We start from the raw sequence: 54,997 nt of genomic DNA, 5'->3' as shown, positions 1-54,997 counted from the left end.
GCAACTCTTCGCCCTGTTCCGCCGACAACTACGGCGAAGTCGTGATCCACGACCTCACCGTCACCCACACCTAGGCCAGGACGTCCGTCGCGATCAGGCGCAGGCCTCGGACGAGGTCGGCGCCCGACGGTGCGCGGTCCGGGTCGATCAGCCACTGGAGCATCGCGCCCGACAGCAGGGCCTGGTGCACCGTGCCGACGGCGCGGGCCTCGGCGCTGCTGTCGTCGAGGCCCTGGAAGAGGTTCGCCAGCCCGAATCGGGCCAGCTCCAGGGCGTTCGCCAGCTGCGCGCGCACTTCCGGGTCCAGATCCGGCTGCGAGTAGGCCTCGATGCTCACCGCCCACATCCGGCGGTGCTCGCCGAACGACTCGATGACCCGGCGCCAGATCAGCTCGAACCGCTCGGCCGGCGACGCGCTCGCCGGCGTCTCGACCTGCAGCACCTCGGCCAGCGTCTCGCCCCACTCCTCGTTCGCCTCGATCAGCGCCGTGTTGAGCAGCGCTTCCCGCGAGCCGAAGTGGTAGCCGATGGCGGCCATGCTCACGTTTGCCGCCGAGGCCAGGTCTCGCACGGTCGTGCGGGCGTAGCCCTTCTCGTTCAGACAGCGCTTCGCGCCGGCCAGCAGTGCGTCCTTGTTGCCCATGTCCGGAGCCTAGCACGAACGTCTTAGGCGAAAGCCTTGCGCGATCGCCCAAATCGCGGTTATGGTTCTCGGCATGACGAACCGACGAGTCCTCATCTCCGGCGCCAGCGTCGCCGGCCCCGCCCTCGCCTTCTGGCTCCACCGCCACGGCTTCACGCCGACCGTCGTCGAACGCGCCCCCGAACCGCGCGACGGCGGCTACGCGGTCGACTTCCGCGGCGCGTCGCTGCGGGTCCTCGACCGGATGGGCCTGCTGGAGCAGGTCGAAGCGGCCGCGACCCGGATGGGTGAAGTGACCTATGTGGACGGTGCGGACCGGCCGCTGGTCGTCACGCCCCCGACGTTCCAGAGCGGTGAGCTGGAGATCCTGCGCGGCGACCTGGCGGGGATCCTCCACGAAGCCACGAAGGACAACGTCGAGTACGTCTTCGGCGACTCGATCACCGGTGTCCTCGAGCGTGGCGACGGCGTCACGGTCACCTTCGAACACGGCGAGCCGCGCGAGTTCGACCTGGTCATCGGGGCCGACGGGCTGCACTCGAACGTGCGCTCGCTGGTCTTCGGCGACGAGTCCCGGTACCGCCGCGACCTCGGCTACTACGTCTCGATCTTCACCGTGCCCAACCACCTCGGCCTCGACCACGCCGGCCGGTTCTACAACGAGCCGAACCGCACCATCGGCGTCTACAGCGCGCGGGACAACACGGAGGCGAAGGCGCTGTTCTGGTTCGGCTCTCCGCCGCTGGACTACGACCACCGCGACGTCGAGCAGCAGCGGCGGATCGTCGAGGAGACGTTCGGCGGCGCCGGCTGGGAGACGTCGAAGCTGCTCGAGGCGATGCGCGAAGCGCCGGACTTCTACTTCGACTCGGCCAGCCAGATCGTGCTCGACAGCTACTCACGCGGCCGCGTCGCGCTGGTCGGCGACGCCGCGTACTGCGCCGCGCCGCTCTCGGGCATGGGGACGAGCCTCGCGATCGTCGGCGCCTACGTGCTGGCGGGCGAGCTCGCGGCCGCGGCCGGCGACCACACCACGGCGTTCGCGGCCTACGAAACCGAGATGCGCGGCTTCGTCGACGTCTGCCAGAAGCTGGCCCAGGGCAACGGGAAGTGGTTCGTGCCGCCGACCCGGGGCTGGATCCGGCTGCGCAACCTCAACTACAAGCTGCTGCCCTACCTGCCGTGGCGCAAGGTGATCGAGGAGATGCCGCTCAAGGCGGGCAACGCGATCACGCTCAAGGAGTATGCGGCGGTGCGGGTGTGACGCCGCGGCGCTTCGCGATGCCGGTCATGTTCTCCTCGCCCCAGTCGCCCAGCGGCAGCAACGCGGTGTTCAGCCGCTGACCCAGGTCGGTCAGCGAGTACTCGACCTTCGGCGGGATCTCGTGGAACACCTCGCGGTGCACGACCTCGTCGGCCTCCAGCTCCCGCAGCGCCTGGATCAGCATCTTCTCGCTGATCCCGTGCATCTTCCGCTTCAGCTCGCCGAACCGCAGCGGCCCGGCGTGCAGCGCCCACAGGATCAGCGCCTTCCAGCGGCCGCCGACCACGTCGATCGCCGCGTCCAGCCCGCAGCGGTAGGTTCTCGCCAGCATGCAGGATCCTTACCTTTTGGTGGGTACCTGACTTATTAGTCGGTACTTGTCCATAGTAAAGCGCGCCCGCAGCATGATCCGTATGGGAGAAAGCAAGAAACAGGTGGGCGTGCTCGGCCTCGGGCGGATGGGTGCCGCCCTCGCCGGCGCAGTGCTGGGGGCGGGCCACGACGTCGTGGTGTGGAACCGGTCGCCGCTCAAGGCAGGTCCGCTGCTCGACCGGGGCGCGCGGCTCGCGGCCACTCCGGCGGAGGTGGCTTCGGCGGACGTCGTCCTCAGTTGTCTGTCCACATATGACAGTCAACGGGCGGTGCTGGAAGCCGCGTTGCCCAAGGTGCTGGTGAACCTCACTTCGGGGACGCCCGCGCAGGCTCGTGAGGCGGCCTCGTGGGCTTCGGCGGCGGGCATCGACTACGTGGACGGCGTGATCATGGCGGTGCCGCAGGGCATCGGGACCGCGCAGTCGCGGATCCTCTACGGCGGTTCGTCTTCGGTGTTCGAGGCGCAGCGCGACGTGCTGTCGGTGCTGGGGGAGCCGGTGTTCCTCGGCGAAGACGCCGGTCTGGCGGCGCTGTACGACCTGGCGCTGCTGGGCATCATGTGGTCGACGATGGCCGGGTACCTGCACGCGCTGGCGCTGGTCGGCACCGAGGGGGTCGAGCCTTCGACGTTCACGCCGATGGCGTTGCCGTGGCTTTCGGCGGTCGGCGGGTTCCTGCCGGGGATCGGTGCGCAGGTCGCGAGCGGGGATTACGAGACGGATGTGTCCGCTTTGGACATCAACGCGGCCGGGCTGGGACTGCTGGTGGAGACGAGCCGCACGCAGGGGATCGGGTCTTCGGTCCCGGCGGCGGTCCGGGAGCTGTTCGACCGCGCGGTGGCGGCGGGCCACGGTGCGCACGCGATCGCGAGCGTCATCGAGGAGATCCGGTGAAGTATTCGGGGAAGAAGGCGGTCGTCACGGGCGGCACGCACGGAATGGGGCTGGCGGTGGTGCGGGCGCTGCTGGACGGCGGCGCGGAGGTGCTGGCGACCGGCCGCGACGTGTCGGGGCTGGACCTGCCGGCGCACCTGCTGTCGTCCGACGCTTCGTCGCTGGCCGACATCGACGCTCTGGGGGCTTTCGCTGCCGAGACCCTCGGTGAGCTGGACCTGGTGTTCATCAACGTCGGTTTCGCGACTTTGACGCCGTACGCGGAGGCAACCCCGGAGATCTACGACCGGACGTTCGACGTCAACGCGAAGGGCGCGTACTTCACGGCCCAGCGGCTGGCGGGGCTGGTGCGGCCGGGAGGATCGTTCGTGTTCACGACCTCGGTGGCGGCCGGGGCGGGGATCGCCGGGATGGGGCCGTATTCGGCGGCGAAGGCGGCGGTCCGGTCGTTCGCGCTGACGTACGCGGCCGAGCTGGCGCCGCGCGGGATCCGGGTGAACGTGGTCAGTCCGGGCTACACGGACACCCCGACGATGGGGGTGACGGGGGTGCCCGCGTCGGCGATGGCGGCCTTCAAAGCAACGGGCGACGAGGTGACGCCGCTGAAGAGGCACGCAACGGTTGAAGAGGTCGCGGCGGCGGTGCTGTTCCTGGCGTTCGACGCGACGTTCACGACCGGAGCGGACCTCCCGGTGGACGGCGGCTTGGGCCAGCGGCTCACCCTCCCCGCGTAAAGCCGTGAATGGCACATTGAGGGACTTGAAGTCTCTCGATGTGCCATTCACGGCCTTCAGTCGACGTGGACGCCCAGGCCCGTCGCGCCGGGTGCGTGGTCCGGGCGCAGGACCAGGTCTTCGTCGTAGTCACCGCCGTTTTGGGTGCGGAACGGGATCGGGCTCGCCGTCTCCAGCGTGCGCAGGCGTTCGCGTAGCTGTTCCCGGGCCTCGGCGAACTGCTCGGCCGGTAGCCGGTCGGCGCCGTAGACCGGGAACGGCCGCAGGACCGACATTCCCGCGTAGAACAGCGTGCCGTGGTGCAGCGGGAACAGGACCTCGGCCAGTGCGCCGTTCACTCCGCGCGGGCCCATGGCCGGTTCGCGGGCGCCCGCGGTGAGCACCACCATCGCGCGCTTGCCCGCCAGGCGGCCTTCGCCGTAGCGCAGGGTGCGGCCGTCCTCGGCTCGGACGCCGTAGCCGAAGCCCTTCACGAACACGCGGTCGAACCAGCCCTTGAGGATCGCCGGCAGGCCGTACCACCACAACGGGAACTGCACGACGACCGCGTCCGCCCAGTCGAGCTTCTCCTGCTCGGCCACGATGTCCGGGCTCAGCTCGCCCCGCGCGTGCGCACGGGCCGACGTCGCCCCGACCACCAGCCGCTCGTCGCCCGCTTCGCCGCCGAAGTCGGCGGCGTCGACCACCGGGTTCCACTTCATCGCGTACAGGTCCGACTCCCGGACGGCGTGACCGAGCTCGCGCAGCGTCCGGAGCCCGTCGTCACGGAGGGCCCCGTTCAGCGAGCGCGGCTCGGGATGCGCGAAAACCCACAAAACGTTCATGACCTCGATGGTCACGCGGGCGGCCGGTTCGATCGAGTGGCCTGATAGCCAACATGTGCAAGAATCGAGCCATGGCCGAATTCGTGCACCCGGACCGTCACCATGTCGCCGTGCTGGTCAGGCACGGCATGCTCGTGATGGAGCTGGGCATCGTCCACCGGCTCTTCGGGCAGGCGCGCTCGGCGTCGGGCGAGCCGTTGTACGAGGTCGTCACGTGCACCCTGGAGCCCGGCCCGGTCCGCACCGACTCCGACTTCACCATCCCGATCGAGCGCGGTCCCGAAGTCCTGGCCGAGGCCGACACGGTGATCGTCCCGGCGTCGCTGGCCGAGTACGAGCCGATGGCCCGCGTACTGACCCCGCCGCTGGCGGCGGCGCTGGACCGGATCCCGGGGGACGCGCGGATCGCGTCGATCTGCACGGGCGCGTTCGTGCTCGCCGCGGCCGGCCTCCTCGACGGCCGCCGCGCGACGACCCACTGGCGCTCCGCCGACGACCTCCGGAACCGGTTCCCGGAGGTCGAAGTCGACCCGTGCGTGCTCTACACCGACGACGGCAACGTCCTGACGTCCGCGGGCGTCGCGTCGGGGATCGACCTGGTGCTGCACATGATCCGCCGCGACCACGGCGCGGCGGTCGCCAACGAAGTCGCCCGCGGCACGGTGGTCTCCCCGCACCGCGAAGGCGGCCAGGCCCAGTTCGTCCGGCGGCCGGTGCCCGAGCCCCGCACGTCCTCGACGAAGGCGGCGCGGGCGTGGGCGCTGGAGAACCTGCACCGCCCGCTGACGCTGCGCGAGCTCGCCGCCCGCGAGGCGATGAGCACCCGGACGTTCACCCGCCGCTTCCGCGACGAGGTCGGCGTCTCGGCCCTGCAATGGCTGACGCAGCAACGGATCGAGCGCGCCCGCCAGCTGCTGGAGGAGTCGGACCTGCCGGTCGACCGCGTCGCCACCGAGGCCGGCTTCGGCACGGCGGCCTCGCTGCGCCAGCACTTCCAGGCCGCACTCGGGGTGTCACCGAGCGCGTACCGCATGACGTTCCGCGGCGAACTCGCGACGCAGGCGAGCTGAATCTTCGTAGTCTGTGGCCATGAACTGGTACGCCGGCCAGAGCCGCTTCACCGACCCGGGCGCGCAGTCGTCGTGGCTCGACGGAGTTCCGCGCGACCTCGCGGCGTTGCGCCGGGCGGCGTCCGAGCTGGTGTTCCACTACTGGGCCCAGGGCGACATCACCCAGCACGGCTTCCCGGCTTCGCGCGGCGAGGAGATCAACCTGCGGTACGCGTCGGACATGTTCGTGCGCCTGCGCGAGCTCGACCCGGCACCGCCCGGCGCGCCGCGTTCACCGGTGCACCGGATCGTCGGCTGCTGCCGCGACTTCACGCTGTTGTTCGTCTCGATGGCACGCCACCACGGCATCCCGGCGCGCGTCCGGGTCGGCTTCGCGAACTACCTCGTACCGGGCTGGTACCTCGACCACGTCGTCGCGGAGGTGTGGACCCCCGACGGCCCGCGCCTGGTCGAACCCCAGCTGCCGGACGACTTCGGTGACTTCGACCTCCTCGACGTACCTCGCGACCGGTTCCTGGTCGGCGCGGACGCCTGGACCGCGGCCCGCTCGGGCGACCTCGACCCGGGCCGGCTCGTGGTCTCGCCGGACCTGGACGTGCCTTTCCTGCGCGGCCTCCCGTACGCGCGGCACAACCTCGTGCTCGACCTCGCCGCGCTGAACAAGCACGAAATGATCCAGTGGGACCTCTGGGGCGACCTCGACGACACCGCCGTCCTCGCCCCGGACGCCATCGCCCGCGCGGACGAGCTGGCCAAAGCGATGGCCGACGCCGACCTCGAGCAGCTGCGCGTGCTGTTCGAGGCCGAGGACGTGCAGGTGCCGCCGGTGATCCGCTCGGTCACCCCGCCGGGACGCCTCCCGGTCGAGGTAGTGCTTCGCTGACGTCGACGGCGGTCCGCACGAACCGCAGGTCCCGCGCGGGAGAAGGACGGACGCCGATCAAAACGCTAGGGCGCGACGCCGTGGAGCGCCGCCCGGATCACCGAGTCCACCGTCGGCGGGTCGAGGGGGCCCGTGTGCGGGAAGACCGCCGCCATCACCGAGGCGTGGCAGTAGCCGACCAGCATGGCCGCTGTCGCGTCCACTTCGGACTCCGGGCGCAGCCTGCCGAGGGCTCGCTCCTCCTTCAGGTAGGCCAGCAGACGGTCGCGCCAGTAGCCGGATCGCTCGCTGATCTCCGCGAACCGCTCCAGCACCCTCGGCTGCCCGAGCAGGCCGCTGAACGCCGGCACGATCACCTTGTGCAGGGCGAGCCCGAACTCCAGATGGCGGCGGAGGTTCCCCTCCAGGGTGCCTTCGCCGGCCACCGGCAGGTCGCCCAGCTCCGCTTCCGTCGTGCGCACGTGCTCCAGGAGAGCCCTGGCCACCAACTCCTCCTTGTCGGAGAAGTGGTTGTAGAGCACGCCGTCGGCGACGCCCGCCATGCGCGCGATCTCGCGCACGGTCATCCCGGTCGTGCCGTGCGTGGCGATCATCTTCTGGGCGGTTTCGACCAGCAGGTCGTGCAGGGACTGGCCGTCCCGCTGAGCCGCGGCTTTCCTCGGTGACATCACCGCCATCGTAGAGCCGTCGCCTACGACCTCCTTCCCGTGACCAGCCACGCCGCGCCGCGCAGGCGAACCGCGTCCGGACCCGCGAACGGCTCGAGCGCCGCCGCGAGGGCTCCCTTCGCCTGGGTGGCGGTCGCGTCGTCGACCAGGCCCAGGTGGTGGCGCACCGGGCCCCAGTCACTGATGAACCTCGCCGCGTCCGGGACGTCGCGGCCCCAGACCTGGTCGGCCTCGACGTGGGTGCACACCACGTCCTCGAAGCCGGCTTCGGTCAGCACCGCCTTCGTCCGGTCCGGGTTCGCGAACGACGTCGGGCCGCTGCCGTCCGGACCTGTCGGCTGGGGCAGGTACTCGGCCAGCGCGCCGAACACCCGGCCGAGGTCGGTGCCGGAGAGCGCCGTCATGCACAGGAACGCGAGCCGGCCGCCGGGACTCAGGGCCCGCCGGACGTTGGCGAACGCCGCCACCGGGTCGGCGAAGAACATCACCCCGAACCGGCTGACCGCCAGGTCGAACCCGCCTTCGGCGAACGGGTGCACCTGGACGTCGCCCTGCTCGAAGGTCACGTTCGGCACGCCCGCCGCCCCCGCCCGCGCGGTCGCGAGCATCGGCCCGGACAGGTCGACCCCGGTCGCGGACGCGGCCCGCGCCGCCGCGAGCCGCGTCATCCTGCCGTTGCCGCAGCCGATGTCGAGCACCCGGTCGCCGGCGCCGACTCGGTCCAGCACGTAACCGTTGAACCCGTTGTTCACGGCGTCGTAGCGCTCGGCGTGCGAAGCCCAGTGCTCTCCTTCGTAGCCGTTCCACGCCTCCGCCTGCGCGGTGTTGACGATCCCCGTCATCCCCATCTCCTTCGTTGTGAACACGTGTTCATGAACACCTGTTCATAGTCGCGGAGACCGAGGTCGCTGTCAAGGCATCGGCCACCCCGCCGCCGGATGTCGGCCAGGTGGCAGATCTTCCGGCCGGGCGATCGCGGAAGACTTCTCATCAGCGAGGCAAACCGCCTCCGACCAGCACAAAGGAGCTAGAAATGGCCGACGTCATCGCCAACATGTCCATGTCCCTCGACGGCTTCGTCGCGGACCCGGAGGACCGCATCGATCACCTGTTCGGGTGGTTCGGCAGCGGCGACGTCGAGGTGCGCACCGCGGTCGAGTGGGCGACCTTCAAGACCTCCGAGGCCAGCGCGAAGATGCTGCGCGACGCCCTCGACAACGTCGGCGCGCTGATCACGGGCCGCCACCTGTTCGACATCACCCAGGGCTGGGGCGGTGCGCACCCGATGGGCGCGCCGGTCTTCATCGTCACCCACGAGGCGCCGGCGGACTGGCCGCACCCGGACGCGCCGTTCACCTTCGTCACCGACGGGATCGAAAGCGCCGTCGAGCAGGCCAAGAAGGTCGCCGGCGACAAGAACGTCGCCATCGCCAGCACCAAGATCGCGCAGCAGTGCCTCAACCTCGGCCTGCTCGACGGCATCCAGGTCGACCTCGTCCCGGTGCTGCTCGGCTCGGGCGTCCGGTTCTTCGAGGGCCTCGACGCCACCACGGAGCTGACCGGCCCCGAGGTCGTCGAAGGGACCGGCGTCACGCACCTCTCGTACCGGATCAAGCGCGGAGGAGCGTGACGTGCAGCGCGGCGAGACGGGCGGGGTCGGCGATCACCTCATACGCCGCCACCCGCTCGCCCTCGACCGTCACCGCGAGGGCGAGCAGCAGCCGGCCGCGCGGGGCCACGACGACGCCGACCGCGCCGTCGACCAGGGCCGTTTCGGCGAAGTGAGCCCGTTTCCCGAACACCTGCGTCTCCTCGGCCACGGCACGGGCCCCGCGTGTCTCGAGGGCCGCGCCCACCGGCAGCGCGGCCGCGTCGGCGCGGCGGACGACGTCGGGGGCCAGCACGTCCAGCAGCTCTTCGAGGTCGCCACCGCGGGCCGCGGCCAGGAACGCGTCGACGACCCGGCGGTGCCGCGTCAGGTCGGCCGGGGGCAGCGGAGACGTGCCGCGGACCCGCTGCCGCGCGCGGCTCGCGAGCTTCTTCGCCGCCACCGGGGTGCGGTCGAGCACCGGGGCGATCCGGTCGAACGGCACCGCGAACAGGTCGTGCAGCACGAACGCGATCCGTTCGGCCGGGCCGAGCGCGTCCAGCACCACGAGCAGCGCGCGGCCCACCGAGTCGGCCAGCTCCACCTCGCCGGCCGGATCGGCGTCGGCCGCGAGGTCCGGCACGACGTCGAACGGGTCCTCGCGATGAGCTTTCCGCGAGCGCAGGACGTCGAGGCAGACGCGGGAGACGACTGTCGTCAGCCAGGCCGCGAGGTTGTCGATGGAGTCCACGCGGTTCAGCCGCAGCCAGGCCTCCTGGACGGCGTCGTCCGCCTCGGCCTCCGAGCCGAGCATCCGGAACGCCAGCCCGCGCAGCCTGGCGCGTTCGGCCTCGAACTCCCCGGCCAGCTCGTCCATCGGTCACCTTTCGCCCGCACCCACCGTCGCACTCTCGACGAACCGCTGCGACCAGAGGTGACCGATGAGCTTGCTGACCCCTGCCGACCTGGGCGGATGGCGCCTTACGGCGAGGAGCACGTCGCCGGGTGGCGGCCGGTCACGGACGTGGTGCACGCGCTCGGTGGGCGGATCGTGATGCACCGACGCGGTGTCGCACCCGGACTTCCTGGGGTCGCGGCCAGCCGGGCCGTCGGCGGTCAACCCCGGAGAGTCCGTGCACACCGCCTCAGGGCGGCGTCCGACGGTGACCCCGCGCGAGCTGAGCGACGGCGTCGAGGTGGCTGCCAATGGCGTGTACCTGCTCGCGCAGTTCCTGCATCCGCGCATGAACCGCCGCACCGACGCGTATGGGCGTTGCTGGCGCAAGCTGCTGCTGGAGGTTGTCGATGCCGTGTGTGCCTCCGGGATCGCTGTCGGGGTAAGGCTTTCGCCGTGGTGGACCGGCGGGCTGTTCACTGTGGACGAAGCGCTGCGCGCCGAGTACGACGAGCTGGTCGCCGGGCTCGACGTGTCCTACCTGCACCTCCGCGGGCCTGACGCCGGACCGGACTTCGCCGGCTTCGCGCGGTATCGACGGTTGTTCGGCGGCTCCCTCATCGTGAACAACGGCTTCGACCGGGCCTCCGGGGACGCGGTCATCGAGGCCGGGATCGCCGACGCCGTGTCGTACTCCCGGCACTTCGTCGCCAACCCGGACCTCGTGACGCGGTTCGCGCTCGGCTGGCCGCTGGAACCCGCCGATCCCGCGACGTACTACGGCGGTGGGGCCGCCGGTTACGTCGAGCAGGCGGCCGCGATCGCCGCGGTGTCCCAGTAGAACGGGCGGACTTCGGTGATGCGGCCCTCCGCCACGACGACGTCCGGGGCGAAGAACGGCGCCAGGGGCGCGAAGTCGCCCGTGGTCAGGTATTCGGTTTCCGCGGCGTACATGCCTTCGAGGACGGTGACGGCGTCGGTGCTCATGACGGCCACCGTGGCGGACTTCCGGGCGGGCCACCGGCGGGAACCGGACGCCGCGCTACTCCGGGCTCCACACCGCCAGCTCGCTGCCGCCGGGTTCGCGGAAGTGGAAGCGCCGCCCGCCGGGGAAGGCGAATGGTTCCTTGGTCACCTCCCCGCCGGCCGCAACGACTGCGGTGCGGGCCGCCGTCAGGTCGTCCGTGCGGATCGTGACCAGGGGTGCGCGGGTTTGCTGGGCCGTGTCGGCCTGGAAGCCGAAGGTGAGGCCGGGCGCGCGGACGTCCGCATACGTCGGCCCGTACGGCGTCACCTCCCAGCCGAAGGCGCGCGCGAAGAACTCGCCGGACGCGGTGGCCGACGTGGACGGGAACTCGGCGAAGTCGACTTCGTACATGTCCGGAGAAGCTAGCGGTGACCACCGACAAAAACGCTAGCCTGGGCGCCATGGATCTCGACGACGTGGTCGTGCGCCTGTGCGCGGAGGGCATGCAAGCCGAATCGGCGGGCCGGAACGAGGACGCGCACGCGCTGTTCCGGCAGGCGTGGGACGCCGCGACCGACGACTACGGCGCCTGCGTCGCGGCGCACTACCTCGCCCGGCACCAGACGACCCCCGAGGACGTCCTGCGCTGGAACCAGGAGTGCCTCGAACGGGCCGACCGCGTGGGCGACGAGCGGGTCCGCGGGTTCTACCCGTCGCTGCACCTGAACCTGGCCCGCGCGCACGAGGAGCTCGGGGACGGCGACCGCGCACAGGCGCACTACCGGCAGGCGGCTGGGCGCCTCCAGGACGTTCCGGCCGGGCCCTACCGCGACGGCATGCGGTTCACGGTCGCAGCCGCGTTGCGGACGCACGACGGCGGGAGCGCTGCGCTGACCGAGCTGCTCGGCAAGTTGTGCGAGCGCAAGGACTTCCGGGCGCTCGGGGTTCTACTGCCGCCGTATCTCGGTGACCTCGGCACGTCGGACGACCGGACGGCGTTGCTGACCGCGGTGCAGATGGTGCGGCTGGGCCAGTCGCTGCCGGAGGAGGAAGCCGCGCTGCTGAGCCGCGCGATGGGGGAGCTGACGGGCGCCTGACCGGTCAGCCGGGGAAGTACGAGCTGACCGAGCTGGGCCGGACGCTGGTGCCGCTGGTGCCGGCCCTCGCCGAGTGGGCGATGGCCGACCACGAGCGGATCAACGCCCACCGGCAGCCGGCTCAGGCCGGGCGGCCCGCGCCCGCGTAGTCGTCGCCCTTCGAGTGGTACGTGTGGATCTGGATGGCCTGGCCCTCGGTCGGTGCGTTGATCATCAGGCCGTTGCCCAGGTACAGCCCCACGTGGTGGATGCGCGTCGCCGGGCTGCCGTAGAACACCAGGTCGCCCAGGCGGGGCTCCTGCGCGGCCGGCACCGGCGGGAGCGCGCGGAACTGGCTGTCCGCCGTCCGCGGCAGGGACACGCCCGCGCTGTCGTACGACGCCTTCGTCAGGCCTGAACAGTCGAAGCCCGCCGCGCCCGCGTCGGGGCCGTTGCCGCCCCAGACGTACGGGAGGCCGAGCTGGCCCAGGGCGAACCGGGTCGCGCGGACGGACGGCGACGAGGCCGACGCCGGGTCGAGGGAGAGCGTCGCGTACAGCTGGGCCATGCCGAGGACGCGCTGGCGGAACAGCTCCGTGTCGCTGCCCGGGTGGTACGCCGCGATCGCCTTCCACCAGCCCGCGCCGGCGCCGAGGTCCGTGCCGCCCGCGCACAGTGCCCGCCCGGCCGCGGCCGATGCGTCGGCGCCGTACTTCTTGGCCTGCGCCGCCGTCAGCCCCAGGAGGTTCTCGCCGCCGCGGCCGTGGTTCGACGCCGCCGCGCCGACGCCCGCCAGCGTGACCCACGAGAGGTGGCACGACGGGTCTTCGCTCCGCAGCGTCAGCTCGCCGTCGGCGTAGCCGATCAGCGCGGCCGCCGGGATGTCGAGGGGCCCGGCCAGCTGGTCGGCCCACTGCTGGAGCGGGCTCTTGCCGCCCTGGCCGGACGCGCCCTGGCCCGGCTCCTGCGCCTTCACGGGTGCGCTGACCTCGAGGACCGACGGGCCCGACGCCGCGTCGCGCGCCACCGGGAGCGGGGCCGGCGCGGGCTCGGGCGACCGGTCGGCCAGCAGCCAGCCCGCGGCGACCAGACCCGCGACGAGCGGCAGCGCGACGAGGCCGCGCAGGGCCGCACCACGGGCCCAGGAGGTCGGCTTGGTCGTCACGGGGTCCAACTTAGAAGAGCGCACCTCTGTGTGAACGAGCGAACGCCTTGCACGTTAGGGGGACTCCCATATGGTGGACACATGGCAGAGATCGACGCCGCCCGGCTGACCGCGGCGCTCAAGGACCGGTACGCGAAGATCGACGTCGTCGAGCGCACCGGCTCCACCAACGCTGACCTGCGAAAAGCCGTCGACGACGGCGCCGCGGACCGGACCGTTCTGCTGGCCGAGGAGCAGACCGCGGGGGTCGGCCGCCGCGCGCGTCAGTGGAGCTCGCCGAAGGGCGCCGGGCTGTACCTCAGCGTGGCGCTGCGGCCGGGTGTCCCGTTCACGGCGCTGGGCTCACTCTCCGTCGTCGCCGGGCTCGCCGTGCGGGCGGCCGCGGCCGGTGTCGGGGTCGACGCCGTGCTGAAGTGGCCCAACGACGTCCTCTCCGGCGGCGCCAAGTGTGCCGGGATCCTCGCCGAGGCCGTCGCCGGGGACCCGCCGTCGATCGTGCTCGGTATCGGTCTCAACGTCCTGCCCCTCGGCGACGTCCAGCCGGGCCCGGGCGGCCTGCCCGCGACGTCGCTCGCCGAGCTGGGTGCCACCAGCACCGACCGCACCGATGTCGCGATCGCGCTGCTCACCGAGTTCGACGACCTGGAAAAGCGCTGGCGCCTCGCCGGCGGCGACCTCACCGAGGCCGGCCTGCTGGGCGACTACCGCGCCCACTGCGCGACCCTCGGCCAGGACGTCGAAGTGCAGCTCCCGGACGGTACGTCGCTCACCGGCCGCGCGGCCGACATCGACGCCGCCGGGCAGCTCCAGGTCGACATGACGGGCGGCCAGCGGCACACCGTCTTCGCGGGTGACGTGGTCCACGTCCGCCCGGCCTGATTCTTCGGGGCGTTGCACTCACCGGCCGGGCGTCTCGCCGGTACGGTGAAGCGACATCGCCGCACCGACCTTGGGAGCGTCCGCCGTGGCTTATCCGGACGATTTGCTCAGCGAGCAAGAGCACGTCGTGGTGCACAGTCACCCCCACTTCAAGATGCTGATCTTCCCGACGCTCGCGTTCCTGGTCACCCTGGGCGCCGGGATCTGGCTGGCGATCCTCGCGAAGGACGCCGGCTCGCCGTGGAACACGGTCGGGCTGATCGCCATCGGGGTCGTCGGCCTCGTGCTGATCGTGTGGCTGTTCCTGGCGCCGCTCGTGCGCTGGCGCACCACCCACTTCATCGTGACCACCGACCGCCTCATCGCCCGCGAAGGCGTCCTGAAGCGCACCGGCATCGACATCCCGATGGGCCGGATCAACAGCGTCCAGTTCGAGCACGACCTGCTGGACCGGGTGTTCGGCTGCGGCACCCTGATCATCGAGTCGGCGTCGGCCGAGCCGCTGCGGTTCGAGGACATCCCGCACGTCGAAAAGGTGCACACGGTGATCTACCGCGAGGTCAACGACAACCCGTACGACGACTACCGCACGGGCGGCCCGCAGCAGCAGCCGCAGCAGACCGAGCCGCTGCCGCCCCAGGGCGGGCACCCGCCCCGCGGCGGCGACCGGCGCCGCTGATGGGCACGCGCGAACTGGGTCTGCCGGAGCGCGTCCCCTCGGCGGGTGAGCTGCCGGAGCGGGTCACGATCTGGGAGGTCGGCCCGCGGGACGGCCTGCAGAACGAGAAGACGATCGTCCCGGTCGAGGTCAAGCTGGAGTTCCTCGACCGGCTCGCGGGCGCCGGCCTGACGACGCTGGAGGCGACGAGCTTCGTGCACCCCAAGTGGGTGCCGCAGCTGGCCGACGCCGAGCAGCTGCTGGCCGGGCTCGAGCGCCGCGAAGGCGTCCGCTACCCGGTGCTGGTGCCGAACGAGAAGGGCCTGAACCGGGCCCTCGACGCGGGCGTCGAGCACATCGCGATCTTCGCCAGCGCGACGGAGACGTTCGCGCAGAAGAACCTCAACTCGTCGCTGGACGAGCAGTTCGCGATGTTCGAGCCGGTCGTGACGCGGGCCCGGGAAGCCGGCCTGGACGTGCGTGGCTACCTTTCGATGTGCTTCGGCGACCCGTGGGAGGGCGCCGTGCCGGCCAAGCAGGTCGCCGACGCCGGGCGCCGCCTGCTGGACATGGGGTGCTCGCAGCTGTCGCTGGGCGACACCATCGGCGTCGCGACCGCGGGCCAGGTCGAGAACCTGGTCGGGCTGTTCGGCGATGTCGGTACTTTGGCCGTGCACTTCCACGACACCTACGGTCAGGCTCTGGCCAACACCCTGGCGGCGCTCCGATGTGGAGTGTCGACAGTGGACTCTTCGGCGGGCGGGCTGGGTGGCTGCCCGTACGCCGAGTCGGCCACGGGGAACCTGGCCACCGAGGACCTGGTGTGGATGCTGGACGGCCTCGGGGTGGCCACCGGCGTCGACTTGGACGTGCTGGTGGCGGCCAGCGCCTGGATGGCGGGACAGCTCGGCCGCCCGAGCCCGTCCCGCGTGGTCGCCGCGTTGAGCTGACCTCGGATGCGCCCGGCCGTGCCGGGTGCGGTATCAAGGGGGACCGGCAGCGCCGCGGCCGCGTCGAACAGTGTGCCCACGGGCACCGACCGAGCCGGAGGATGGTGTGACCGAGCCTTCCGAGGCGGGCTCCGAACCGGTCGAGGCCGACCTCGACACCGGGCCGATCCGGCTGCCCGGGTACGGCCTGACGGATTCGGGCGCCTTCGAAGAGGCGCCGACCCCGCCCTCGGGCAGCCCCGCGGCGTGGCCGCACGCGGTGTCGCCGCTGCTGCCGCCGTTCCCGCTGGCCCCGGCCCCGCCCGCGCCGCCGGTGCCGGCCGGGCCGCCCCCGCCGGTGGCCGGCCCGCCGCCGAACCCGGGTTCGCCCACGCCGTTGCCGCCGCTGGGCTCGCCGCGCAAGGAGCGGGAAAGCGTGGTCGCGCTGTTCCTGGTGCACATGTTCCCGATCGGGCACCTCCCGATCGCGATGGACCGGCCGGCGCTGCAGCTGGAGCTGCCCGAGGACCCGGACGGCTACGGCCCGAACGACCACCCGGACGCCCGGCTGATCTTCGACGACCAGGCGCTCACCAACGTCACCGCCGGGTTCCGCCGGTCGCCGACCGCGCCGCCGCGGCCGGTGCCCCGGCACCTGACCGACGGCTACGTCCCGTACGCGCGGGCGACGCAGGCCGTGTGGATCCGCCGGTTCGTCATCGGGCACAGCGAGCTCGGGCCGGAGTACGCGTGGCCGCCGGGCGAGATGTTCCCCGAGAGCGGCCTCGACCTGGCCGAGCCGGTGATGGTCCCGGCCGACACCGTGCTCGACCGCTTCGGCCCGGCCTACGGGCGCGTGTTCTTCGCCGATGGCACGCCGTTCGCGGAACGCTCGCTGCCGCCCGGGATGCTGGACGCCGAGTACCGCCGGTACGTCGTCGTGCGCGCGGTGCCGATGTGGCGGTCGGAGACCGCGAACTGGTTCGGCCAGGTCGGCGGCGGCGCCCGGTACCGTGCCCTGCTGGCGGCGGACGAACTCGTGACCCTCGGCTACCTCGCCGAGGCCAAGGGGGAAGAGGACTGATGAACACCCAGTCGATCCAGCGCTGGCTCGGCGTGCTGGGCGTGCCGCCGGAGGTCGTCTCGCTCGGCGCCGAGGTCGACAACGCCTGGTGCCTGATGCAGGGCGAGGACGAGGCGTGGGAGGTCTTCTGGCGGGAGCAGGGCAACCGCTACGACTGGGCGCGGTTCACCAGCGAGCAGGTGGCGTGCCACTACCTCTTCGGCCGGCTGGCCTGGGCGCAGGTCGCCCGCGGCGCCGTCGGCCTGCTGCCCGGTTCCTGAAACGCCGTGAAGGCCTCCTTGCCGGCCATAAGAGCCAGTAAGGAGGCCTTCACGGCTTTTGTCAGCTCACCGCGTAGGTGAACACGTGCGCCGCGCCCGGGCCGGTCGACGTCGGCAGGGTGATGCTGCGGACCTGCTTGGCCGGGTCGAGAGCGATCGGCGCCGTCGCGAACAGGTATGACGTGTACGGCCGCGACAGCCGGAACATGTACCTCGGGAACGCCGAGTTCACGTACGGCACCTGCGTGACGACCGTGTTCCCGAACTGCGGCGTCTCCTCGCCGCCCTTGAGCAGCCACTCCGACAGACCCAGCGAACCCTGCTGCGTCGAGCCGTCGGTGTAGGTGACCGTGACGCTGCCCTGCGCGTCGCCGCCAGTGGCCGAGCCGAGGAACGACAGCTTCGTCGCGCCCGCCGGGGCGTCGACCGCAAGCGTTTGCCCTGAGGCGATCACGTTGTCCGGTGACCCGGCCGGGCTCGACGGCCAGGTGAACTCCCGCACCTTCGCGCCCGGCTTGACGCCGCTCTTGGCCAGGCCCTGCGCGGAGTAGGCGAACTGGCCGGGGTAGAGGTCGGTCTCGCCGAAGTCGCCGTACTGGACGAACCTGTCGTCCGTGACGCCGACGTTCGTGTTCGCCGCGGGCAGCGTCCCGGGCTTCCCGACCGTCACCGGCAGGTACGCGGGCAGTTGCCCGCTGAACTCCACCGGCACGCTCGTGTACGCGTCCGGCGACCCGGCGGCGGCGGTGATGCGAACCTGCCGCGACGACGTCCCGTGAGCGCTCACGGTGAGCGTCCCGCTCGACGGCGTCACGGTGATCCCGGCCGGCGGCTTCGCGTGCCAGGTCACTTTGCCCTGGCCGGTGATGCCTTCGGCGGTCACGGAAGCGGTCGTCGAGCCACCGGGCGCGACGACGACTCGGCCGGGTCCGACGCGCCCGCGCACCGGCACCTCGCCGTCGCGGAAGGACGGCGGAACGTCCGAAGCACCCGAGCCCCACGACGTCGGCGACGCGCCGAGCGTGAAGTCGAGCCGCCCGCCGTTCACCGCGAAGGACTCCGGCAGCCACGGCTTCGTGCTCGCCTGGCCGTTCACCTTCAGGCTCTGCACGTACTTCACCGAACTGGACGCGCCGGGTGCGGTGATCGTGGTCCGCTGCCCGGTCGCCCGGGTGAGCGTGATCTTCGGGAACATCGGGCTGGCCAGCACCATTTCGGCGCGGCCGGGCGCCTCCGGGTACATGCCGAGCGCGGCGAAGACGTACCACGCCGACGTCGCGCCGAGGTCGTCGTTGCCGGGCAGGCCGTCCTCGGTCGGCTTGAAGAGCAGCTCCGCCGAGCGGCGTACGATGTCCTGCGTCTTCGACGGCGCGCCCGCGTAGGCGTACTCCCACGGCACCTCGAACGACGGCTCGTTCGACATGAACGCGTAGGGCGAACTCGCGTCGCTGTTCAGCTTCGTGAAGAAGAAGTCGAGACGCTTCTTCACAGCGTCGTCGCCGCCCATCGCGGCGAAGAGGCCTCGGACGTTGTACGGCACCATCCACGTGTACTGCGCCGCGTTCCCTTCCTGGTACCGCATTTCCTCGTACTTCGCGGGATCGAACGGCGAGAGGAACTGGCCGTCGCGCATCCGGGTCTGCAGGTAGCCCGTCGCCGGGTTGTAGACGTTCTCCCAGTACTGGGCGCGGGCCATGAACTGCTGGTACGTACCGCGATCGCCGAGGCGTTGCGCGAGCTGCGCGATACCGAAGTCGGCGGTGGTGTCTTCGAGCATGTCGGAGACGTTGTTGGGGTGATAACCGAGCGTCTGGTAGTCGGACAGTCCCGGTCGTTCGAGGGCGCGTTCACCCGCCTGCTGGACGCGGGTGGCGCCGTTGACCATCGACTTCAGCGCCTGGGACGCGTCGAAGTCCGTGGCGCCGAAGGCGTACGTGCTGGCGATGATCGAGTGGTACGGGTCGCCGCCCATCACGCCCATGAAGTCGTTGTTCTGCGACCAGCGGTCCCAGATCCCGCCGGCCTGGTTCGCCTGGTTGAGCATCGACTGCGCCATTTCGGCGGCCTCGTGCGGGGCGAGCATCGAGAGCAGCTGGACCTCGTCGCGGTAGGTGTCCCAGCCGGAGAAGTTGGCGTACTGCGCGTGGCCGGGTTTCGTGCGGTGGATCGCCTTGTCGAAGCCCGCGTAGCGACCGTCCACATCGGAGAAGACGTTCGGCTGCAGGAGCGTGTGGTAGAGCGCGGTGTAGAACGTCCGGGTCGCGGCGTCCGTGCCGCCTTCGACGGTGATCTGCCGCAGCCGGTCGTTCCAGGCCTGCCGGGCCTTGGCTTTCACCGTGTCGAACGAGTCGTGCCGCTGCTCGGCGGCGGCGTTCAGCCTCGCCCCGGCCGCGTCCACATAGGACAGGCCGACGCGCACCCCGACCGGCTTGGCCGGGTCGAAGGTCAGGTAGGCGCCGGAGCCGCCGTCGGCGGTGACGACCTGCTTGTCCCACGTCTCCTTGCTCAGGTTGCCACCGCGGGCGCTGGTGCTGCCCGGCGTCACAGCGGCGTTCTGCCAGGTCCCGGACGTCGTGAACGGCTGGTCGAAGGTCGCTTGGAAGTAGACCTTGTAGGTGTTGGGACCGCGGCAGAAGTGGCCGCTGGAGACCCAGCCTTCGACGGTCCGTTTGGCCGGGTCGACGGTCACGGCGGCGTCGTCGCTGCCCATCGCGGACTGCGCGACGTCGATCAAGAGGGTCGCGGGGGAGTTCTTCGGGAAGGTGAAGCGGCCCGTGCCGGAGCGCTGGGTCGCGGTCAGCTCGGTGGTGATGCCGGAGTCCGTCGTCACCTTGTAGTAGCCGGGGGACGCGGATTCGTTGGCGTGGCTGAAGGTGGGGAAGTACTTCGTCGCGTCGACGGCGGGGGAGGTGCTGATGGTTCCGGCGAACGGCAGGAACGGGACGTCGCCCGCCGCGCCACCGCAGCCGGCGCCGTTGAAGTGGGTGAGGCTGAAGCCGCGGAGCTTGTTCTCTTCCCAGGCGTAGCCGCCGTCGCGGTCGCGGGCGTAGTAGCGGCCCTGCCCGGCGGGCGGCTTGGGCTGCAGGGGAGTGTCGGGGCTCCACTGCACCATGCCGAAGGGGACGTCGGCACCGGGGAACGTGTCGCCGGCGTAGGTGTTGGTCTCGGGGGTGTCGCCGGCCTTGGCGCCGACGAACGGGTTGACGTAGGCGGCGAGGTCCTTCGAGTGGTGGTCGGGCTCGGCGAGTGCGGGGCTGGCCACGGCCGTGACCAGGGGAATGATCAAAGCCGCGGTGACGACTCTGCGCATGCTCTTCCTCCCGGGGTGAGCGGGCCGACCCCGGGCTGACAACGTTGTCAGCAAGCAGGGGTGACCCGGCGAGCACCCGGAGTGAACCACCGGTGGTTCAGACCGGTCAAGAAGTGCCCGCCAGGCGGCGTATCCCGTTAACGCTTGAGAATCCCCAGCGCCTCGTCGTGCAGGCGGCCGTTCGTCGACAGCGCGCTCCCGTTGTCGTACCGCCCCTGCCCGTCGAGATCGCTGAACCGCCCGCCGGCCTCGGTGACGATCACCTGCGCCGCCGCGACGTCCCACGGGTTCACGATGCACTCCGCCGCCACGTCCAGCGCGCCCTCCGCCACCAGCACGTGGTGCCAGAAGTCGCCGAACGCGCGGGACTCCCAGCACGCGTCCACCAGGTCCAGGTACTTCTCGCGCGAGTGGTGCTCGCGCCACGAGTTCACGTCCGTCGTGGACAGATAAGCGTCCGAAAGGGACGAGACGCCGGAAACCGACAGCTGCCGGGTCCCGGCGGAATCGGAGGAGAACGCGCCCGACCCCGTGGCCGCCCACCAGCGGCGGCCGAGCAGCGGCGCGCTGATCATGCCGACCACCGGGTCGCCGTCTTCGACGAGGGCGATCAGGGTCGCCCAGACGGGTACACCCCGGAGGAAGTTCTTGGTGCCGTCGATCGGGTCGAGCACCCACGCCCGGCCGGTCGCGGCCGAGCCGCCACGCTCCTCGCCCAGCACCGCGTCGGCGGGTCGCTCGGAAGCCAGCAAGGCCCGGATCGCGTCTTCCACCGCGGTGTCCGCGTCGGTCACCGGGGTGCGGTCGGGCTTGCGCTCGATCCTCAGGTCCAGGGCGCGGAACCGCGCCGTCGTGATCGCGTCGGCGGCGTCAGCCAGCCGGGTGGCGAGGGCCAGATCATCTCCGTAGCCAGGCACGGTCACGATGGTTTCACGCCTCACCGCCGTAGAGTTGGCCAGGTGAGCATGGTCCTACTTGCCGAAGACGATCCGGCCATCGCCGAACCGCTCTCCCGCGCCCTCGAACGTGAGGGATACGAGATCCACGTCGTCACCGACGGCCCTTCGGTGCTCGACGCCACCGCCGCCCAGAAAGTCGACCTGCTCGTGCTGGATCTCGGGCTGCCCGGCATGGACGGTCTCGAGGTCTGCCGGCGGCTCCGGGCGAACGGCACCGAGCTGCCCGTCCTGATGCTCACCGCGCGCACCGACGAGGTCGACTTCGTCGTGGGCCTGGACGCGGGCGCGGACGACTACGTCGCCAAGCCGTTCCGGCTCGCCGAGCTGCTCGCCCGGATCCGCGCGCTGCTGCGCCGCCGGGTGCCGGAGGTGCTCGAAGCCGGCGGGGTGCGGATGGACCTCGGCGCCCGGCTCGTGACCGTCGACCTGCACGAGGTGCAGCTGGCGAACAAGGAGTTCGAGCTGCTGCGCGTGCTGATGACCCGCGCCGGGCAGGTCGTCAGCCGCGACGAGATCCTCGCCGAGGTGTGGAACGACCTCGAGTCGAAGACGTCCAAGACGCTCGACATGCACATGTCGTGGCTGCGGCGGAAGCTCGCCATCGCCGCCGACGAGGCCGCCGGCCGCACCAGCAAGACCCACGACGGCGAGCGGCGGATCGCGACCGTCCGCGGCGTCGGCTTCCGCTTCAACGCCGAATAAGCCGTGCGCCGTCGCATCCTGCTGGCCATCCTGCTGGCCGTCGCGGTCACCGCGGCGGTGCTCGGCATCCCGCTGGGCATCGTGGCGAGCTGGCAGATCGAGTCGAGCTACCGCGAGACGCTCGCCGAGAACGCCCGCGCGGCCGCGGCGATCCTCGACACCGAGATCGCCAACGGCCAGGAGATCGACCTCGACCAGGTGCGCGCGGCGGTCCCGGCGAACGGGCTGCTGACCGTGCAGGCCCGCGGGCAGCAGGAGAAGCGCTACGGCAACGACCCGGGCATCGACACCGTCACCGAGACAGCCGACCTCGCGCGCGACGGCAAGGTCGAGATCGCCGTCCCGGCCGGCCCGATGCACGAGCGGCAGACGACCGTGACGCTGGTCGTGCTCCTGCTGGTGCTTCTGTCGGTCGGCACCGGCGCGGTGGTGGCGATCGCGACCGCGCGGCGGCTGGCGAAGCCGTTGCGGCACGTCGCCGAACGCGCGTCCCGGCTCGGCGGCGGCGACTTCCGGCCCGACTCGGCCCGCTACGGCGTCGGCGAGCTCGACATGGTCGCCGAGGCGCTGGACGCGTCCGGCACCGCGCTCGCCCAGCTCGTGCAGCGGGAACGCCAGCTCGTCGGCGACGTCTCGCACCAGCTGCGCAGTCGGCTGACGGCGTTGCAGCTGCGGCTCGAACCGCTCACCGTGCACCCGGACGAAGAGGTGGCCGACGAGTCGAAGGCCGCCCAGGAACAGGCCGACCGGCTCGCCGAGGCCCTCGACGAGCTGCTGGCGGCGGCGCGCGCGGCCCGCGAGGTCGGCGCGGAACCGGTGGACCTGCCGACGCGGCTACCCGAAATGTCACAGGAGTGGCGCGAGCTGCTTCGCTCGGAGGGACGCAACCTGCGGATGCGCGTGGCCGACGGCCTGATGGCGCGGGCCACGCCCGGCCGGCTCCGCGAGGTCATCGGCGTCCTGCTGGACAACGCGCTGCGCCATGGTTCGGGCACGGTCACGGTGGCCGCCCGCCGCGGCGACGCCGAGGGCACGGTGGTGATCGAGGTCAGCGACACGGGGTCGGGCGTGCCGGACGAGCTGGCCCCGCACATCTTCGAGCGCGGCTTCTCCGGCGGCGGCTCGACGGGCGTCGGGCTGGCGCTGGCCCGGGCGCTGGTGGAGGCGGACGGCGGACGCCTGGAGCTGTCGAACCGGCGGCCGGCCGTGTTCAGCCTCTTCTTGAAGGTGCCGCGGCCGAGCGATGTTCCCGAAGTGCGCTGGCCCGCCGAGCGCGTCCCGCGTTAGACGTCGGCGGTACCGGATTCGCTGCGGCTACGGCAATCCGTTCCGGGGAAGCGCTTTCGGCTGCCCGCCCGCTGGTCGTGCCCGGGTGGGAAGGCGTGCGGCTGCGCGCCCTCCCACCCGGGCGATCAGATCAATCCTTCACGCAGCGCGTACGCCACCGCGTGCGAACGGTTGCGCAGCTGGAACCGGTTGGTCACGTCGTGCAGGATGCTCTTCACCGTCCGCTGCGAATAACACAGCTCGTCGGCGATCTCCTGCGTCGAATACCCCGCCGCGACGAGTCGGAGCACCTCGGTCTCCCGGTCGCTCATCCCGCCCAGGTGCAGGCCGTGCGGCTGGAGCACCTGGCGCTGCAGGCGGGAAACCCGGTTCAGCAGCCGGCCGAGCAGGTCGGGCGGCAGTGCGCCCTCCCCGGCCGCGGCCGCCTTGATCAGCCGGACGAGCACCTCCGGCCCGGCGTCGGCGCGGCGGGCGACCGCGCAGACGCCGTGCTCGACGGCGTTGAGGATCTCGTTGTCGTCGACTTCGCCCGCGACCAGCACGATGCGGGTGAAGCCCTGGTGGTGCAGCGCGGACAGCAGCTGGGTCATCGTTTCGTCGAGCCGGTCGGCGACCAGCAGGGCAACCGTGGCCGGGTCGCCCGTCTCCGTCTCCACCACCCGGACCTCGGCACGCGAACGCAGCGCCATGCAGACGCCGTCGTGCAGGATCGGATCGGTGGCGCGAACCGCCACCGGCGTCCTGTCGGATTCGAACATCGTCACCCATTCCCCTCGAACGGTGCGAGAGTTCCACCCCTCACCCTGACCAGAGTGCCCGCCTGAGTGTCCCGGGCGCATGGGACCGGCGTCCCGATGTTGCCCGCCCGGCTGCCCGTCAGGACCGGCCGAGACCCGCGTCCCGCGCCCGGACGATCGCTTCGGCGCGGTCGGCGACGTGCAGCTTGGCGAAGACGTTCGAAATGTGGTTACGCACGGTCTTGGGGCTCAGGCACAGGGTGTTCGCGATGACGCTGTTGCTGTGCCCGGCCGCGATCAGCGACAGGACCTCACGCTCGCGCACGGTCAGCTCCGGGAACACCGGCTCGCTCGCGGGCGGCGGCTGGTTGAAGAAGCCGAGCACGCGGTTCGCGATGTCGGGGCCGAAGATGGCTTCGCGGCGCGCGACCGCTTGCACCGCGCGGATGATCTCGTCCGGCTCGGCGTCCTTGAGCAGGTAGCCGCGGGCACCGGCGCGCATCGCCGCGAAGACCGACTCGCTTTCGTCGGCCATCGTCAGCATCAGCACGCCGGTGTCCGGGCTCACGGCCGCGATGTGCCGGGTCGCCTGGATCCCGGACAGGTCGGGCAGGTGCAGGTCCATGACCACGACGTCCGGGCGCAGCGCACCCGCGGCGTCGATCGCCGCGGCGCCGCTGGCGGCCTCGCCGACGATCTCGATCCCGGGTTCGGCGTCCAGCAGCGTGCACACGCCGAACCGGAACAGCGGGTGGTCGTCCACGACGAGGACGCGCAGGCCCTTGGCCATCCGGTCACCTCCCCGCCGTCACCCCCGGTAATGGTAGGGGAACGCGGCCGCATTCTCACGCGCCCAATCGGCGAACGTCAGGGGCGGCCGCCCGAGCAGCCGCTCGACGGTGTCGAAGACGACGTGTTCGCGCGCGGCGGACTCCCGCTTCAGGGCGAAGAAGCCGTCGACGGCTTCGGCGGGCCAGCCGTACATCCGCATCATGCGTTCGCGCGCGGCGCTTTCGGGCTCTTCGACGTACTTCACCGGACGGCCGACGGCGTCGGCGAGCGCGGCGACCTGTTGTTCGGTGGTGAGGGCTTCGCCGCCGGTGAGCTCGTACGTCGCGCCTTCGTGCTCGGACGTCGTGAGGGCGAGCGTCGCGACCGCGGCGATGTCCCGGACGTGGACGAGCGCGGACGCCGGGTCGCCTTCGGGGACGTACACGGCGTTCTCGTCGCGGATGGTTTGGCGCCAGGCGAACCGGTTGTCCATGAACGCGCCGGGCCGCAGGATCGTCCACGCCGGCCCGGCTTCGCGGACCGCCTGCTCGGCTTCGGCGTGGGCGCGGGTGATCGGATCCGTCTGTCCGAAGTGGACACCGGTGGTGGACAGCTTGACGAGGTGGGTGGCGCCGGCTCGGGCGGCGGCCTGCGCGACCGCCTGTTCGCGGCCGGCGCTGTGGCCCTGGGTCAGCACGAACACGCGGTCCGCGCCGTCGAGGAGCGCGGGCAGGTCCGCGGTGTCGAGGTCGGCTTGGACGACTTCGGCGCGCGGATCGATGCGGCCAAGGCCCGCGTCGCGGGTCAGGGCGCGGACGGCGGCGCCGGCGTCGAGCAGGGCGGGGACGAGGGCGCGGCCGACCTTGCCGGTGGCGCCGAGGACGAAGATCATCGGGATTCTCCTGTCTTGAGGGGGACGTGCGGGAGCGCGAACGCCGTGACGAGGGCGAGCGCGAGCACGGGCAGCAGGGCGAGGAAGACGCCGTGGGTGCCGGCGTTGTAGGCGAAGCCGAGCGCGACCGGGCCGAGAGCCGAGCCGAGCGCGCGGGCTAGGTTGACGCCGGCGGCGACCGCGCCGCGGTCCGCGTGCGGTGCGGTGTTCTGCGTGGCCAGGGCGAGGACCTGCAGGTTCAGTCCGGCCGCGAGACCGAAGACGACCAGACAGGCCAGGACCCAGGGCAGCTCGTCGAGCGTGGTCAGGCCGAGCACCGCGAGCAGGCCGAGCGCCATGCTCAGCCGTGGCGCCCAGCGGTAGGCGCCGGTGCGGGCGATGACCTTGCTCGCGACGACTGAGGAAAGCGACACGGCGAGCGTCATCGGAACCAGCCGCAGCCCGCCTTCCGCCGGGCCGGCGTCGGCCTGCAGGAGGACCGCGACGTAGTTGATCGAGCCGAGGAACGCGAACCCGGCGAGCACGCTGAGCACGACGGACACGGTGAACGTGCGGTCGTTGAAGAGACGTAGTGGCAGCACGGGCGCTTCGGCTTTTCGTTCGACGAAGACGAACGCGACGGCCGCCACCGCGCCGAGGCCGATCGACCACGGCGTGAGCAGCGTGAACCCGGTGATCGCCCCGCCGAGCAGGACTACGCCGGCGAAGTCGAAGGGCGCGTCCCGTCGTCGTCTCGGCGGGTCGAGGGTCTTGAGGAGAGCGACGGCGACGAGTCCGAGCGGCAGGTTGACCAGGAAGATCGACCGCCACCCGGCGACCCCGGTGAGCACGCCACCGACGACCGGCCCGGCGAGCGAAGCGACGGCGAAGCAGATCGAGAACCACCCGAAGTACTTCGCGCCTTCGCGAGGCGTGAACATCTCGCCGAGCGAAGCGCCGACGGAGACGAAGAGCCCTCCGGAGCCGGCGCCCTGCAGAACCCGGCCCACGATGAGCGCGGCGGCCGACGGCGCCAGGCCGCAGGCGAGCGAACCGAGCAGGAACAGGGCGAGCGCGCCCAGGAGCACGCGTTTGCGGCCGAAGACGTCGCCGAGCTTGCCGTAGAGGGGAGCGGTGACGCTCCCGGCGAGCAGGTAGGCGGTGGTGACCCAGGCGTAGGACCCGGTCCCGCCGAACTCGGCGGTGATCCGGGGGAGCGCGGTGGCGACGACCTGGGCGTCGAGCATCGCGAGGAAGACGGACAGGAACAGCCCGGCAAGGGCCGGCTTTTGGGCGCGTTTCAGCGCGGTGGTGCTCAAGAAAGGTCCTTGTTTCGTCAGAAGGGACGAGAGATGCGGACGCGCTGAGGACGCGTCCCGTCGAGTCGGGAAAAGGCTCCATCGTCACCCGCGGACGGGTGCGACCTCTTCGCGCTCGGAAACCACCTCGAATCGTCCCGCTCGCCCGGCCGAACCCGGACGGCGTCCTCACGAAGGAACACTGACGACGATGACTGTAGACAACTACATGTCAGAAGACAAGTAGTTCCCGGAAGTCACGTGCCCAGACCCGGAACTCGCGTGATCGGGGCCGGAACTCGGCTCAGCGCAGGCGGGTCACGTCGCCGTTGTCGCGCCGGCGCTCGCCGAGCTCGTCCGGGAAGACCCACTTCTTGAAGCCCCAGAAGCGGAAGAACATCGCCAGCAGCATGCCGATGATCGACCCGCTCGCGAAGTCCGCGACCTCCTGCACCAGCCGCGTCACGTGCGGGACCTCCAGGTCCAGCACGTACCGCGAGACGTACAGCGGGATCAGGTTCACCACGACCGCGATGCCGCTGATCACGAAGAACAGCGCGGCTTCGTGCGACCGCTCCCGGCCGCCGCGGGTGCGGAACGACCACTCGCGGTTCAGGATGTACGACACGATCGTCGCGACGATGATCGCGATCGCCTTCGCCGTGGTCGGCTTCGACTCCAGCACCGACAGCTTCAGGAAGTACCAGACGCCGTTGTCGACCAGGAACGTCGTGCCACCCACGATCGCGAACTTCAGCAGCTCCCGGTGCTTGATCAGCACCGAACGCAGTGGCTCCGGCGTCCGCTTGAGCACGGTTTCCACAACGGTCACACCGTGCAGTCTAGAAGCACACCGCGTTGACCTGTGGTTCAGGCGGCCTTGCGGTCCTGAATGTCCGGATCGTCCGCGACCTGGACCACGCAACGCGCGTCCTCTTCCGGGAAGACCCACTTCTTGAACGCCCACCACCGGAACACCGTGCCGAGCAGCGTGCCGATGACGATTCCGCTGACGAAGTCGGCCACCTCGACGCCGAACGCCGTCAGGTGCGGCGCCTGGAGGTCCAGCACGTACCGCGAGAACCACTGCGGGAGCGCATTCAGGCCCAGTGCGATGCCGCTGATCAGGAAGAACAACGCGGCTTCGTGCGACCGCTCGCGGCCGCCGCGGGTGCGGAACGACCACTCGCGGTTGGCGACGTAGGAAAAAATCGTCGCGACGAGGACGCCGACGATCAGCGCCGTCACCGGGTGGGTCCGCAGCACGGTGAACTTCAAGCCGTAGTTGACGGACATCGTGATCACGAAGCTGATCCCGCCGACAACGGCGAAGCGGAGGAGCTCGCGATGCTTTTTCAGCAGCTCGCGCACCGCGCGGACGCTACCCGGTCAGCCAGCCGAATCCCCTCTCGGGGGTGACGGTCGGCCGCTGGTCGCCCGGCTTGCCGGTGGGGCGTGGCGGCGCGCTCGTCGTGGTCGTCGACGTCGGCGGTTCGGTCGTGGGCTTGGTCTCCGTCGTCGTCGCCGGCGGGGTGGATGACGGCTTCGTCGGCTTCGTCGGTGTCGGCTTGGTGGGCGTGGTCGACGGCGTGGTCGTCGGCAGCGGGTCGTGGCCGCACCAGTGGTGGTAGCAGCCGAAGTCCACGGTCACCGGCTCCGCCGACGCCTTGCCGAGCTTCGCGGTGATCGTCACGCGCCCGTCGTCGGGACGGCCCTTCAGCCGCACCCACAGGTTCACGTGCTGGCCGGGCGCCAGCGCGCTCTTCGTCGTGCAGGTCGCGCCGTCGCCGGACGGCGCGCACGGGAAGCCGCGCAGGCTCCACCACTGCCACAGCGGGTGGTCGAAGGTGACGGTGACCGGCTTGGTCGTCTCGCCGGTGTTGCGGACCCGCACGTAGACCAGCGGGTTGCGGGTCCACGGGAACGCCGAGAGCCCGTCACCCTGCGCCTCCAGGACCACTGCTTCCGGCGGCAGCTTCACGGTGACCTTGACGCTCACCGCGACGTTGATCTGCACGCCGGCGGTGACCGAGCCGGTCACCGTGCCGCCTTGGGCGTCGTCGTCGGCTTGCAGGCGGAAGTTCAGCGTCGCGCTCTGGCCGGGCTGGAGGCCGGCGCCGGTCTTGCACGTCACCACGCCTTCGCCGCCCGGGCAGTTCACCGAGATCGGGCCGCCGTCCTGCGCGAACGCCATCGGCGCACCGCCACCGGCGGCGTCGACCGCGCGCACGCCCGGCGGCAGCTTCAGCGCGGCGGCCACCGGTTCGGACAGAGTGCCGCCGTCGTTGCGGACGGTGATCGGCAGGTTCATCGCGGTGCCGGGGCTCAGCTCGAGCCCGCCCGGAGGGGTGGTCGCGGACACCGACGGCGGCGCCGGGGCCGGTGGTGCGGGCGGCTGCGGGGCCGGTGGTGCGGGCGGCTCGACCGGCGGGGGAGCCGGCTCGACGGGCGGGGCCGCCGGAGGTGCCGGCGGCTGCGGTGCCGCCGGCGGGGCCGGCGGTGCGGGCTTCGGCGCCGGCGGCTCGACCGGCTGGACCACCGGCGGCGGCACCTGGGCCGCGACGGGGATCTCCTGCGCCCCGCCGCCGGCGGTGAGCGCGATGACGACGGCCGCGACGACCGCCGTGCCGGAGGCGGCGACCCCGGCGAACTGGCGGGGTCCCGCGGCGGCGGCCCCCGCGGCCGCGCCGGCCTTGCCCCCGGCCGCGGCGGCACCGGCGGCAGCCGCACCGGCGGCCGCGGCGGTGGCCGCGCTCGCCTTCGCGGCACCGATGGTCGCGAGGTAGCCGAGCGCCGCGCCACCCAGGACGATCGGGGCGATGATCGCGCGCAGCCCGCCGTTGACGTCGGCGAGCTCCGCGGCCAGCGCCCGGCAGTTGTCGCATTCGTCGAGGTGGTTCTCGACCTGGGCGCGTTCCCGCTTGGACAGCCCGTCGCGGGTCCACGCGCCGAGCCGCTCGGCGCAGGCGCGGCAGCGTTCCTCTTCGTTCTCCTGCAGGTGGACCTGCAGATACGCCTGGCGCAGCCCTTCGCGGGCGCGGTAGGCGAGCGCGGAGACGCCGTTCGCGGTCAACCCCAGCAGCGGCGCGACCTCGGCGGGGCTCTGCTGCTCGATCTCGGTGTGCCAGAGCACCGCCTGCCAGCGTTCGGGCAGCCGCGCGAACGCCTTGGCGGCCATCGTCCGCTCGAGCCCGGCGACGGCGGTGTCGGAGAACGGCACCGTCAGCGCCTCGGCCGAGACGTCGGCCATGTCCTCGTTGAGGTCGACCCGGCGTTCCTTGCGGGTGCGGTCGTACGCGGTGTGACGCAGCGCCGTCAGCAGGTATGCCCGGAAGGCTGTGTCCGGCCCCTTGCCGCCACGCAGCGTGTCCAGCACCTTGGCGAACGCCTCGGACACCAGGTCGTCGGCTTCCGAGCTCGAACGGGCCAGCTGACGAGCGAGGTTGTGCGCCGCGCCGGTGTGGCGCTCGTAAAGCGGCCCATACGACTCGATCTTCCCGGCGCGAACCTCGGCGATCAGCTCGGCGTCACTCTTTCCGCTGAGATCGGCGGGAACGGTGGACACGGCACTCCTCGGTCGGCTAGGGCCAGGACCTGCCATTACAGGCGGGCCCGCGGCGCGAGACAAGTGTGACTGACCCACCCCGAGCCGTCACGTCGTGGTGGGGGTGTTGACTCCGTCGGCGGAGCGAAATCACCCGACTCCGGGTGGCGCCGTGGAAAAGCTTCTTAACAAAACTCGCGAGTACGCGTCACGGGGTCCGGCGAGGCACGTCCTCACCGTGAAGCACTGAGCAAGATCGACACGGACCGGATGAAAGGGGCAGGTGGCCTGTGGACGTTCCGGCTACGCGCTCCGGCCCTGGTGACGCCCCGCTCGCCGACCGCGCCCTGCGCACGCTGCGTGCCCGCTGGCGCACGGCCAGCTTGGCCGCCGGCTGGCGGTTCCCGAGCGACTGGGCGCTGCCCGAGGTCGACGCCGTCTGCGCGGCCGTGATGGCCAAAGGCCGCGTCGAAGCCGCCGAAACCGCGCTGGCCGGGCTGGCCCGCGCCCGGGCGGCGGCCGGCGCCGGGCTCGCGGAAACCCTCGCCGACCTGGCCGCGCTGCACGCGGTGTTCGACCACGGCGGCGACGGGTTCGTCTCGCCGGACGTCGACGCCACACCGGCGCGGCTGCTCCGGACCACCGCACTGGCCTGGGCCGACGTCGCCACCGACCAGCTCGTGCACACCGAGGTCACCGACCCGCTGACCGGGCTGCCTTCGGCCGCGTACCTGCGCACCCGGCTCTACGAGGTCTACCGGGCCGCCGCCGCGCGTGAACGGCCGGCCGCCGAGGACCACGTGCTGCTGGTCGTCTCGCTCGACCTCAGCACGGTCACCGGGTTCCCGCGGCTGACCGGGATGATCCTGGTCGCGGACGCGCTGCGGGCGGTCTTCGACAGCGGGCAGAGCGTCGCTTCGCTGGGGACGTCCGTCGTGGCCGCGCTGGTCCCGAAGGACGAGAAGGTCGCTTCGCACGGCGTCGCGCTGCGAAGGGCTTTGCACGAACGGCTTTCCGTCGATTCGCAGCTGGCGGACGCCGGCCGGCCCCGGGTGTCCGCGGTGCGCCTGCCCGCCACCCACGAACTGGCCTGCGACCTGCTGGCCCACCTCGCCCGGGCGTAGAACACGGGAAAAGTCCGGCTCCGCCAGGACCCTTCTGACCCGGGATCCGGGCGGTCATGATTTCCTGGTGAGGTGACCCGGACTGTAACCACCGACGTCGACGGCGCAGTCGCGGCCAGATCGCACCACCGCCTGGCCCTGCGGAAGTCACTCGCCCGGCTGTTCGTCCGCCCGCGGTCGATCTTGATCCTCGCGGTGATTCCGCTGGTCGCGATCGGGTACGGCATCTACGGCTGGCAGCACGACTGGGTGCTGGGGGTCGACAGCGCGGTCTACCGGGCCGGCGCGCTCACGCTCCTGCACGGCGACTCCCTCTACGACGCCAACACGCTGGCGCCCGAGCCGTGGTGGGCGCTGCTGCCGTTCACCTACCCGCCGACGGCCGCGCTGATCTTCGTGCCGCTCGCCGCGTTCCCGACACAGATCTCCTGGGGCCTGATCACCGCCGTCTCGCTGGCCGCGATGGCGCTGTCCATCCGGATCGCGATCGGCGCGCTGCCCCGCCCGGCCGCCGACGGGCCGCGCTGGTGGGCCTCGCCCGCCCGCTCGACCATCGTGTTCTTCCTGGTCTTCCTCGGCCTCGAGCCGGTGTGGCGGACGATCTTCCTCGGCCAGATCAACCTGATCCTGATGGCCATGATCCTGCTGGACATGCTGGTCATCGGCGCGCGCGGGAGCCGCTGGGGCGGCGTCCTGGTCGGCGTCGCGGCGGCGATCAAGCTGACGCCGCTGGTCTTCCTCGGGCACCTGTTCATCACCGGCCGCCGCAAGGACGCGCTGCGCGGCCTCGCGACGTTCATCGTCCTCCAGGGCCTGATGTTCCTCATCAACGCCCACGACGCGGCCAAGTACTGGACCATCACGCTGCCGGACACCGGCCGGATCGGGCCGGTGCACTGGGCGGGCAACCAGTCGCTGAACGCGCTGATGAACCGCGCCACCGACCTCGCGCCGTGGGCGTCGAAGGCGGCGATGGGCATCGGGTTGCTGCTCGCGATCCCGGCGCTGTGGCTGCTCATGCGGTTCCACCGCAAGGGCCAGGCGCTGGCCGCGGTGCTGGTCACGGCGTTCTGGACGCTGCTGATCTCGCCGATCTCGTGGACCCACCACTGGGTCTGGGTGGTCCCGCTGATCGTGCTGCTGGTGTCGCGGCTGCCGAAGACCACCCCGGCGACGGCGTGGAAGCGCTGGGCCGGGACGTTCCTGGTGGCGTTCGTGTTCCTCAGCTGCGTGCTGCTGATCTTGCCGAACGGCCGCAACGTCGAGCTGCACTGGAAGGTGTGGCAGAACATCCTGGGCGACGCGTACATCCTGATGCCGGTGGTGCTGGCCGCGGCGCTGGTCCTGCGCTGGGGCCTGCAGCGGCGGGCCCGGAAGAAGGCCGCTCCGGACGAGCATGTCGACGTCACGACCGGCGTCTGAGGCGCGCACCGGCCGGGTGCTCGCGGGGGTTCTCGCGCTTGCTGTGCTCGCGCTCGGCGTGGTCGTCTGGCTGGCCGGGTGGCACCTCGGCGCGGACAGCGCCGTGTACCGCGCCGGGGCCCTGACGCTGCTGCACGGCGACCCGCTCTACACGCGGGACGTGCTGACCGCGCTGCCGGACTGGGTGCGCCTGCCGTTCACCTACACGCCGGCCGCCGCGCCGCTGTTCCTGCCGCTTGCGCTGGTGCCGTCCGGCCTGGTCTGGGGCGTGATCGCGTTTTTGTCGGTGGTCGCCCTTATGGTCGTGATCACGGTGGTTTCGTCGTCGCCGGGGCGTTCCCAGCAGCTTTGGGTGAAAAGCTGGTGGGCGCTGCCGGCGGGAACGGCCATCGCTCTGGCGCTGGAACCGGTGTGGAAGACGCTGTTCCTGGGCCAGATCAACTTGATACTGATGGCGTTCGTGGTGCTGGACGTCCTGGTGCTTTCGGCGCGTGGATCGCGCTTCGCGGGCGTCCTGATCGGCGTCGCGGCGGCGATCAAGCTGACCCCGCTGATCTTCGTGCCGCACCTGTTCTTCACGGGAAGGTGGAAGGACGGGTTGCGGGCCCTGGGCACGTTCGTGGCGCTCGAAGCGGTGATGTTCGCGGTCATCCCGGTCGACGCGGCGCGGTTCTGGCGGGATTCGGCGACCGACCCGAGCCGGGTCGGGTCGGTGCACTGGATCTTCAACCAGTCGCTCAACGGGCTGGTCAACCGGGCCACCCACCTCGCGCCCTGGTCGCTGGCGGTGGCGGTCGGGGTGGCGGCGGTGCTCGCCGTGCCCGCGGTGTGGCTGGTCGTGCGGCTGCACCGGCGCGGTGAGGACGCCGCGGCCCTGCTCGTGACGGCGTTCTACGGGCTGCTGCTGTCCCCGGTGTCGTGGTCGCACCACTGGGTGTGGGCGGTGCCGTTGCTCACGCTGCTGGTGGTCAAGGGGTGGCGGTGGGCCGCGGCGGCGGTCGCGGTGCTGTTCGCCTCGCAGATCGTGATGCTGGTGCCCAACGGCGGCGACACGGAGTTCGGCTGGGGCCTGGGCTGGTCGGTCCTCGGCAACGTCTACGTCCTCGCGGCGGCGGCCGGGATCCTCGGCCTCGCGGCGCGTGAGCTACGTCTGGTCCGGCGGTCACCGCAGGTCGTCACCGTTTGACAATCCGGCCGAAAGCAGGCGGAACGGTCCGGAACCGGCCCGCTCAACCGCACCTTCCGCCGTGACTGCCGGTCGGATTGTCAAGAATCGGCACAGTAGGCTGAGCGGGCTATGGACAAACACACCGGTCTGCCCGTCGTGGGCATGGTGGGCGGCGGTCAGCTGGCCCGGATGACCCACCAGGCGGCGATCTCCCTCGGCCAGTCCCTGCGCGTGCTCGCAGCGGGGGAGAACGAAGCCGCGGGGCTCGTCGCGGGCGACGTCACGCTGGGGCACCACACCGACCTCGACGCGCTGCGGAAGTTCGCGGCCTCGGTCGACGTGCTCACGTTCGACCACGAGCACGTGCCGGGCGAGCACCTGCTGACGCTGGCGATGGAGGGCTACCTCATCCGGCCGGCGCCGTCGGCGCTGGGCTTCGCGCAGAACAAGCTGGTGATGCGCGAGATGATGGCGGGCCTCGGCGTGCCGGGCCCCGCCTTCGCCGAAGTGTCCACTGTGGACGATGTGGTGAAGTTCGGCGGCGAGCACGGCTGGCCGGTGGTGCTCAAGGCGTCGTCCGGCGGGTACGACGGCCGCGGCGTCTGGATGCTGGACACCGCGCGGCACGCCCGCGAGACCGTGCCGGAGCTGCTGGAAGCGGGCACTCCGCTGCTGGTCGAGGAGAAGGTGGCGATGCGGCGGGAGCTGGCCGCGCTCGTCGCCCGCTCGCCCTTCGGCCAGGGCGCGGCGTATCCGGTGGTCGAGACGGTGCAGGCCGGCGGCATCAACACCGAGGTGCTGGCCCCGGCGCCGGGGCTCGCTCCGGAGCGCGTGCACGAGGCGCAGGACCTGGCGCTGCGGATCGCGTCGACGCTGGACGTCACCGGGCTGCTCGCGGTCGAGCTGTTCGAGACGGACACCGGGCTGCTGGTGAACGAGCTGGCGATGCGCCCGCACAACTCCGGGCACTGGACCATGGACGGCGCGCGCACGTCGCAGTTCGAGCAGCACCTGCGGGCGGTGCTCGACTACCCGCTGGGCCGGACGGACCTGGTCGCGCCGGCGTGCGTGATGGCGAACGTGCTGGGCGCGGACGTCCTGCCCGAAATGGGGCCGGACGAGCGGCTGCACCACCTGTTCGCGCGGTACCCGGAGGTGCGGGTGCACCTCTACGGCAAGCAGGAGCGGCCGGGGCGCAAGCTCGGGCACGTCAACTTCACCGGCGAGCGCATGGACGACCTGCGCAACCGCGCGCTGCTGGCGGCGCACTGGCTGTCCCACGCCGTCTGGCTCGACGGCTACGAAATCCACTAGGAGATCAGGTATGGCGCCGCAGGTGGGCGTGATCATGGGCAGCGACTCGGACTGGCCGACCCTGGAGGCGGCCGGTGCGGCGCTGGACGAGTTCGGCGTCGAGTACGAGGTCGGCGTCTACTCGGCGCACCGCACGCCGCAGCGCATGCTGGACTACGCCACGTCGGCGGTGGCCCGCGGCATCCGCGTGATCATCGCGGGCGCGGGCGGCGCGGCGCACCTGCCGGGCATGGTCGCCTCGGCGACGGTGCTGCCGGTGATCGGCGTGCCGGTCCCGCTGAAGTACCTGGACGGCCTGGACTCGCTGCTGTCGATCGTCCAGATGCCGGCGGGTGTCCCGGTGGCCACGGTCTCGGTGGGCGGCGCGCGCAACGCGGGCCTGCTGGCGGTCCGCATCCTGGCGGCGTCGGACGAGGGCCTGCGCTCGAAGATGGCGACGTTCCAGCGCGACTTGGAGAAGCTGGTCCTGGACAAGGACGCGGCCCTGCGCGCGAAGACCGGCCACTAGCGGTCACCACGGCACGGTCTTGCCCTCGCGGTCCAGGAACTCGAGGCCGGGGCGGTCCCGCTTCGCGAGCAGGACGTCGACCACCTTGGGGACGGTTTCCTCCATGGTGAACGGCGCGTCCGGCCCGCCCAGGGCCGTGCGGATCCAGCCCGGTGCCACGAGGAGCAGTGCGCGCCCGGTCTCGGACTGCCGCGCCGCGAAGCTGCGCATCAGCATGTTCAGCGCCGCTTTGCTGCCGCGGTAGACCTCGCGCGAGCCGGCCGTGTTGTTCGTGATGCTGCCCTGCCCGGAGGACATCGCGCCGATGAGCCCGTCGGTGGGCACGAGGTCCTGGAGCGCTTCGATGACGCGCATCGGGCTGAGCGCGTTGGTGACCATGACGTCGACGAAGTCGGCGGTCGGCACCTCGCCGATCGGAGTCGCCGGGTTGTTCGTGGTGCCCGCGTTGACGAAGAGCACGTCGAGCCGGCGGCCGGCGAGCCGTTCGTGCAGGGGCGGCAGCTGGTCGGGCTCGGTGATGTCGAGGTGCTCGACCTCGACCCGGCCGTCCGACGCGGCCGCGAGGTCGTGCAGGGGCGTCCGGGCGGCCGGGTCGCGGACCGTGCCGATCACGTGCCACCCGCGGGCGGCGAGCTCGGCGGCGATCGCGTGACCGAGTCCGCGCGACGCCCCGACGATGAGGGCGGTCTCCATGGGTTGTTCCCTTCGGTCGGTTGCGCTCCGAGTCTGTGCGCTCGACCGTCGGTCGCGCCCGTCCGTGACGCCGATTTGTAGGATTGCCTCGACGAGAGGAGCGTCGATGGCCGAATCCGTCGCCACGCAGCTCGACGATGTGCGTCTCATCCGGGCGCTCCAGGTCGCGCCGCGGGCTTCGTTCGCTTCGATCGCAGCCGTGCTCGGCGTCACCGAAAACGCGGTCGGCCGTCGCTATCGGCGGCTTCGGGCCGAGGGCGTCATCCGGGTCGCCGGCATCGTCGACCCGGGGGCGCTGGGCCAGAGCAAGTGGCTGGTGCGGCTGCGGTGCCGTCCCGGCAGCGTCGCGGCGATCGCCGACGCGCTCGCGAAGCGCGACGACGTCAGCTGGGTGGGGCTCTGCGCCGGGGGCTCCGAGATCGGGTTCGCGATCCGGTCCCGGACCCGGGAGGAGCGCGACGACCTGCTCGGTCAGCAGCTGCCGCGGACCGCCGCCGTCCTCGACATCCACGCGTCCGCGATGCTCCGCCAGTTCCTCGGCGGCCGCGGTCACTACTGGGCCGCGTTGGCGGGCACGCTGACCCCGGAGCAGGAGTCGATGCTCGGGAGCGAGGGGACGCCGTTCACGGAAGCCCCGGTCGTGGCCCGCGAGCCCGTGCCGCTCACCGCCGAGGACGAGAAGCTGCTCGACGTCCTGGCCGCGGACGGCCGCGCCGCCCTGGTCGACCTCGCCGCGGCGGCCGGCCTGACGCCCGGCCGGGCGTCGCGCCGCCTGGAGACGCTGGTCCGGCGGCGCGTCGTCCACATCGACGTCGAGATCGCGGCCGCGGCGCTGGGCTACCACGCGCGGGCGAACCTCTGGCTGCGCGTGCACCCGTCGGCGGTCAAGGACGTCGGGCGCCGGCTCGCGCAGGAGCCGGAAATCGGCTTCGTCGCGGCGGTTTCCGGGCCGCACAACCTCCACGCCGTCGCGCACTGCCGCGACCTCGACGAGCTGTTCGAGTTCACGTCGGACCGGATCGGCTCGCTGCCCGGGCTGCAGAGCTTGGAGGTCTCCCCGCTGCTCAAGCACGTCAAGCAGGCCGGCACGCTCCTGTCCGGCGACCGGCTAGCCGGGCAGGTCGCCGATCAGCTGCTGCCGTAGCTCCCGCTTGAGCACCTTCCCGGCCGCGGACACCGGGATCTGCTCGACCACGTGGATCTCCCGCAACCGCTTGTAGGGCAGCACCTTTTCGTTGACCGCGGCCATCAGCTCGGCCGGGTCGAGCTCGCCGCGGGGCACCACGAACGCGACCGGCAGTTCGCCGACCTCGGTGTCGGGCCGGCCCACCACGGCCGCCGCCGCGACGCCCGGCATCGTGATCAGCAGCTCCTCCAGCTCGCGCGGGAAGACGTTGTACCCCTTGTACAGCAGCATGTCCTTCTTGCGGTCCACGATGGACAGATAGCCGTCCGTGTCGAGGATGCCGACGTCGCCGGTGTGGAGCCAGCCGTCGACCAGTGCGGCCGCCGTCTCCTCCGGGCGGTTGCGGTAGCCCAGCATGATCTGCGGCCCGCGCAGGCAGACCTCGCCCTTCTCGCCCGCCGGGAGCGGGTCTTCGCCGCCCTCGGCCGGGACGACCTTGACCTCGGTGTCGAAGATCGGCACGCCGACCGAGCCGACCTTGCGGGTGCCCGAGGCGTACGTCGGGGAAATGACCGCGCCCATCGTCGCCTCGGTGAGGCCGTAGCCCTCGCTGACCACCACGCCCGGGAACCGCTCGCGCAGCGCGTTGATCATCGCGTGGTTCATCGGCGCCGCTCCCGAGCCGATCGCGCGCACCGACGACAGGTCCGCCGTGTGGAACGACGGTGTCGCGAGCAGCGCGGCGAACAGCGCGGGCGCGCCGCCGATGCCGGTGATGCGCAGCCGTTCGGCGTCGGCGACGTACGCCGGTGGGTCGAAGCGGGAGTGCAGGACGATCGTCGTGCCGGCGATCACCGCCGCGTTCATCCCGCCGATGATGCCCATCGCGTGGAACCACGGCGTCAGGTTGATCGCGACGCCGGTGCCCAGGCGCGTCGGCCATTCGTCCTGGCTGCCGACCTGGTCGAGGGTGATGTCGCCGTGGGCGTCGAGCGCGGGTACCGAGCCGCTGCCCCAGCACGCGTGCTGCAGGGTGTTGACCACGACGTTGCGGTGGGAGAGCCGCACGCCCTTCGACCGGCCGGTGGTGCCGCCGGTGTAGGCGAGGTGCGCGAGGTCGTCGTGGATCGCTATGTCGGCTTCGGGGCGCGTCTCCGGGTGGCCGGCCTGGAACGCCTCGAACTCGAAGGCGCCCTCGGGCAGGTCGCCGGTGGGGCCGACGACGACGGTGAGCCGCGCCGGGATCCGGTCGGCGACACTTGCCAGCACGCCGGCGACCGGCCCCAAGGTCACGACGGCCACGGCCTCGCAGTCGGCGAGCTGGAAGGCGAGGTCGCCGGGCGGGAGCAGCGGGTTGGCCGGGCTGAAGGTCGCGCCGGCCAGCAGCGTGCCGTAGTAGGCGACCGGGAAGGCCAGGCAGTTCGGCAGGTGCAGCGCCACGACGTCGCCGCGGCCCACGCCCTGCGCCCGCAGCGCGTGGGCGAAGCGGCAGGCCGCGCGGTAGGTCTCGGTGAAGGTGAGGCTGCGGCCGTCGTGGGCGAAGGCGGTCCGGTCACCCCAGCGGGCGGCGCCCGCGGCGATGAGGGAACCGACGGGGACTTCGGGGTAGTCGAGGAAGGCGGGCAAACCGGGCGGCGTCGTCGGCGCGGTGAGCGGCATCACTCGACCGTACGAGTTCTGCGGTCAACGACACAAGGACGAGGGCGGACGCGTGCAGTGAACGAGCGCTAACATCGATGGAACTCTCCCGACGTCGTAGAGAAGGTGACCGGAAGTGACCGACGGCCTGTACCAGCTTGCCGAGGAGCACGAGGAGCTGCGGGCCGCGGTCCGGGCTCTGGCCGAGAAGGAGATCGCGCCGTACGCGGCCGAGGTCGACGAGAACGAGCGCTACCCGATCGAGGCGTACAACGCGCTGGTCAAGTCCGGGTTCAACGCCGTCCACATCGGCGAGGAGTACGACGGCCAGGGCGCGGACGCCGTGGGCGCCTGCATCGTGATCGAAGAGGTCGCGCGGGTCGACGCGTCGGCGTCGCTGATCCCGGCGGTGAACAAGCTCGGCACGCAGCCGATCATCCTGTCCGGCTCGGAGAGCGTGAAGAAGCTGGTGCTCCCGTCGATCGCGTCGGGCGAGGCTTCGGCGTCGTACGCGCTTTCGGAGCGCGAAGCGGGCTCGGACACGGCGTCGATGCGTGCGCGCGCCCGGCTCGACGGCGACCACTGGGTGCTCAACGGCACCAAGTGCTGGATCACCAACGCCGGCGAGTCGTCCTGGTACACGGTGATGGTCGTGACCGACCCGGACGCGGAGAAGAAGGCCAACGGCATCTCGGCGTTCGTCGTGCACAAGGACGACCCGGGCTTCTCGGTGGGCCCGAAGGAGAAGAAGCTCGGCATCAAGGGCTCCCCGACGCGCGAGATCTACTTCGAGAACTGCACGATCCCCGAGGACCGCATCATCGGCGAGCCGGGCACGGGCCTGAAGACGGCGCTGCGGACGCTCGACCACACCCGGCCGACGATCGGCGCACAGGCGCTGGGCATCGCCCAGGGCGCGCTCGACGCGGCGATCGCGTACGTGAAGGACCGCAAGCAGTTCGGCAAGTCGATCGCGGAGTTCCAGGGCGTCCAGTTCATGCTGGCCGACATGGGCACCAAGATCGAGGCGGCCCGCCACCTGGTGTACGCCTCCGCGGCGGCTTCGGAGCGGGGCGACAAGCGCGCCGGGTTCATGGCTTCGGCGGCGAAGACTTACGCGTCCGACATCGCCATGGAGGTGACGACGGACGCCGTTCAGCTGTTCGGCGGCGCCGGCTACACCCGCGACTTCCCGGTGGAGCGCATGATGCGCGACGCGAAGATCACGCAGATCTACGAGGGCACGAACCAGATCCAAAAGGTCGTCATGGCCCGAGCCCTGCTGAAGGGCTAGTCCGGCACTCCGAACTCTGATCGTGAAGGCCCCTGGCACTTCGGTGCCGGGGGCTTTGTCATACCCGTGAGTGGCACTCGATCCATCTCGTGTCACTCGTAGCAGGTCAAGCGCCGGAAGAAAATCACTCACCAGGGGGAGTGTCCGAACAAGTTACTCGCGCGTTAACCCCATCGGTGACGCGGATCACCATCGGTTCACAGAGAGGTGAAACGGATGGGCGCAACGACGCGCAGGTGGCTCACGGCGGCCGTCGCTACGGTGGCGGCGCTGGCACTGGGGGCCGGTACCGGCCAAGCGGCCGTGAAGGAACCCACCGGGCCCGTGCAGCCCAACATCCTCACGGCCGCCCTCTACTCGCTCGGGGCGCCCACCATCGCGCCGCCCGGGGCGAACGACTGGAACTGCAAACCCTCCGACAAGCACCCGAACCCCGTGCTGCTCTCCAACGGGACCACCGCCAACGCCTACGAGAACTGGGCCAACCTCTCCCAGAAGCTCGCCAACGCCGGCTACTGCGTCTTCGCCGGCAACTTCGGCGGCGCGCCCGGGAGCTTCCTGCAGACCGTCGGGCCCGTCGCCGACACCGCGAAAGCGCTTGCCGCCTTCGGGGACAAAGTCCTCCAAGCGACCGGGGCCAAGAAGCTCGACGTCGTCGGGCACTCGCAGGGCGGGATGAACGTCCGGTACTGGATCAAGTACCTCGGCGGCGCCGGCAAGATCAGCCGGCTCGTCGGGCTGTCGCCGTCCAACCACGGGACCGACCTCTTCGGCCTGCTCAGCACCCTCGAAATGATCCCCGGCGTGCCCGCCGCGCTCGGGACCGTCTGCCAGTCGTGCAACGAACAGGCCGTCGGGTCGGACTTCCTCACCGACCTCAACGCCGGGGGCGAAACCGTCGACGGCATCCAGTACACCGTCATCCAGACCCGCTACGACGACGTCGTGACGCCGTACACCAGCGCGTTCCTGGCGCCGAAACCGAACGTCAAGAACATCCTGCTGCAGAACGTCTGCGGGCTCGACTTCACCGACCACCTCGGCATCACCTACGACCCCGTCGCCCAGGGGCTGGTGCTCAACGCGCTCGACCCGGCCCACGCCAAGACGCCGCCCTGCGTGCTGGTGCCGCCCGTGATCAGCGGTGAGATCGGCTGAGCTCCGCCTCCGGTTGCAGCCGGTGATTGGGCCGCATGGCCCAACCGGCTGCGGCCCGGAGTGGGTACCCGGAAGGCATGAACCGGACATCAGACGGCGTGAGCCGGACCGAGGCCAAGGCCGACAGAGGCGAGAAGAGCGACACCGCGCAGCTGCTCGGCCGGATCGGCATGGCCTGCTACGGCGTCGTCCACCTCGTCATCGCCTACCTGGCTCTGCAGGTCGCCTTCGGCGACAGCGAGCAGGCCGACCAGAAGGGCGCCCTGCAGCAGATCGGCTCGACGGCGTTCGGCCAGGTCCTGCTCTGGATCCTCGCCGCCGGCCTGGTCCTGTTCGGCCTCTGGCAGTTCATGATGGCCGCCACCGGCTACGAATGGGTCAGCGGCGGCAAGCGGACGCGCAAGCGGATCGGCGCGGCCGCGCGCGGCGTCGTCGTGATCGCGCTGGGCTTCACCGCCTTCCGGATCGCCACCGGCAGCGGGGGCGGTGGCTCGGGCAACCAGAGCCAGCAGGAGTTCACCGCGAAGCTGCTGACCCTGCCGTTCGGGCCGGCGCTGGTGGTCATCGCCGCCGTCGCCGTGCTCGCCGTCGCGATCGCGTCCGGGGTGAAGGGCGTGAAGAAGAAGTTCCTCGAAGACCTCAACACGACCGAGCTGCCGGGGAAGACCAAGCGCTGGATCGGCGGGGTCGGCACCACGGGCTACCTCGCCAAGGGTGTCGTCTTCTCGATCGTCGCGATCCTCCTCGCCATCGCCGGGTTCAACGCCGACCCGAACAAGGCCGGCGGGCTGGACGCCGCGCTCAAGACGCTCGCCGCCCAGCCCTTCGGCACCGTGCTGCTGACCGTCGTGGCCCTCGGGCTCGCCGCGTTCGGCGCCTACTGCTTCGGCGCCGCCTGGGCGCACAAGCGCTAGCGCCGGGCCACCTGCGCGAGGTACTCCTTGCGGTCCAGCGGGTTCTCGCCGGTCCGCGGCCGCACCGGCGGCGGGCCGGGGTAGGGGCGGTAGTCCTCGAACTCGCTGAGGAAGACGCCTTCGCCCTGGCTGAGCGCCGGTAGCGCCTGCTCGAACGCGTGGACGTGCTCAGCCGGGATCGTGCCGTGCAGCGTGTACGACGACGGCCCGGCGACCGGCTCGCCGGGCACCGCGCGCAGGTCCGCGAGCTTGAGCAGCACCGCGCTGACGGCGTTCGCCGGGATCTCCAGCTCGAAGCGGTGCACCGGCTCGTGCACCCGCGTGCCGGCCTGCTTCAGCGCCGCCATCAGCACCAGCGGCGTCATCTTGCGGAAGTCACCCGCCGCGCTGAGCGGGCTGAAGAACGCCGTGTGCGTCAGCGTGACGGCGACGTCCAGCACTTCCCAGCCGTACAACCCTTGCCCGAGCGTCGCGTCGACGGTCTCTTCGATGGCCTTGTGGAACGCCAGCGGGAGCGAGCCCAGCTCGACCGAGAGCCCGAACGTGACGCCGGGACCGGGTTCCACCCGCAGTCCGACCGTCGCGAAGAAGTACAGCCGCTGCTCCGGATCCAGCTCCTCGACGGCCTCCCCGCGACCGACCGGCTTCTCGACGTACAGGGTGCTCGTCCGCTCGAACGTGACGTCGATGCCGGCGCCGTCGGCCAGCATCGAGCGCAGCACCTCTTTCTGTACTTCGCCGTAGAGCCGCACCGAAATGTCGTGGCCGGGGCGGCGGACGTCGATCAGCGGGTCCTCTTCGGACAGCCGGGTCAACGCCGTGAACAACGCCGCGGCCTGCTCGGGCCGGACCGGGCGCACGACGGTCTCCAGGCTGGGTGGCGCGAACACTCCGCCGCGGTCGGCGGCGCCGGGGGAGCCGAGCCGGTCGCCGATGCGGACGTCGCGCAACCCGCGCACCCGGGCGACGTCGCCGGCGAGCGCCACGTCGTCGCCGGCGACCTCGATCGCCGAGACGCGGCCGGTCAGCTCGGTTTCGCCGCGGTAGAAGGAAATCCGCTGCCGCGGCGCCAGCGACCCGGAGTGCAGGCGCGTGTAGGCGATCTTCTCCCCGGCGCGGCCGCGGTCGATCTTGAACACCGTCGCGTCCAGTGGTCCGTCGCCGGTGCGCTCGGCGGCCGGGAGCAGCTCGGCCATCGCCGTGACGAGGTCCGCGACGCCGGTGCCGGTGATCGCCGAGCCGGCCAGCACCGGGTGCAGCGCGCCGCGCGCGACCTGCCGGGCCAGCTCGTCGCGGCAGGCCACCGCGTCGACGCGGTCCTCCACATAGGACTGCAGGAACGCGTCGTCGCCGTCGGCCAGGAGCTCGGCCAGGTCGTCGGGCGACGTGGTGGCGTTCAGCGCGATCGCCCGCGGCGCCAGCTTCGCGCGGATGTCGTCGAGCAGGTCTCGGGCGCCCAGCCGGTCGATCTTGTTGACGAAGATCAGCGTGGGGATGCCGAGGCGGCGCAGGGTGCGCATCAGCACGCGGGTCTGGGCCTGGACGCCCTCGACGGCCGACACCACCAGGACGGCGCCGTCGAGCACGCGCAGCGCGCGCTCGACCTCGGCGATGAAGTCCGAGTGGCCCGGGGTGTCGATCAGGGTGATCCGGGTGTCGCCGGTCGTGAACGAGACCACCGCGGAGCGGATGGTGATGCCGCGACGGCGTTCGAGCTCGAGGGAGTCGGTCTGGGTGTCGCCGCGGTCGACGCTGCCGAGGTGGCTGATCGCGCCCGCTTCGAAGAGCAGGCGCTCGGTCAGGCTGGTCTTACCGGCGTCGACGTGCGCGAGAATGCCGATGTTCAGGGTTTTCACGGTCGTGGGAGATCCTTTGTGATGCGGGTGACAGGCCGGGCGGAACGGTCTGTCGGCGCATCGGGGTCTCCTCACGGTCGTGGACGCAGGTCAGGGCGAAGATAGCCCTCGCCGCGGCCGCGGCCAAGCGCTTTTCGACGTCTCGGTGGTCCCTGTCGGTTCCCTGTCGATCACCCTCCGGAGCTTCGCTCCGGGGTGCCGGAGCCCTAACTTGGGGCGGGTCAGTTGAAAATTCACCCACCGGGGAGCTGAAACCGGATGTTCGGACGATTCAAGGACGTGGCCCTGCTGCTGGGGAGGATCGGCGTCGCGGTCGTCTTCCTCGCGCACGGTCTCCAGAAGTGGAACAACGGCATCGACGGCACGGCGAAGTTCTTCTCGATGACGGGCATCCCGATGCCCACGGTCGCCGCGGTCTTCGCGATGACCGTCGAAATCCTCGGTTCGATCGCGTTCATCGTCGGCTTCCTGATGCCGCTGGTCGGCATCGGGTACGTCGTGATCTCCGTGGGCGCGCTGCTCTCGGTGCACATCGACAACGGCCTGACCGGCCAGGGCGGCTACGAGCTCGTCCTGGTCCTCGCGCTGGCCGGGCTCGCCCTCGGCTTCAACGGCGGCCGGCTTTCGCTCGACCACCTGCTGTGGGGCCGCCGGCGCGCCCGGCGTGAGTCCGAAGCGGGCGAACTCCAGAACGCCTGACCCCGTAAAGCCGTGAGGGGCACCTTCAGGGACATGGAGTCCGTGAAGGTGCCCCTCACGGCTTTCAGGCGGGGAGGTCGGCTGTGGTGCGCTCGGCGTCGCGGCGGGCACCCAGCTTCGCCTCGTCCGCGTTGCTCACGTGGACCAGGTGGGCGCCCGCGGCCAGCGGGACGAGCAGGCCGTCGAGGATGCCCTCCGAGCCGCTCCAGTCCCGGGTGGACAGCACGCGGTCGTCCGCGCTCAGGCCGAGTTTCGCCGCCCGGGTACGCGCTTCCGCCAATACTTCGTCCACAGTGGACTCGAACAGGGCAGCCGTGTCGCCGGGGATCGGGAAGAGCGGGCTGTACTGGTCGCCCGCCATCCGGGACTCCGTCAGGTAGTCGAACGCGCCGCCGCCCGGCGGCTCGTCGAGGCCGCGGCCCATCGGGTCCAGCGTCACGACGGCGGTCGCGGCCGCGCCGGTCGGCTCCGGGTCGTCCGGCCCGACGAACGCCACCCGCGCGCCGGCGCCTTCGGTCACGACGCGCGCCCCGCACCACCACGCCCCGAGCAGCACGCCGACCGTCTGCCAGTGCGCCGGGAGCTGGACGGCCACGGGGTCGCCCGGTTCGACGTCGAACTCCTCGGTCAGCCAGTTGGCCGTCTTCGCCGCCCAGTTGGCGGTCGTCGCCACGGACAGCTCGACGCGGCTGCCCAGCTGGTCGTCGTAGTGGGTGATCAACGGTTTGGCGGGCGAGGCCAGCAGCGGGCGCAGCAGCTCGTCGGTCAGGCTCATGCGGACAAGGCTAAAGCGCGGACCACGCGCTTCGCCGGTTGACACCATGAGTGCGTGCTGAGTAACTTTGCTTTGCAAGCAAATGTATCTCGGAAGCTGGGGGACAGCCATGTCCGTTCTCGTCACCGGAGCCCGCGGGCACGTCGGCCGCGCCGTGCTCGGCGCGCTCGTCGCCGCAGGTCAGGACGTCCGCGCCGCAAGCCGTGACGCCACCACGCTCGACGTCCCGGACGGCGTCGCGAAGGTGAGCGCCGACCTCGAAGATCCGTCCACACTGGACGCCGCGCTCGACGGCGTCACGTCGGTGTTCCTGTACACGCGGCCGCAGGGGATCGAAGGTTTCGTGAAGGCGGCCGAGGCCGCGGGCGTGCGGCACGTCGTGCTGCTGTCGTCGGCGGCCACGCTCGAACCGCAGTCCGCGCAGAGCCGGATCGCGCGGCTGCACCGCGCGGTCGAGGAGGCACTGGCCGCGGCGCCGTTCGCCTCGACGGTGCTGAACCCCGGTGCGTTCGCGACGAACGTCCTGGGCTGGCGCGCGGACGTCGCCGAGGGCGTGGTCCGCACCGCGTACCCGGACTCGCGGGTCGGGGCGATCCACGAGCAGGACATCGGCGACGTCGCCGCCCGGATCTTCATCGACGGATCCCATGCGGGACAGGCGCTCGCGCTCACCGGGCCGGCGCCGATCTCGTTCCGGGAGCAGGCGGACGTCCTCGCGGACGTCCTCGGCCGGCCGCTGCGGGTCGAGGAGCAGACGCCGGAGCAGGCGGCCGGAAAGATGGTCGCGCTGGGCTGGCCGCCCGAGGTGCCGCCGGAGATCCTCCGGGCGTGGGAGCGGACGTCGCGGGAGCCGTCGCTGGTGACCGACATCGTGCGCGAGGTGACCGGGACCGTGCCGCGGACCTTCCGGCAGTGGGCCGAGGAGCACCGCGCCGACTTCAGTTGACGCAGGCGACTCCGTCGGAGGCCTGGAGCAGCGGCGCCGCGGCGGGGGCGGCGCCGCTGCCCGAGCCGCCGCCCGTGGGCGCGCCACCCGGGGCCTTCGCGGCCGCCGGTGCGGGGCGGCCCGCCAGGCCCGCCACGAACTCGCGGACCGCGTTCGGGTCGATCTCCACGATGCTCTGGCCGTCTTCGCTGCGGCCGTTCGCCGTGATCACCGGGATCGTCGCGAACGCCAGGTCGCCCGACGCGAGGCCCTTCGCCTGCTGCGCGAACTGCAGCAGGTCGAGCCCCGGGTCGAGGGTCAGCGACCGGTGCACCGCGTCCATCAGGTCGTTCAGCGTGCCGGGGCTGGTCAGCGTGCCCGCCGAGAGCAGCTGGTGCAGCGCCGACGACAGGAACGCCTGCTGCCGCACGATCCGGTCGAGGTCGCCGCGCGGCAGGTTCTTGCGCTGGCGGACGAACGACAGCGCTTCCCCGCCGGACACCGTCTGCTCGCCGCGGCGGAAGCTCGCGCCCGAGTCCTTGTCCTCGGTCGAGTGGTTCAGGCACACCTTCACGCCGCCGAGGGCTTCGGTGAGCAGGTAGAAGCCCAGCAGGTTGATCTCGGCGTAGTGGTCGATCCGCACCCGCGTGAGGTCCTGCACCGCCTGCACCAGCACCCGCCGGCCTTCGGTGTCGGAGTCGCGCTCGATCTTCGCCTGGTCGCGCTCGCCCTGTGCGCGCAGGCCCTGCGCGAAGTGCGCCTTCGCGATGCCGTACGCCGAGTTGATCTTCGCCTTGCCGCGGCCCGGGACGTCGGTCCACGTGTCCCGCGGCACCGACACCGCCGACGGCTTCGCGCCGTTCTTCGGCACCCGCAGCAGGATCACCGTGTCGGTGTTCACCGCGCCGCTGTTGGCCTCGGTCCGCAGCTCCTTCAGCACCCGCAGCGGGAGCTGGTTGCCTTGCGCGTCCGTCCGCGCGTCGCTGCCGACGAGCAGGATGTCGTCGGCGCCGTCGTCCGCGGGCGGCGGCGCGGGCTCGCCGGCGCGCGGGGTGAGCGCGTCGGTCGTCGGGACGTTGCTCTGCAGCTGGTCCTTGGTGACGTAGGCGTAGCCACTGGCGCCGAGCGCGAGCACCGAGACCAGACCGACCGCGACCCGGCGGGTGACCCGCCCGGCCCGCCGTGCCCGGGACGGCGCCTCGGCCACCGGAGCCGCTTCGCGCGGGAAGGGCGACGGCTTCCACTCGGGATCGTCGCGCTCCGTCACCGGCCTCGCGGCCGGCTCCCGCTGTTCCTGCTCGTCTTCCATCCTGAACTACCTCCCCCGACCACCCTGCGTACCGAAGTCTAGTTGACGCAGGGAACGTCGCCCGCGGTGATCGGCGGCGCGGCGGGGGCGGAGGACACCGGGGTCGTCGGCGCCTTCGGGGTGGAGGTGGGCGGGGCGCCGCCCGAGCCGGCGGCCGAGCTGCGGAAGTCCTTGCCCAGCAGCACGCGCACGTGCCCGGCGGTGACGTCCCGGTCCGGCTCGGCCTGGACGCTGGTGCCCAGCGCCTGCTTGACCAGGTCCAGCGCGGCGCTGTCGGCCGGGTTGTACCGGACGACGGTGGTGTTGCGGGTGCTCAGCTTCTGGTCGGCGGCGACCGTGAAGCCCTTGCTTGCCAGCATCGTGTGCGTCTGGCCGGCCAGCGCCGCCGCGCCCGAGCCGTCGAACAGCTCCACCGTGACGGCCTTCGCGCCGGGCAGCTGAGCCGGCGTCGGGGTCGCCGGGGCGTCGCCGTCCGACGTCAGCCGCGTCACCTCGGCCTGGACGGCGGCCTGGTCGACGCGCAGGACGTCGGCGCCGCCGATCACCGCGTTGCCCTGGGTGGGGATGGTGTGGAACTCGATGTTGCCGCCGGTCAGGCCGCGCATCTGCTCGGCGAACTCGGTCAGGTCCCAGCCCTGCGACACCACCACGGACTTCTTCACCGCGGACACGAGGTCGGCGATCTTCCCCGGGCTGGTCAGCACGTCGGTCGAGATCACCTTGTGGGCCAGCCCGGACAGGAACGCCTGCTGACGCGCGATCCGGTCGAGGTCGTAGTTGGGCAGGCCGTAGCGCTGGCGGACGAAAGCAAGCGCTTGCACACCCTCGATCGTCTGCCGCCCGCCCGGCAGGTCCACGCCGGACTTGGTTTCCTTGACCGGCCCGTTGAGGCAGACCTCGACGCCGCCGATCGACTTCGTGATCTCGTAGAAGCTCGCCAGGTTGACCTCGGCGTAGCGGTCGATCATGCCGGGCTTGCCGATGAACTTCTCGATCGTGGCGATCAGGTTCTTCCGCCCGGCGACCTTCGCCTGCGCGTCGGCCTGCTTGAGGTCGGTCATGCCCTGGCGCTGCAACGTTTTGTAAGTGTCCGTGTACGCGTAGACAAAGGCGCTGTTGAGCTTGTGCTTGCCGTAGCCGCCGGCCAGCTCGACCCAGGAGTCGCGGGGGAACGAGATCGCGATGGCGTGCTTCCCGTTCTGGGGGATGTGCACCAGGATCATCGTGTCGGTGTTCAGCTCGCCGTCGGAGACGCCGGCGTGCAGCATGTCCAGCACCTCGCGGGGCAGCGGGTTGCCCTGCGCGTCGGTGCGGCTGTCCTGGCCGACCAGGAGGATGTCGATCGCGCCGTCGAGCGGCTTCGCGTGCGCCTCGGTGTCGGCGAAGACGTTCGTGGTGGTCAGGCCGGAGTTCGGGTCACCGATGAAGTGCCAGCCGTACCAGGTCAGGGCCAGGATCGCGACGGAGAGCAACGACACGACGACTTTGCCGCCGCGGCGTGCGAAGATGGCGACGCCGCGGCCGGTTTCCTGCCTTCGACGCGCCGGGACGGGCGGCGCCGGCCATTCGGTCACGCGCTTCCTCCCCTGTGAAACCCCGTGCTTCCCCCAGGACACCACTGTGCCTCCAGCATGACTCTACTGAGGGTGTTGTTGGACCTCCGTAGGCTGGGGGCCGATTGCCCCGGTCGGGGGCCGAGGGAAAGGCGGGAAGATGCGGGTCCTGGTCACCGGTGGTGCCGGCTTCATCGGGTCGCACTACGTCCGGCAGGTGCTGAGCGGCGCTTATCCGGCGCTGCGCGACGCCGAGGTGGTGGTGCTGGACAAGCTCACCTACGCCGGGAACGAGGCCAACCTGGCCCCGGTCGCCGCCGACCCGCGGCTGCGGTTCGTCCGCGGCGACATCTGTGACGCCACGCAGGTGGCGGAGGTCATGCGCGGGGTCGGCCTGGTCGTGCACTTCGCCGCGGAGTCGCATGTGGACCGCTCGATCCTCGGCGCCGCCGACTTCGTCCTGACGAACGTGCTCGGCACGCAGAACCTGCTGCAGGCGGCCCTGGAAGCGGGCGTCTCGAAGTTCGTCCACGTGTCCACGGACGAGGTGTACGGCTCGATCGAGACCGGCTCCTGGACCGAAGACCAGGTGCTGGAGCCGAACTCGCCCTATTCGGCGTCGAAGGCGTCGTCCGACCTGGTGGCGCGGTCGTTCTTCCGGACCCACGGACTGCCGGTGTGCATCACCCGGTGCTCCAACAACTACGGTCCGTACCAATTCCCGGAGAAGGTCATCCCGCTGTTCGTCACGAACCTCCTCGACGGACGGAAGGTGCCGCTCTACGGCGACGGCCTCAACGTCCGTGACTGGCTGCACGTGGACGACCACTGCCACGGCATCCAGCTGGTCGCCGACGGCGGGCGCCCCGGCGAGATCTACAACATCGGCGGCGGCACCGAGCTGACGAACCGGTCGCTGACGGAGAAGCTCCTCGCGGCGGTCGGGGCGGGCTGGGACAGCGTCGAACCGGTCGAGGACCGCAAGGGGCACGACCGCCGGTACTCGGTGGACATCACGAAGATCGGTTCGGAGCTGGGGTACGCTCCGCGCGTGTCCTTCGAGGAAGGTCTGGCCGCGACGGTGGCCTGGTACACGGACAATCGCGCGTGGTGGGAGCCCCTGGCGGAGCGGGCCGCGCTCAAGAAGTAGAGGATGTGCTCGTGCGGCTGACGGTGCTCGTGCCCGGCGGTTCCGGACAGCTCGGCCAGGATCTCGCCGCGCTGGCTTCGCCCGACGTCGACGTCGTCGCCCCGGGATCGGCCGAGCTGGACGTGACCCAGGCCGGCCAGGTCCTGGCGGCGGTCGGCGCGCTGGCCGACCGGGCCCGTGAGGCGGGCGCGGCCCCGGTCGTGGTCAACGCGGCGGCGTACACGGCGGTCGACGCGGCGGAGAAGGACGAGGAGCGCGCGTTCGCGGTGAACGCCGACGGGCCGAGGGTCTTGGCGGCGGCTTGCGCGTCGCGGCGGGTGCCGCTGATCCACGTGTCGACGGACTACGTCTTTTCCGGCGAGGCTTCTTCGCCTTACGAGTCTTCGGACGAGCTGGGACCGCGTAGCGCTTACGGCCGCACGAAGGCGGCCGGGGAAGACGCGGTGCTCGGGTCGGGGGCGTCGTCGTGGGTGGTGCGGACCGCGTGGCTGTACGGGCATGCCGGGTCGAACTTCGTGAAGACCATGGCGCGCTTGGAATCTTCCCGAGACACGCTGTCCGTTGTGGACGATCAGGTCGGCGGTCCTACTTGGACGGCCGACCTGGCCGCGGGGCTGCTGGAGCTGGCTGCTCGCGTGGCGGCCGGTGACGGGCCGGAGCGGCGGATCCTGCACTGCACGAACGCGGGTGCGGTGAGCTGGTGCGGGTTCGCGCAGGCGATCTTCAAGCACCTGGGCGCGGACCCGTCGCGGGTTCACCCGTGTACGTCGGCGGAGTACCCGCAGGAGGCGACGCGGCCGGCTTACTCGGTGCTGTCACCGGCTTCGTGGAAGGAAACGTGGCTGACCCCGATGCGGCCGTGGGACGAGGCGCTGGACGCCTACTTCGCGGCCGCCGAGTAGGTCCGGACTCAAGCGCCCCAATGTGGCCTTGGTTGCGTTGAACGCACCCAAGGGGCCCTTCGGTGCGTTGAACGCACCGAAGGCCACATTGGGGCGCTGGGGACCAGGGCTCAGTGGCGGCCTGAGGCCAGCCGGTACGCGCCGACCGTCAGCTCGGCGCACGTCCGCCACGTGAAGCCCGCCGCGTGCGTGCGGCGCGCTGCCGACGTCGCCACCGCGTGCGGGTCCGTCACCGCCGTCCGCAACGCCTCCGCCAAGCCGTCGACGTCGCCGTACGGGACCAGGCTCGCGCAGTCGCCCGCCACCTCGCGCAGCGCCGGGATGTCCGTGCACACCACCGGGACGTCCGAGGCCATCGCCTCCAGCACCGGCAGCCCGAAACCCTCGTCACGCGACGGCAAGACCAACGCCGACGCGCCCGCGACCACCGTGCGCAGGTCCACATCGGACAGATAGCCGGTCTGCGAAGTCCGGGGCCCCCGGGGGAACGGGCCCGGGCCGGCGAACACCAGCTCCGGCAGGTCCGGTGCCGCGTCGTGCGTGCGGGTCAGCCAGTCCAGGCCCTTGCGCGGGCCCGCGGCTCCGGCGAACAGCAGGTAGCGGGCGGGCAGCCCCAGCCGCGCGCGCCGCTCGTCGTCCGGGGGACGCGCGGTGAACCACGCCGGGTTCACGCCCAGCGGCGTCACCACGATCTTCGCCCGGTCGACGTCCAGGCGGGTCGCCACCGCGTCCGCCACCGCCGCCGTCGGCGTGCAGATCACGTTCGCGCGGCGGACGCCGCGGCGGACCAGCTCCGGCAGGCCGCGGTCGCTCGGCGCCAGCTCCGCGGGGTTGTCGAAGAAGGCCAGGTCGTGGATCGTCACCACACCCGCCGCGCGGACCCGGCCCGGCAGCACGAAGTTGGTGCCGTGGACGATGTCCGTCGGCCCGGCGAACAGCTCCACCGGCGGGAAGTCCGACCGCGTCCACGCCGCCCTCAGCAGCCGCGCCGCCACCGGTATCCCGCGGGCCTGCGCGCCGTACGGCAGCACGTGCCGCAGCCGCCGCCAGCCGCGCAGCGTGAACGCCACCGCGCGCGTGTCCACCTCGGGGATCGACACCAGCTCTTCGATCAGCGCGGACGTGTACCGGCCGATCCCGGTGCGCGCGCCGAGCAGCGGGGTGCCGTCGAGGAGGACGCGCAGCGACCTAGCCACGACGGAGCCGTTGCTTCGCGACCTTCAGCGCCCGGCCACCGACGCGCCGCGCCAGTTCGCGGGGCCCACCGGCGTTGAGGTATTCGCGGATCAGGTCGGTGTCGCGGCGCAGGAGCGCCCGGCCGCGGACCGCCGGCGTCGTCACCAGGTCCGCGGACCCGGGCAGCCGGTCGGCCGCCGGGCGCGGGTCGCGGCAGAACTCCACCAGCGGCTTCAGCGCCTCCGGCCAGGTGTAGCGCTGCGCGACGACGGCGATCCGCTCGACGCAGCCCGCGGCGAACTCCTCGTCGTACAAGCACTTCTCGAGCGCTTCGGCCAGCGCGTCGGCGTCCTCGGCCGGCACGACGACGCCCAGCCGTTCCGCCCGCACCAGGTCGGCGAACGAGTCGCCGTCGGTGGTGACGATCGGCAGCCCGGCCCACAGGTAGTCGAGCACCCGGGTGCGGAACGCGAACGTCGTCTCGACGTGCTCGTAGTGCGTCGTGACGCCGCAGTTCGCGTCGAGCAGCCAGTTCTGGCGCTCGTGGTAGGGCACCCACTGCTCGTTGAAGTAGACGTGCTTGCCCGTCAGCCCCAACGAGTCGGCCAGCCGGATCGTCCGGGTGCCGATGTCCATCTCGGCGACCTCGGGGTTCGGGTGCTTCATGCCGAGGAACACGAGCCGGACGTCACCGCGGCGACGCCGGAGCGTGTCGATCGCGCGGACCAGCGTCAGCGGGTCGAACCAGCTGTAGACCCCGCCCGCCCAGAGCACGACGTGGTCGGTGCCGCCGAGGCCCAGTGTCGACCGCAGCCCGGGGCCGGTGCGCGTGGGCGCCTGTGGCGACAGCCCGAAGGGGACGACCGCGAGCAGCGACTGCGTCGTCGGGTCGGCGTCGTAGAGCCGCGGCGAAAGCCGGCCCAGCGCGGCGAGGTGGCCGAGCCAGAGGTGCCGCTGCCGCTCGGACGCGCAGAGGAAGAAGTCGCCGCGTTCGATCTGGGCGTCCAGGACCCGGGTGACCCCGGCTAGGTCGGCCGCGCGCTTGTCGTCGGCGATGCCCTTGCCCTGCTCCAGCAGCTCCAGGTGCATCGGGTCGTAGAGGTCGGCGACGACGATCTTGCCGCTGTGCTCCTTCTTGAGCGACGGCGCGAGTTCGAGCACGTGGCCCTGCAGGACGATGACGTCGGCCCAGGCGATCGGCGCCTCGAGCTCGCGGTGCTTGCCGGCGCTGATGCGGAACGGCGCGGGCGGCGGCGTGGCCAGGGGGTTGGTGGTGATGAGGTGGACGTCGTGCTCGGCGGCCAGGGCCAGCGCGATGTTCCAGGCGCGGATCGCCGGGCCGGCCATCCGCTCGGTGAGGGCGTCGCCGGTGAGCACCAGGATCTTGCGGCGCTGCCCGAAGGCCTTCTCGATGCCGAACGCCTCGACGAGGATGTCGTGCGCGGCGAGGTAGCGCGGCAGCGGGTAGGCGGGCTCCAACGCCTTGCGCAGCAAGGGAAGCAGGTCGGCGTCGGTGCGGACGCGGGCGGCCTGCTCGAGCGCGCGGGACTCGCCCAGCGAGGGCAGCAGCTCGACGAACTGGTCGATCGCGAGGAGCCCGGCGAGGGTGGTCCGCGGGATCGCGACGTCACCGGATTCGATCGGGCCGACGCCGTGTTCGAGGTCGAGCTGGGTCGCGTCCAGCTCACCGCGGGCGGTGGCCCGGCGCACGGCCAGGGCGAGCGCCGCGGGCAGCGCGCGGGCCAGCGTCTCGTCGGAGAGGTTCTTGTAGAGCGCGGCCAGGGCGTTGCGCTCGAGGAGGAAGGTCTCGCGGCCGGTTTCCGGCGCGTCGACCGCGGCCATCGTGCCGTGGTGGCGGTGGTAGGTCAGCGACTCCGGGACGTACCGGACGCGCCAGCCGCGCAGGTTGAGCCGCCAGCCGAGGTCGACGTCCTCGTAGAACATGAAGAACCGCTCGTCGAA

General features: G+C 71.5%; 55 protein-coding genes (2 of these 55 running past the window's edge). 29 read left to right on the top strand and 26 right to left on the bottom strand.

Features of this window, described 5'->3' with window-relative positions:
• Positions 1-74, top strand: the final stretch of a protein-coding gene (locus AB0C38_RS37645) for a polysaccharide lyase family 7 protein (RefSeq protein WP_360682551.1). 1,081 nt of this gene lie to the left of the window's left edge; 74 of the gene's 1,155 nt are visible here — the last part of the coding sequence; its start codon lies beyond the left edge, outside the window; its stop codon occupies positions 72-74.
• On the opposite strand, the gene AB0C38_RS37640 is transcribed toward AB0C38_RS37645, so the two are convergent.
• The gene (locus AB0C38_RS37640; protein ID WP_360682550.1) at positions 71-643 is read right to left on the bottom strand and encodes a TetR family transcriptional regulator; all 573 of its coding nucleotides are present in this window, start codon (positions 641-643) and stop codon (positions 71-73) included. The two genes, AB0C38_RS37645 and AB0C38_RS37640, sit on opposite strands and share 4 nt — an antisense overlap.
• A 73-nt stretch (positions 644-716) precedes the next feature.
• Between AB0C38_RS37640 and AB0C38_RS37635 the strand changes: the two genes are divergently transcribed.
• A complete protein-coding gene (locus tag AB0C38_RS37635; protein ID WP_360682549.1) occupies positions 717-1,907 on the top strand; it encodes an FAD-dependent monooxygenase in 1,191 nt (396 codons plus the stop codon).
• On the opposite strand, the gene AB0C38_RS37630 is transcribed toward AB0C38_RS37635, so the two are convergent.
• A complete protein-coding gene (locus AB0C38_RS37630; protein ID WP_360682548.1) occupies positions 1,879-2,238 on the bottom strand; it encodes a helix-turn-helix domain-containing protein in 360 nt (119 codons plus the stop codon). The two genes, AB0C38_RS37635 and AB0C38_RS37630, sit on opposite strands and share 29 nt — an antisense overlap.
• Before the next feature lie 82 nt (positions 2,239-2,320).
• Between AB0C38_RS37630 and AB0C38_RS37625 the strand changes: the two genes are divergently transcribed.
• The gene (locus tag AB0C38_RS37625) at positions 2,321-3,172 is read left to right on the top strand and encodes an NAD(P)-binding domain-containing protein (RefSeq protein ID WP_360682547.1); all 852 of its coding nucleotides are present in this window, start codon (positions 2,321-2,323) and stop codon (positions 3,170-3,172) included.
• The gene (locus AB0C38_RS37620) at positions 3,169-3,906 is read left to right on the top strand and encodes an SDR family oxidoreductase (protein ID WP_360682546.1); all 738 of its coding nucleotides are present in this window, start codon (positions 3,169-3,171) and stop codon (positions 3,904-3,906) included. The genes AB0C38_RS37625 and AB0C38_RS37620 overlap by 4 nt, the downstream gene beginning before the upstream one ends.
• Positions 3,907-3,962: 56 nt before the next feature.
• On the opposite strand, the gene AB0C38_RS37615 is transcribed toward AB0C38_RS37620, so the two are convergent.
• On the bottom strand, positions 3,963-4,730 hold the full coding sequence (locus AB0C38_RS37615) for an NAD(P)H-dependent oxidoreductase (RefSeq protein ID WP_360682545.1): 768 nt from the start codon (positions 4,728-4,730) through the stop codon (positions 3,963-3,965).
• Between the two features lie 71 nt (positions 4,731-4,801).
• On the opposite strand from AB0C38_RS37615, the gene AB0C38_RS37610 reads away from it, so the two are divergent.
• Entirely contained in the window at positions 4,802-5,800 is a 999-nt protein-coding gene (locus AB0C38_RS37610; RefSeq protein WP_360682544.1) for a helix-turn-helix domain-containing protein, read from the top strand.
• Positions 5,801-5,819: 19 nt separating this feature from the next.
• Entirely contained in the window at positions 5,820-6,683 is an 864-nt protein-coding gene (locus AB0C38_RS37605; protein WP_360682543.1) for a transglutaminase domain-containing protein, read from the top strand.
• A gap of 65 nt (positions 6,684-6,748) precedes the next feature.
• Here the strand turns inward: AB0C38_RS37605 and AB0C38_RS37600 are convergent, their stop codons facing one another.
• The gene (locus tag AB0C38_RS37600; protein WP_360682542.1) at positions 6,749-7,360 is read right to left on the bottom strand and encodes a TetR/AcrR family transcriptional regulator; all 612 of its coding nucleotides are present in this window, start codon (positions 7,358-7,360) and stop codon (positions 6,749-6,751) included.
• 14 nt (positions 7,361-7,374) lie between these two features.
• Positions 7,375-8,193: a class I SAM-dependent methyltransferase gene (locus AB0C38_RS37595; protein ID WP_360682541.1), complete on the bottom strand. Its 819-nt coding sequence runs from the start codon at positions 8,191-8,193 to the stop codon at positions 7,375-7,377.
• A 191-nt stretch (positions 8,194-8,384) separates the two neighbouring features.
• On the opposite strand from AB0C38_RS37595, the gene AB0C38_RS37590 reads away from it, so the two are divergent.
• Entirely contained in the window at positions 8,385-8,981 is a 597-nt protein-coding gene (locus AB0C38_RS37590) for a dihydrofolate reductase family protein (protein WP_360682540.1), read from the top strand.
• On the opposite strand, the gene AB0C38_RS37585 is transcribed toward AB0C38_RS37590, so the two are convergent.
• Positions 8,962-9,816, bottom strand: coding sequence for a sigma-70 family RNA polymerase sigma factor (locus AB0C38_RS37585; protein WP_360682539.1), 855 nt, complete (start codon positions 9,814-9,816; stop codon positions 8,962-8,964). The genes AB0C38_RS37590 and AB0C38_RS37585 overlap by 20 nt on opposite strands.
• A 256-nt stretch (positions 9,817-10,072) precedes the next feature.
• Here AB0C38_RS37585 and AB0C38_RS37580 point away from each other — a divergent pair, with 256 nt between their 5' ends.
• Positions 10,073-10,675, top strand: coding sequence for a hypothetical protein (locus tag AB0C38_RS37580; RefSeq protein WP_360682538.1), 603 nt, complete (start codon positions 10,073-10,075; stop codon positions 10,673-10,675).
• Here AB0C38_RS37580 and AB0C38_RS37575 read toward each other — a convergent pair.
• Complete coding sequence (locus AB0C38_RS37575) at positions 10,633-10,821, bottom strand: hypothetical protein (RefSeq protein WP_360682537.1); 189 nt, start codon at positions 10,819-10,821, stop codon at positions 10,633-10,635. The genes AB0C38_RS37580 and AB0C38_RS37575 overlap by 43 nt on opposite strands.
• Before the next feature lie 55 nt (positions 10,822-10,876).
• Positions 10,877-11,212 (bottom strand): VOC family protein, encoded by a 336-nt coding sequence (locus AB0C38_RS37570; protein WP_360682536.1) that lies wholly within the window; start codon positions 11,210-11,212, stop codon positions 10,877-10,879.
• A 50-nt stretch (positions 11,213-11,262) separates the two neighbouring features.
• Between AB0C38_RS37570 and AB0C38_RS37565 the strand changes: the two genes are divergently transcribed.
• Positions 11,263-11,898 carry a hypothetical protein gene (locus AB0C38_RS37565; RefSeq protein WP_360682535.1) on the top strand — a complete coding sequence of 212 codons (636 nt, stop codon included), beginning with the start codon at positions 11,263-11,265 and terminating at the stop codon, positions 11,896-11,898.
• A gap of 121 nt (positions 11,899-12,019) precedes the next feature.
• Here the strand turns inward: AB0C38_RS37565 and AB0C38_RS37560 are convergent, their stop codons facing one another.
• Complete coding sequence (locus AB0C38_RS37560) at positions 12,020-13,042, bottom strand: C40 family peptidase (protein ID WP_360682534.1); 1,023 nt, start codon at positions 13,040-13,042, stop codon at positions 12,020-12,022.
• Between the two features lie 81 nt (positions 13,043-13,123).
• On the opposite strand from AB0C38_RS37560, the gene AB0C38_RS37555 reads away from it, so the two are divergent.
• From AB0C38_RS37555 to AB0C38_RS37535, 5 genes are all read left to right on the top strand, one after another.
• Positions 13,124-13,921, top strand: coding sequence for a biotin--[acetyl-CoA-carboxylase] ligase (locus AB0C38_RS37555; RefSeq protein ID WP_360682533.1), 798 nt, complete (start codon positions 13,124-13,126; stop codon positions 13,919-13,921).
• Positions 13,922-14,006: 85 nt separating this feature from the next.
• The gene (locus tag AB0C38_RS37550) at positions 14,007-14,600 is read left to right on the top strand and encodes a PH domain-containing protein (RefSeq protein WP_360682532.1); all 594 of its coding nucleotides are present in this window, start codon (positions 14,007-14,009) and stop codon (positions 14,598-14,600) included.
• Positions 14,600-15,529, top strand: a complete 930-nt coding sequence (locus AB0C38_RS37545) for a hydroxymethylglutaryl-CoA lyase (protein WP_360682531.1) — start codon at positions 14,600-14,602, stop codon at positions 15,527-15,529. Before AB0C38_RS37550 ends, AB0C38_RS37545 begins: the two co-directional genes overlap by 1 nt.
• 106 nt (positions 15,530-15,635) lie before the next feature.
• Positions 15,636-16,592 carry a TNT domain-containing protein gene (locus tag AB0C38_RS37540; protein WP_360682530.1) on the top strand — a complete coding sequence of 319 codons (957 nt, stop codon included), beginning with the start codon at positions 15,636-15,638 and terminating at the stop codon, positions 16,590-16,592.
• Complete coding sequence (locus AB0C38_RS37535) at positions 16,592-16,852, top strand: hypothetical protein (protein WP_003105220.1); 261 nt, start codon at positions 16,592-16,594, stop codon at positions 16,850-16,852. Before AB0C38_RS37540 ends, AB0C38_RS37535 begins: the two co-directional genes overlap by 1 nt.
• Before the next feature lie 61 nt (positions 16,853-16,913).
• Here the strand turns inward: AB0C38_RS37535 and AB0C38_RS37530 are convergent, their stop codons facing one another.
• Both AB0C38_RS37530 and hisN read right to left on the bottom strand, forming a co-directional pair.
• Positions 16,914-20,162: a GH92 family glycosyl hydrolase gene (locus AB0C38_RS37530; RefSeq protein ID WP_360682529.1), complete on the bottom strand. Its 3,249-nt coding sequence runs from the start codon at positions 20,160-20,162 to the stop codon at positions 16,914-16,916.
• 137 nt (positions 20,163-20,299) lie between these two features.
• Positions 20,300-21,085 (bottom strand): histidinol-phosphatase, encoded by a 786-nt coding sequence (gene hisN / locus AB0C38_RS37525; protein ID WP_360682570.1) that lies wholly within the window; start codon positions 21,083-21,085, stop codon positions 20,300-20,302.
• 42 nt (positions 21,086-21,127) lie between these two features.
• On the opposite strand from hisN, the gene AB0C38_RS37520 reads away from it, so the two are divergent.
• Positions 21,128-21,823 (top strand): response regulator transcription factor, encoded by a 696-nt coding sequence (locus AB0C38_RS37520; RefSeq protein ID WP_360682569.1) that lies wholly within the window; start codon positions 21,128-21,130, stop codon positions 21,821-21,823.
• Between the two features lie 3 nt (positions 21,824-21,826).
• Positions 21,827-23,110: an ATP-binding protein gene (locus AB0C38_RS37515; RefSeq protein ID WP_360682528.1), complete on the top strand. Its 1,284-nt coding sequence runs from the start codon at positions 21,827-21,829 to the stop codon at positions 23,108-23,110.
• A gap of 125 nt (positions 23,111-23,235) precedes the next feature.
• On the opposite strand, the gene AB0C38_RS37510 is transcribed toward AB0C38_RS37515, so the two are convergent.
• The 7 genes from AB0C38_RS37510 to AB0C38_RS37480 all read right to left on the bottom strand — a co-directional run bounded on the left by AB0C38_RS37510 (position 23,236) and on the right by AB0C38_RS37480 (position 30,352).
• Positions 23,236-23,868 (bottom strand): response regulator transcription factor, encoded by a 633-nt coding sequence (locus AB0C38_RS37510; protein WP_360682568.1) that lies wholly within the window; start codon positions 23,866-23,868, stop codon positions 23,236-23,238.
• Between the two features lie 118 nt (positions 23,869-23,986).
• Positions 23,987-24,637, bottom strand: a complete 651-nt coding sequence (locus AB0C38_RS37505) for a response regulator transcription factor (protein WP_360682527.1) — start codon at positions 24,635-24,637, stop codon at positions 23,987-23,989.
• Positions 24,638-24,655: 18 nt separating this feature from the next.
• Positions 24,656-25,510, bottom strand: coding sequence for an NAD(P)H-binding protein (locus tag AB0C38_RS37500; protein ID WP_360682526.1), 855 nt, complete (start codon positions 25,508-25,510; stop codon positions 24,656-24,658).
• Positions 25,507-26,808: an MFS transporter gene (locus AB0C38_RS37495; protein ID WP_360682525.1), complete on the bottom strand. Its 1,302-nt coding sequence runs from the start codon at positions 26,806-26,808 to the stop codon at positions 25,507-25,509. The genes AB0C38_RS37500 and AB0C38_RS37495 overlap by 4 nt, the downstream gene beginning before the upstream one ends.
• 283 nt (positions 26,809-27,091) lie before the next feature.
• Positions 27,092-27,619 (bottom strand): GtrA family protein, encoded by a 528-nt coding sequence (locus AB0C38_RS37490; protein WP_360682524.1) that lies wholly within the window; start codon positions 27,617-27,619, stop codon positions 27,092-27,094.
• A 38-nt stretch (positions 27,620-27,657) separates the two neighbouring features.
• Positions 27,658-28,158 carry a GtrA family protein gene (locus tag AB0C38_RS37485; RefSeq protein WP_360682523.1) on the bottom strand — a complete coding sequence of 167 codons (501 nt, stop codon included), beginning with the start codon at positions 28,156-28,158 and terminating at the stop codon, positions 27,658-27,660.
• A 10-nt stretch (positions 28,159-28,168) separates the two neighbouring features.
• Positions 28,169-30,352 (bottom strand): sigma-70 family RNA polymerase sigma factor, encoded by a 2,184-nt coding sequence (locus tag AB0C38_RS37480; protein WP_360682522.1) that lies wholly within the window; start codon positions 30,350-30,352, stop codon positions 28,169-28,171.
• Positions 30,353-30,621: 269 nt separating this feature from the next.
• Here AB0C38_RS37480 and AB0C38_RS37475 point away from each other — a divergent pair, with 269 nt between their 5' ends.
• The 5 genes from AB0C38_RS37475 (at position 30,622) to purE (ending at position 35,867) form a co-directional block, all read left to right on the top strand.
• Positions 30,622-31,455, top strand: coding sequence for a GGDEF domain-containing protein (locus AB0C38_RS37475; protein ID WP_360682521.1), 834 nt, complete (start codon positions 30,622-30,624; stop codon positions 31,453-31,455).
• Between the two features lie 72 nt (positions 31,456-31,527).
• The gene (locus AB0C38_RS37470) at positions 31,528-32,877 is read left to right on the top strand and encodes a glycosyltransferase 87 family protein (RefSeq protein ID WP_360682520.1); all 1,350 of its coding nucleotides are present in this window, start codon (positions 31,528-31,530) and stop codon (positions 32,875-32,877) included.
• Positions 32,852-34,063 carry a glycosyltransferase 87 family protein gene (locus AB0C38_RS37465; RefSeq protein WP_360682519.1) on the top strand — a complete coding sequence of 404 codons (1,212 nt, stop codon included), beginning with the start codon at positions 32,852-32,854 and terminating at the stop codon, positions 34,061-34,063. The genes AB0C38_RS37470 and AB0C38_RS37465 overlap by 26 nt, the downstream gene beginning before the upstream one ends.
• 111 nt (positions 34,064-34,174) lie before the next feature.
• A complete protein-coding gene (locus tag AB0C38_RS37460; RefSeq protein WP_360682518.1) occupies positions 34,175-35,359 on the top strand; it encodes a 5-(carboxyamino)imidazole ribonucleotide synthase in 1,185 nt (394 codons plus the stop codon).
• Between the two features lie 10 nt (positions 35,360-35,369).
• Positions 35,370-35,867, top strand: coding sequence for a 5-(carboxyamino)imidazole ribonucleotide mutase (gene purE / locus AB0C38_RS37455; protein ID WP_360682517.1), 498 nt, complete (start codon positions 35,370-35,372; stop codon positions 35,865-35,867).
• A 3-nt stretch (positions 35,868-35,870) separates the two neighbouring features.
• Here the strand turns inward: purE and AB0C38_RS37450 are convergent, their stop codons facing one another.
• On the bottom strand, positions 35,871-36,560 hold the full coding sequence (locus tag AB0C38_RS37450) for an SDR family NAD(P)-dependent oxidoreductase (RefSeq protein ID WP_360682516.1): 690 nt from the start codon (positions 36,558-36,560) through the stop codon (positions 35,871-35,873).
• 106 nt (positions 36,561-36,666) lie between these two features.
• Between AB0C38_RS37450 and AB0C38_RS37445 the strand changes: the two genes are divergently transcribed.
• Positions 36,667-37,704 (top strand): Lrp/AsnC family transcriptional regulator, encoded by a 1,038-nt coding sequence (locus AB0C38_RS37445; protein WP_360682515.1) that lies wholly within the window; start codon positions 36,667-36,669, stop codon positions 37,702-37,704.
• On the opposite strand, the gene AB0C38_RS37440 is transcribed toward AB0C38_RS37445, so the two are convergent.
• Positions 37,669-39,345: an AMP-binding protein gene (locus tag AB0C38_RS37440; RefSeq protein ID WP_360682514.1), complete on the bottom strand. Its 1,677-nt coding sequence runs from the start codon at positions 39,343-39,345 to the stop codon at positions 37,669-37,671. The two genes, AB0C38_RS37445 and AB0C38_RS37440, sit on opposite strands and share 36 nt — an antisense overlap.
• Before the next feature lie 115 nt (positions 39,346-39,460).
• On the opposite strand from AB0C38_RS37440, the gene AB0C38_RS37435 reads away from it, so the two are divergent.
• From AB0C38_RS37435 to AB0C38_RS37425, 3 genes are all read left to right on the top strand, one after another.
• The gene (locus AB0C38_RS37435) at positions 39,461-40,618 is read left to right on the top strand and encodes an acyl-CoA dehydrogenase family protein (RefSeq protein ID WP_329052008.1); all 1,158 of its coding nucleotides are present in this window, start codon (positions 39,461-39,463) and stop codon (positions 40,616-40,618) included.
• Between the two features lie 216 nt (positions 40,619-40,834).
• The gene (locus AB0C38_RS37430; protein ID WP_360682513.1) at positions 40,835-41,776 is read left to right on the top strand and encodes an alpha/beta fold hydrolase; all 942 of its coding nucleotides are present in this window, start codon (positions 40,835-40,837) and stop codon (positions 41,774-41,776) included.
• Between the two features lie 98 nt (positions 41,777-41,874).
• Positions 41,875-42,690, top strand: a complete 816-nt coding sequence (locus AB0C38_RS37425; protein ID WP_360682567.1) for a DUF1206 domain-containing protein — start codon at positions 41,875-41,877, stop codon at positions 42,688-42,690.
• Here the strand turns inward: AB0C38_RS37425 and AB0C38_RS37420 are convergent.
• Positions 42,687-44,546: a translation factor GTPase family protein gene (locus AB0C38_RS37420; protein ID WP_360682512.1), complete on the bottom strand. Its 1,860-nt coding sequence runs from the start codon at positions 44,544-44,546 to the stop codon at positions 42,687-42,689. The genes AB0C38_RS37425 and AB0C38_RS37420 overlap by 4 nt on opposite strands.
• 258 nt (positions 44,547-44,804) lie before the next feature.
• Between AB0C38_RS37420 and AB0C38_RS37415 the strand changes: the two genes are divergently transcribed.
• Entirely contained in the window at positions 44,805-45,245 is a 441-nt protein-coding gene (locus AB0C38_RS37415; RefSeq protein ID WP_360682511.1) for a DoxX family protein, read from the top strand.
• A 64-nt stretch (positions 45,246-45,309) separates the two neighbouring features.
• Here the strand turns inward: AB0C38_RS37415 and AB0C38_RS37410 are convergent, their stop codons facing one another.
• Entirely contained in the window at positions 45,310-46,020 is a 711-nt protein-coding gene (locus AB0C38_RS37410; RefSeq protein WP_360682510.1) for a TIGR03089 family protein, read from the bottom strand.
• Between the two features lie 109 nt (positions 46,021-46,129).
• On the opposite strand from AB0C38_RS37410, the gene AB0C38_RS37405 reads away from it, so the two are divergent.
• Positions 46,130-46,966: an NAD(P)H-binding protein gene (locus AB0C38_RS37405; RefSeq protein ID WP_360682509.1), complete on the top strand. Its 837-nt coding sequence runs from the start codon at positions 46,130-46,132 to the stop codon at positions 46,964-46,966.
• On the opposite strand, the gene AB0C38_RS37400 is transcribed toward AB0C38_RS37405, so the two are convergent.
• Both AB0C38_RS37400 and AB0C38_RS37395 read right to left on the bottom strand, forming a co-directional pair.
• A complete protein-coding gene (locus tag AB0C38_RS37400; RefSeq protein ID WP_360682508.1) occupies positions 46,959-48,254 on the bottom strand; it encodes an LCP family protein in 1,296 nt (431 codons plus the stop codon). The genes AB0C38_RS37405 and AB0C38_RS37400 overlap by 8 nt on opposite strands.
• 38 nt (positions 48,255-48,292) lie before the next feature.
• Positions 48,293-49,828, bottom strand: a complete 1,536-nt coding sequence (locus tag AB0C38_RS37395; RefSeq protein WP_360682507.1) for an LCP family protein — start codon at positions 49,826-49,828, stop codon at positions 48,293-48,295.
• 139 nt (positions 49,829-49,967) lie between these two features.
• Between AB0C38_RS37395 and rfbB the strand changes: the two genes are divergently transcribed.
• Both rfbB and rfbD read left to right on the top strand, forming a co-directional pair.
• On the top strand, positions 49,968-50,957 hold the full coding sequence (rfbB, locus tag AB0C38_RS37390; protein WP_360682506.1) for a dTDP-glucose 4,6-dehydratase: 990 nt from the start codon (positions 49,968-49,970) through the stop codon (positions 50,955-50,957).
• 5 nt (positions 50,958-50,962) lie between these two features.
• Positions 50,963-51,859, top strand: a complete 897-nt coding sequence (gene rfbD, locus AB0C38_RS37385) for a dTDP-4-dehydrorhamnose reductase (protein ID WP_360682505.1) — start codon at positions 50,963-50,965, stop codon at positions 51,857-51,859.
• Positions 51,860-51,969: 110 nt separating this feature from the next.
• Here rfbD and AB0C38_RS37380 read toward each other — a convergent pair whose 3' ends face one another.
• Positions 51,970-53,055 carry a glycosyltransferase family 1 protein gene (locus AB0C38_RS37380; protein ID WP_360682504.1) on the bottom strand — a complete coding sequence of 362 codons (1,086 nt, stop codon included), beginning with the start codon at positions 53,053-53,055 and terminating at the stop codon, positions 51,970-51,972.
• Positions 53,048-54,997, bottom strand: partial view of a glycosyltransferase gene (locus AB0C38_RS37375; RefSeq protein WP_360682503.1) — the 3' portion only. The gene runs 552 nt beyond the window's last position; the window shows 1,950 of its 2,502 coding nt (coding positions 553-2,502); its start codon lies beyond the right edge, outside the window — the gene reads right to left on this strand; its stop codon occupies positions 53,048-53,050. The genes AB0C38_RS37380 and AB0C38_RS37375 overlap by 8 nt, the downstream gene beginning before the upstream one ends.

Source organism: Amycolatopsis sp. NPDC048633 (genome assembly GCF_040650695.1).
Lineage (GTDB): Bacteria > Actinomycetota > Actinomycetes > Mycobacteriales > Pseudonocardiaceae > Amycolatopsis.
The sequence above is the reverse complement of the archived record's forward strand: the minus strand, read 5'-3'. Positions and strand labels throughout refer to the sequence as shown.

What these genes read in the sequence shown, in the direction of transcription:
- AB0C38_RS37570 (WP_360682536.1), bottom strand. Translation starts at nt 11,212, where the DNA reads ATGTACGAAGTCGACTTCGCCGAGTTCCCGTCCACGTCGGCCACCGCG.
- AB0C38_RS37510 (WP_360682568.1), bottom strand. Translation starts at nt 23,868, where the DNA reads ATGTTCGAATCCGACAGGACGCCGGTGGCGGTTCGCGCCACCGATCCG.
- AB0C38_RS37505 (WP_360682527.1), bottom strand. Translation starts at nt 24,637, where the DNA reads ATGGCCAAGGGCCTGCGCGTCCTCGTCGTGGACGACCACCCGCTGTTC.
- AB0C38_RS37415 (WP_360682511.1), top strand. Translation starts at nt 44,805, where the DNA reads ATGTTCGGACGATTCAAGGACGTGGCCCTGCTGCTGGGGAGGATCGGC.
- AB0C38_RS37575 (WP_360682537.1), bottom strand. Translation starts at nt 10,821, where the DNA reads ATGAGCACCGACGCCGTCACCGTCCTCGAAGGCATGTACGCCGCGGAA.
- AB0C38_RS37585 (WP_360682539.1), bottom strand. Translation starts at nt 9,816, where the DNA reads ATGGACGAGCTGGCCGGGGAGTTCGAGGCCGAACGCGCCAGGCTGCGC.
- AB0C38_RS37440 (WP_360682514.1), bottom strand. Translation starts at nt 39,345, where the DNA reads ATGCCGCTCACCGCGCCGACGACGCCGCCCGGTTTGCCCGCCTTCCTC.
- AB0C38_RS37615 (WP_360682545.1), bottom strand. Translation starts at nt 4,730, where the DNA reads ATGAACGTTTTGTGGGTTTTCGCGCATCCCGAGCCGCGCTCGCTGAAC.
- AB0C38_RS37520 (WP_360682569.1), top strand. Translation starts at nt 21,128, where the DNA reads ATGGTCCTACTTGCCGAAGACGATCCGGCCATCGCCGAACCGCTCTCC.
- AB0C38_RS37400 (WP_360682508.1), bottom strand. Translation starts at nt 48,254, where the DNA reads ATGGAAGACGAGCAGGAACAGCGGGAGCCGGCCGCGAGGCCGGTGACG.
- AB0C38_RS37600 (WP_360682542.1), bottom strand. Translation starts at nt 7,360, where the DNA reads ATGGCGGTGATGTCACCGAGGAAAGCCGCGGCTCAGCGGGACGGCCAG.
- AB0C38_RS37605 (WP_360682543.1), top strand. Translation starts at nt 5,820, where the DNA reads ATGAACTGGTACGCCGGCCAGAGCCGCTTCACCGACCCGGGCGCGCAG.
- AB0C38_RS37595 (WP_360682541.1), bottom strand. Translation starts at nt 8,193, where the DNA reads ATGACGGGGATCGTCAACACCGCGCAGGCGGAGGCGTGGAACGGCTAC.
- purE (WP_360682517.1), top strand. Translation starts at nt 35,370, where the DNA reads ATGGCGCCGCAGGTGGGCGTGATCATGGGCAGCGACTCGGACTGGCCG.
- AB0C38_RS37555 (WP_360682533.1), top strand. Translation starts at nt 13,124, where the DNA reads ATGGCAGAGATCGACGCCGCCCGGCTGACCGCGGCGCTCAAGGACCGG.
- AB0C38_RS37460 (WP_360682518.1), top strand. Translation starts at nt 34,175, where the DNA reads ATGGACAAACACACCGGTCTGCCCGTCGTGGGCATGGTGGGCGGCGGT.
- AB0C38_RS37640 (WP_360682550.1), bottom strand. Translation starts at nt 643, where the DNA reads ATGGGCAACAAGGACGCACTGCTGGCCGGCGCGAAGCGCTGTCTGAAC.
- AB0C38_RS37610 (WP_360682544.1), top strand. Translation starts at nt 4,802, where the DNA reads ATGGCCGAATTCGTGCACCCGGACCGTCACCATGTCGCCGTGCTGGTC.
- AB0C38_RS37635 (WP_360682549.1), top strand. Translation starts at nt 717, where the DNA reads ATGACGAACCGACGAGTCCTCATCTCCGGCGCCAGCGTCGCCGGCCCC.
- AB0C38_RS37500 (WP_360682526.1), bottom strand. Translation starts at nt 25,510, where the DNA reads ATGATCTTCGTCCTCGGCGCCACCGGCAAGGTCGGCCGCGCCCTCGTC.
- rfbB (WP_360682506.1), top strand. Translation starts at nt 49,968, where the DNA reads ATGCGGGTCCTGGTCACCGGTGGTGCCGGCTTCATCGGGTCGCACTAC.
- AB0C38_RS37630 (WP_360682548.1), bottom strand. Translation starts at nt 2,238, where the DNA reads ATGCTGGCGAGAACCTACCGCTGCGGGCTGGACGCGGCGATCGACGTG.
- AB0C38_RS37410 (WP_360682510.1), bottom strand. Translation starts at nt 46,020, where the DNA reads ATGAGCCTGACCGACGAGCTGCTGCGCCCGCTGCTGGCCTCGCCCGCC.
- AB0C38_RS37565 (WP_360682535.1), top strand. Translation starts at nt 11,263, where the DNA reads ATGGATCTCGACGACGTGGTCGTGCGCCTGTGCGCGGAGGGCATGCAA.
- AB0C38_RS37465 (WP_360682519.1), top strand. Translation starts at nt 32,852, where the DNA reads ATGTCGACGTCACGACCGGCGTCTGAGGCGCGCACCGGCCGGGTGCTC.
- AB0C38_RS37625 (WP_360682547.1), top strand. Translation starts at nt 2,321, where the DNA reads ATGGGAGAAAGCAAGAAACAGGTGGGCGTGCTCGGCCTCGGGCGGATG.
- AB0C38_RS37535 (WP_003105220.1), top strand. Translation starts at nt 16,592, where the DNA reads ATGAACACCCAGTCGATCCAGCGCTGGCTCGGCGTGCTGGGCGTGCCG.
- AB0C38_RS37590 (WP_360682540.1), top strand. Translation starts at nt 8,385, where the DNA reads ATGGCCGACGTCATCGCCAACATGTCCATGTCCCTCGACGGCTTCGTC.
- AB0C38_RS37405 (WP_360682509.1), top strand. Translation starts at nt 46,130, where the DNA reads ATGTCCGTTCTCGTCACCGGAGCCCGCGGGCACGTCGGCCGCGCCGTG.
- AB0C38_RS37445 (WP_360682515.1), top strand. Translation starts at nt 36,667, where the DNA reads ATGGCCGAATCCGTCGCCACGCAGCTCGACGATGTGCGTCTCATCCGG.
- AB0C38_RS37450 (WP_360682516.1), bottom strand. Translation starts at nt 36,560, where the DNA reads ATGGAGACCGCCCTCATCGTCGGGGCGTCGCGCGGACTCGGTCACGCG.
- AB0C38_RS37430 (WP_360682513.1), top strand. Translation starts at nt 40,835, where the DNA reads ATGGGCGCAACGACGCGCAGGTGGCTCACGGCGGCCGTCGCTACGGTG.
- AB0C38_RS37530 (WP_360682529.1), bottom strand. Translation starts at nt 20,162, where the DNA reads ATGCGCAGAGTCGTCACCGCGGCTTTGATCATTCCCCTGGTCACGGCC.
- AB0C38_RS37545 (WP_360682531.1), top strand. Translation starts at nt 14,600, where the DNA reads ATGGGCACGCGCGAACTGGGTCTGCCGGAGCGCGTCCCCTCGGCGGGT.